Consider the following 56253-nt stretch of genomic DNA (forward strand, 5'->3'; position numbering starts at 1 on the left):
GCTCGAGGCTGCCTGAAGCTCGCGCTTCACGAGGCGGTCTTCGAGGGACTGGTAGGAGAGCACCACGATGCGACCACCGACCGCGACCGCGTCGAGCGCGGCGGGAATGGCGGCGGCGAGCACGGAGAGCTCCTCGTTGACTTCGATCCGCAGGGCCTGGAAGACGCGCTTGGCGGGGTGGCCCTGCCGCTGGATCGCGACGGGGGTCGCGTCGTGCAGGATCTGGACGAGCGCCCCGGACCGAGTGATCGGCCGATCGGCCCTCGCCCGCACGATCGCTCGGGCGTACCGGGCGGCGAGCTTCTCCTCGCCGTAGTCGAGGAAGATCCGACGCAGTTCGTCCTCGTCGGCTTCGGCGAGCACATCGGCGGCCGTGCGGCCTTGGGACGGGTCCATGCGCATGTCGAGCGGAGCGTCCTTGGCGTAGGCGAATCCGCGCTCGGCCCGATCGAGCTGGAGCGAGGAGACGCCGAGGTCGAAGAGGATGCCCTGCACCTCGCCGTAGCCCTCGCCGCGGATCGCCTCCGTGATGCCGTCGTAGACCGTGTGCACGAATCGGGCGCGGTCGCCGAAGGCGGCCAGACGCTCGCGAGCGATCGCGAGCGCCTCCAGGTCGCGGTCGAGCCCGATGACCGTGAGCTCGGGGAAGCGCTCGAGGAAGGCGCGGCTGTGGCCGCCCATGCCGAGCGTGGCGTCGACGAGGACGGCGCCCGGCGCCTCGAGGGCGGGGGCGAGCAGCTCGACGGTGCGGTCGAGCATGACTGGGGTGTGGATGCGATCGAGGTCCATGTTCCTTCTCCGGTCCCGAGTGCCTCGGGTCCTGATCCCCATCCGTGACCCTGATGCGGGGAAGTGCGCCAGGTGCAACGGCTGGGAGTCAGCGCCCGAGGAGCTCAGAAGAGCCCCGGGATCACCTCCTCCGCGGTCTCGGCGAACGCCGCTTCCTGCTCGGCGAGGTACTCCTGCCAGGCCTCGGCGTCCCAGATCTCGACCCGGCTGCCCGCACCGATCACGGCGAGGTCCCGGTCGAGCCCGGCGTAGCCGCGGAGCGTGGCGGGAATGGTGACGCGGTGCTGCTTGTCGGGCGTCTCCGCGGAGGCGCCGGACAGGAACACGCGCATGTAGTCACGGGCCTGCTTGCTCGTGACCGGGGCTTGCCGGATCTTGTCGCTCATCTGCTCGAACTCACGAGCGCTGAACACGTAGATGCAGCGCTCCTGCCCCCGAGTGAGGACGAGGCCGTTCGAGAGCTCCTCGCGGAACTTCGCGGGCAGGATGATGCGCCCCTTCTCGTCGAGCTTCGGCTCATACGTACCGAGAAACATCCCCCACCCCCTTTCCTCCGGCCAGGATCCAGGTGACCCCACTTTACTCCACTCTCATCCCCGATTCAATGAAAACCCGCCGCCGCAGCCTGAGCACCTCCGGAAGAAGCCCGGAAATACAGCGAAGTTCTGCGTGGTGGGAAGTGGAGGAGAAAATACACCAGGGGAAGAATCCGGGCGCGCCGAAGCGCCGGAAGCGCCGGCTGCGCGCGGGAACTCCGCCGGAATCAGCGGGTCAGCCCACGCGCGGACCACCGTCCGGGCACGAAAAAGCGGGCCGATCGAATCGATCGGCCCGCGAGTGGGGCGAAGTGGAGGGGTGCGGTGGAGGGGGCGGCGGAGCGCCTAGCCCTGCCCGTCCTGACGTCGGTCCCAACGGTCGTTGAGCCGGTCCATGAACCCGGCCTTCGACTGCGCCTGGCGCGGGCCGCGCGCAGCGTCCACCGGGTCGACCGGCGACGGCTGCCCGGCGCCACGCCGGGAACGGGTCATGGAGAAGAGCACGCCGGCGAACATCGCGGCGAAGCCCAGAATGCCGACCACGGGGATCTGCAGCGCGACGCCCGCGATGAGCGCCCCGATGCCGACGAGGGCGATCAGCACCCCGATCGTGAGGCGTCGGTAGTCCACTCCACCTCGTCGACCGCCGACCGCCTGGACGAAATCGGCGTCGTTGCGGTAGAGATTGCGCTCCATCTCTTCGAGAAGGCGCTGCTCCTGCTCTGAAAGCGGCATCTCATTCCCCTCTTTCGGGATCAACGCATCCTACGTCGATTCTAACGCCGCTGCGCCTCGCTAGGCTAGGCGGGTGGCACACGGTTCCCGACTGGTCGACCTGGTTCACGATCGGATCGAGGATTTCCTCGCCGACCGTACCTCTATTCTCGATGCCGTTTCGGGCGACCTCGCCCCACTCGGCGCATTCTCGAAGCGCTTTCTCAGCGGGGGCAAGCGCTTTCGCGCACTGTTCTGCTACTGGGGGTGGGAGGCCGCCACCGGCGGCGGCTTCGATCCGTTCGACGGCCCCGACTCGCGCGACCGCTCCCCCGTCATCGCGGCGGCCTCGGCCCTCGAGCTCTTCCACGCCGCGGCGCTCGTGCACGACGATCTCATCGACAACTCCGACACGCGCCGCTCGGCCCCGAGCGCCCACCGTCTGTTCGAGCGGCTGCACGGCGAATCCGGTTGGGTCGGGGACGGCGAGCAGTTCGGCCGCTCCGCGGCGATCCTGCTCGGCGACCTCCTGCTCGGCTGGAGCGACGAGCTCCTCGACGAAGGCCTCGAGCTCCTCGAGCAGCGCGCCGACGCTCGCGCCGCCAGGGTCGAGTTCATGCGGATGCGCACCGAGGTGACGGCGGGCCAGTACCTCGACGTGCTCGAGGAGCACGCGTGGATCGCCCAGCCGGACGCGGAGCAGCAGCTGCGCGCCGAACGCGTCATCGTCTACAAGGCCGCGAAGTACAGCGTCGAGGCCCCGCTCGCGATCGGCGCCGCGATCGGCGGCGCGACACCGGAGCAGGCCGCGGCCCTCCGTGCGTACGGGCTACCCCTCGGCATCGCGTACCAGCTGCGCGACGACCTGCTCGGCGTCTTCGGCGATCCGGAGCTCACCGGGAAGCCCGCCGGGGACGACCTCCGGGAGGGCAAGCGCACGATGCTCATCGCGATCGCGCGGGAACGGCTGGCACCGAGCACTCGCCGACTGCTCGACGAGCTGCTCGGCGACCCGGCGCTCGACGAGACGCAGGTGCGCATGCTGCAGCAGACGCTCAGCGACTGCGGAGCGGTCGATGAGATCGAAGCGCTCATCACCCGTCAACTGCAGGCCGCGACCGCGGCGCTGGCGGAGGCGCCCATCAGCGAGCACGCCAGGGCCGAGCTCGGTGCGCTCGCGCGTTCCGTGGCGAAGCGGGTCAGCTGACCGCTCGCCGCGTCATCCGGATCGGATGCCTCGTCAGGCGAGCGCCTGGGCGACGCGACGCACTTCCGCCTTGCGGCCGGCGCGCAGCGCGGCGATCGGCGTCGTGCCGAGGCTGTCCTCTTCACCGAGCAGCCAATCGAGGGCCTCGGCGGCGCTGAACCCGGCATCCCGCAGGACCATGGCGGTGCCGTGCAGCTCCGGCATCGGTGCACCGTCGCGGAGGAAGTCCGCCGGCACCTTCAGCACGCCGTCGACGCGGCGGGCGAGCAGGTGCTGGTCGTCGATCAACCGTCGCACTCGGCTGGGCGAGAGGTCGAGCATCTCGACGAGCTCGGGGACGGTCAGCCACTCGGTCGCAGTTGGTTCACTCACGAGAACAGCCTGCCATGCCACGGCGCACTCGTGGCGGAGCCCGGTCCCGCGCCACGCGGGCGAGAGGTTTGACTCGCCTGCGTGCCTGTGCGAGCGTGACGAACAGCCGGTGATCCATGCCGACGAGGGGAATCAGATGACGACACGGCCGGAACCGGACTTCGAGCGGGGAGCCGATCGGGGCGCCCCGGCATCCCGGCCGAGCCTGCGCTCCCGGGCGATCGCCCTGCCCCTCGCCGTGATGAGCTCCATCGCCGTCGCCCTCGGCTTCGCCCAGCCGGCCGACGCCGCTCCCCAACCGCCGAAGGGCCAGGCGAAGGGCAAGCCGGCCGCGAGCGGGGCGAAGGCCACCCGCGCCGTCGCGGGAGCGGTTCCCGCCGAGGTCACCGTCGCCGACGGCGACACGGTGAGCGGCATCGCCGAACGCTACGGCCTGTCCACCGCGGAGCTGCTCGCCGCGAACGGCTTGGGATGGTCGAGCCTGATCTTCCCCGGCCAGCGGCTCGTCCTGCCGGGCGGCACCGCGCGTGCCAGCGAACCCGCGCCGGAGATCGCGAGGCACACCGTCGTCGCCGGCGACACGATGGGCGGTATCGCCGAACGCTACGGCGTCGACCTCGCCCAGTTGCTGAGCGCCAACGGCCTCGGTCGGGAGAGCCTGATCTTCCCCGGGCAACAGGTGGTGCTGCCCATCGCGGGCGCGACCCCTGCGCCCGCCGCGGCCCCGGTGCCGGCACCGGCGGAGCCGGCGGCGTCCGCGGCGGACGAGCCCCCCGCGGAGGTCACGGTCGCCGAGGGCGACACCGCGTGGGACCTCGCCGAACGGCTCGACGTCGACCTCGACGCGTTGCTCGCAGCGAATCGCCTCGGCGCCGACCCCGTGCTCCAGCCGGGACAGGTGCTCACCATCCCCCGCCCGGCCACCGTCGCCCTCGTGGCCTCCGTGAACGCGGTGCTCACCGACGAGATGCGCCAGAACGCCCAGCTCGTCGTCGATGTCGGACGGGCGCTCGGCGTGCCCGACCGCGGCATCGTGATCGCCCTGGCCGCCGCCGCGCAGGAGTCCGGGCTCCGCAACGTCCACCACGGCGATCGCGACTCGCTCGGCCTCTTCCAGCAGCGACCGAGCCAGGGCTGGGGCACGCCCGAGCAGGTGCTCGATCCCGTCCGGGCGACGACGGCGTTCTACGGGGGCGCCGCGAATCCGAACCCGGGCGTCACACGCGGCCTCCTCGATATCCCGGGCTGGGAATCCATGAGCGTCACGGACGCCGCCCAGGCGGTGCAGCTCAGCGCGTACCCGAGCTACTACGCGAAATGGGAGGCGCAGGCGACGGCCTGGCTCAGCGAGCTCGGCTGACCCCTCGTTCGGGTCACGAAGGGGTTTCGATCCGCTCCGTCACGGCGGTTCGAACCGAAACGGCATACGCCGCTTCGTAGACTTCTACGGTGACCACTGCGCCCGTCGACCCGATGCTCGGCCGTCTCATCGACGGCCGGTACCAGGTGCGCTCGCGGATCGCCCGAGGCGGCATGGCCACGGTGTACCTCGCCACCGATCTGCGGCTCGAGCGCCGCGTGGCGATCAAGATCATGCACGGCCACCTCGCCGACGACAACACCTTCAAGACGCGCTTCGTGCAGGAGGCGCGATCGGCCGCCCGCCTCGCCCACCCGAACGTGGTCAATGTGTTCGACCAGGGGCAGGACGCCGACATGGCGTACCTCGTCATGGAGTACCTTCCGGGCATCACGCTCCGCGACCTGCTGAAGGACTACCAGCGGCTCACCCCGGAGCAGACGGTCGACATCATGGACGCCGTGCTCGCCGGCCTCGCGGCCGCGCACAAGGCGGGCATCGTGCACCGCGACCTCAAGCCCGAGAACGTGCTGCTCGCCGACGACGGGCGCATCAAGCTGGGCGACTTCGGGCTCGCGCGGGCAGCCAGCGCGAACACCGCCACCGGGCAGGCGCTCCTCGGCACCATCGCATACCTCTCCCCCGAGCTCGTGACCCGCGGCGTCGCCGACGCCCGGAGCGACATCTACGCCGTCGGCATCATGATGTACGAGATGCTCACCGGTGAGCAGCCGTACGTCGGCGAAGCGCCGATGCAGATCGCGTACCAGCACGCGAACGACCAGGTGCCGACGCCGAGCTCCAAGTATTCGGGGGTGCCCCCGGAGCTCGACGAGCTCGTGCTCTGGGCGACCGCTCGCGACCCGGAGCAGCGGCCGGCCGACGCGCGCGCCATGCTCGATCGGCTGCGCGAGGTCGAGGGTGCCGTTCGCGGCATCGGCGGCCCGGTCCCCGAGCTGTACCAGCCGACCATGGTGCTCGCCGACGCCACCGCGACCGCCGAGACCCGGGTGCTGCAGCCGCCGTCGGCGCCGGTGCCGACGGCCCTCGCCGCCCCGGAGGAGCAGGGCGAGGAGTCCGCCGCGCTCACGGCACGGGCCGCCCGTCGCAAGCGCAAGGGCTACTGGCTGTTCGCGCTCGTGCTGCTGCTCGCCGGGCTCGCCGGTGGGACCGGCTGGTACTTCGGCGCGGGGCCCGGCTCACTCGCCGCGATCCCGAAGGCCGCCGGGCTCGAGCCTGCCGCCGCCGAGGCGCTTCTCGAGGATGCCGGCTTCCAGGTCGAGCGAGGCGAGCGGTACGACCCGGAGATCGTCGAGGGGCTGGTCTCCGGCACCGACCCGGGTCCGGGAGCGCAGGCGCGCCGGGGCTCGGTCGTCACGATGCTCGTCTCCCTCGGACCTCGCATCCTCGACGTGCCGGAGGTGATCGGCGACCCGGAGGCCGACGCCCGCACGGCCCTCGGCGAGTTCGCCGTCGCCGACGACGTCGTGCAGCAGTTCAACGCCGACATCGAGGCGGGCTCCGTGATCGCCCTCCTCGACGGTGGCGGGAACGCGCTGCCCGCCACCTACCCCGAGCGCGGAACCATCACGCTCGTGGTCTCACTCGGCGCGGTCCCCGACGTGACCGGCATGTCCATCGGCGACGCCGAAGCGACCCTCTCGAAGGTCGGCCTCGAGCTCGTGCAGGGTGATCCGCAGTTCAGCGACGACGTCAAGGTCGATGTCGTGATCAGCGCAGAGGCGCAGAACGACCCCATGCGCCCGGGTGACAGCGTGCTCGTGGTCGTCTCGAAGGGCCCCGACCTCGTCGAGGTGCCGAACGTCATCACCGGGCAGACGGTGGCCGAGGCGCGTGCGCAGCTCGAAGCGCTCGACTTCACGGTGACCTCCAACGTGCCCCAGTTCCTCGAGGGGGCGGTCGTCGCCGCGAAGCAGAGCGTCGCCGCCGGCGAACGCGTGAAGCGCGGCAGCGAGATCTCCGTCAACTTCTGACCCGGGCTCCTCCGCACGCGGAGGAGATTCGCGGGTGCGGAGGACTCAGTCGCCGGCATCCGCCTCCGGATCGGCGAAGCTCCTCCCGGACGCGACTCGGCGGCGCCCCGCCGAAGCAGGGCGCCGCCGAGTGGTGCTCGTCCAGCGCTCGCGCGCTCAGCGCGCGGCGAGCTCCTCGGCCACCAGGAAGGCGAGCTCGAGGGACTGCATGTGGTTCAGCCGCGGATCGCAGAGCGACTCGTAGCGGGTCGCGAGCGTCGCCTCGTCGATGTGCTCCGAGCCGCCGAGGCACTCGGTGACGTCGTCGCCGGTGAGCTCGACATGGATGCCGCCAGGGTGCGTGCCCGCGGCCCGGTGCGCCTCGAAGAAGCCCTTCACCTCGTCGACCACGTCGTCGAAACGACGGGTCTTGTACCCGGTCGGCGTCGTGATGCCGTTGCCGTGCATGGGGTCCGTCACCCAGAGCGGCTGCGCGTCGGACTGCTTGATGGCCTCGAGCAGTGGCGGCAGGGCCTCCCGGATGCGACCGGCACCCATGCGGGTGATGAACGTCAGCCGTCCCGGCTCGCGATTCGGGTCGAGCTTCTCGACGAGCTCGAGCATCGTCTCGGGCGTCGTCGTGGGCCCGAGCTTCACGCCGATCGGGTTGCGGACCCGCGAGAGGAAGTCGACGTGCGCGCCGTCGAGCTCGCGCGTGCGCTCGCCGATCCAGATGAAGTGCGCCGAGGTGTTGTACGGCGTGCCGGTGCGCGAGTCGATGCGCGTCATCGGTCGTTCGTAGTCCATCAGCAGGCCCTCGTGCCCGGTGTAGAACTCGGTGCGCTTCAGCTCGTCGAAGTCGGCGCCGCAGGCGTCCATGAACTTCACGGCGCGATCGATCTCGCGCGCGAGCTTCTCGTACCTGGCGTTGGCCGGGTTCGCCGCGAAGCCCTGATTCCACTGGTGCACCTGGCGGAGGTCGGCGAAGCCGCCCTGCGTGAAGGCCCGGATGAGGTTCAGGGTCGAGGCCGCCATGTGGTAGCCCTGGAGCAGGCGCCGCGGATCGGCGGCGCGCGACTCCGGCGTGAAGTCGTAGCCGTTCACGATGTCGCCGCGGTAGGCCGGCAGCGTGACGTCGCCGCGCGTCTCGGTGTCGCTCGAGCGGGGCTTCGCGAACTGGCCCGCCATGCGTCCCATCTTCACGACCGGCATCGAGGCCCCGTAGGTCAGCACGACAGCCATCTGGAGGAGGGTCTTCACCCGGTTGCGGATCTGATCGGCGGTGGCGCCGGCGAAGGTCTCGGCGCAGTCGCCGCCCTGCAGGAGGAAGGCCTCACCGCGCGACGCGCTGGCGAGCCGATCACGGAGCATGTCGACCTCACCGGCGAAGACCAGCGGCGGCAGCGTGGCGAGCTCGGCCGAGGTCGCGGCGGCCGCGGCGGCGTCGGGCCACTGCGGCTGCTGCTTGATCGGCAGCGTGCGCCAATAGTCGAGGCCCGCGATCACATCGGGATCTGCGTTCACGAAGGGCTCGACGAGCTGTTGCACTGGATGTCCTGGAGGGTCGGGCGCGCGATCGCGCGCGGGTACGAAACGACGCCGCGCAGCGCGGCGTCGTAGGACGAGCCTACCGCGCCTCGGAGGCCCGCCGTTCCTTCACAGAACTCGCGTACACGTCGACGTATTCCTGACCGCTCAGCTCGCGCAGCTCGTAGACGAGCTCGTCGGTGACGCTGCGGAGCACGAAGCGATCGCTCTCGAGCCCGTGGAAGCGGGAGAAGTCGAGCGGCTCACCGATGACGATGCCGATGCGGCGCACCTTCGGCAGCCGGGTGCCGATCGGCATGACCTCCGCGGTGCCGATCATCGCGACCGGCACGACCGGGGCGCCCGACTCGAGGACCATCCGGGCCACACCGGTGCGCCCGCGGTACAGCTTCGCGTCGGGGCTGCGGGTGCCCTCGGGGTAGATGCCGAGGATGCGGCCCTCGCTGAGCACACGGAGGCCCGTGTTCAGGGATGCCTCGGACGCCTTGCCGCCGCTGCGGTCGATCGGCAGCTGCCCGGTGGCCTGGAAGAACAGCTTCGTCGCCCAGCCCTTGAGCCCCCGCCCCGTGAAGTACTCGCTCTTCGCGAGGAAGACGACCGGTCGGTCGACGACGAGCGGGAGGAAGATCGAGTCGATGAAGGACAGGTGGTTCGACGCCAGGATGACCGGGCCGTTCGCGGGGATCTTCTCGAGGCCGACGATCCAGGGGCGGAAGATCGCGAGGAGCACCGGCCCCACCACGATGTGCTTCATGATCCAGTAGAACACCCGAGCTCCCCGTCTCGTCCGTCGCGCCCGCCCCGGGCGGAGTCCAGCCTAGCGATCAGCCGTGCTGCTCGACCCACACCCGCGCGAGGTCGGCCGCACCCACCACTCCGGCGTCGTTCACGAGCTCGGCGATGACGAAGTCCGGCTCGGGGTGGTACCCCCGGGCCGGGAGGTGCTCCAGATACGCCTCGCGGATCGGCTGCAGCAGCAGTTCGCCCGCCACCGCCACGCCCCCGCCGAACACGAAGCGCTGCGGGTCGAGCACCGCGGAGAGGCTCGCGGCGGCCTGCCCGAGCCACTGGCCGAGCTGCCGGAGCGCCGCCAGCGCGCCGGGGTCGCCGGCCTCGATGAGCGAGCCGACGAGCGCGCCGTCGAGGGTGCCGTGCTCGGCGCGGCTGCGGGCGAGCGCCTGGCCGATGCCGCCGGCGTCGGCGATCTCGCCCGCCATGCGCAGCAGCGCTCGACCGGAACCGTACTGCTCGAGGCATCCGTGCTGACCGCACCCGCAGGCGATGCCGCCGGGAACGAGCCGGAGATGACCGAGTTCGGCGCCCGCGCCGAAGCCGCCGCGGAACAGCCGGTCGCCCGCCACGATCGCCCCGCCGACGCCGGTGCCGATCGTGAGCATCACCATGTCGCTCACGAGCCGGCCGGCGCCGAAGCGGAACTCCGCCCAGCCCGCCGCGTTCGCATCGTTGTCGACGACGACGGTGCCACCGACGCGGGCCTCGAGCTTCTCCCGGAACGGTTCGTTGCGCCAGTCGATGTTGGGCGCGTAGTAGACGGTCGACTGCGCCGCGTCGATGAACCCGGCCGCCGCGACCCCGACGGCCTCGATGCCGCCGGCCGCGTGCTCGTCGGCGCGCAGCCGTCCGATCATGGCGACCACCTCGTCCTCCACCGCCCGCGCGTCTCCGGCCGGGGTGGGCACGCGGTCCTGCGCGAGGATCGTGCCGAGTTCGTCGACGATCGCCCCCGCGATCTTCGTACCGCCGATGTCGATGCCGATCGCGTGCGCCACGAGGCCGCCTTTCAGGGGAACGGGAAGGTTCGCGCCGCCGCCGAACACCTGGCCGCGCGCGGGCAACGACTAGAGTGTAGTCAACCCAACGCCGAGGCCCGAGACGTGCGTCGACGCGCGAAGGCCTCCCCGGTGCCGAAGGAGCTGCCGTGACCGAATTCGCAACGCCCGCCGTTGTCGCCGCCGACCCGCATGCGAACACCACCGACCTGCTGGTGGAACGCGTGCGAGCCACCCCCGACGCCGCGTTGTTCTCGCTGCCGACCGCCGACGGCGGCTGGTCGCCGGTGACGGCGAAGGAGTTCCACGCGCAGGTGATCGCCCTCGCCAAGGGGCTCGCCGCAGCCGGCATCCAGCCCGGCGACAAGATCGGCCTGATGTGCAAGACCCGCTACGAGTGGACGCTCATCGACTTCGCCGTGTGGTTCGCCGGGGCCGTGCTCGTGCCCGTCTACGAGACCAGCTCCCCCGCACAGGTGCGGTGGAACCTCAGCGACTCCGGCGCGATCGCCATGATCGTCGAGACGCCCGACCACTTCACCCGCTTCGACGAGGTGCACCCCGAGCTGCCCGCCGTGCAGCACGTCTGGCAGGTCGACCTCGGCGACCTCGACAAGCTCGCCGCCTCGGGCGGATCCGTCTCGGACGAGGAGATCGAGCGCCGTCGCACGATCGCGAACGCCGACGACATCGCGACCCTCATCTACACCTCGGGCTCCACGGGCAAGCCGAAGGGCTGCGTGCTCACCCACGCGAACTTCGTCGAGCTCTCCCGCAACTCCGCGGTCGCCCTCGACGAGGTGGTGCTCGACCCGAACGGCGCGTCGACCGTGCTCTTCATCACGCTCGCGCACGTCTTCGCCCGGTTCATCGCGGTGCTCTGCGTGCACGCCGGAGTGCGCGTCGGGCACCAGCCCGACACGAAGCAGCTGCTTCCGGCGTTGTCCAGCTTCAAGCCGACCTTCCTCCTCGCGGTCCCCCGGGTCTTCGAGAAGGTCTACAACGTCTCCGAGCAGAAGGCCGAGACCGGCGGCAAGGGCAAGATCTTCCGGGCCGCCGCCGAGACGGCCGTGGCGTACTCGACCGCGCTCGAGCAGGGCTCGGTGCCGTTCGGCCTGAAGCTCCGCTTCCGCCTGTTCGATGCGCTCGTGTTCAAGAAGCTCCGCGCCGCCCTCGGTGGCAACGTGAAGTACGCCGTCTCGGGCTCCGCGCCGCTCGGCGCCCGCTTGGGCCACTTCTACCACGCGCTCGGCATCGCGATCCTCGAGGGCTACGGGCTCACCGAGACGACCGCCCCCGCCACGGTGAACCTGCCGACGCGTTCGAAGATCGGCACCGTCGGGCCCGCCCTTCCGGGCGTCGCGGTCCGGCTCGCCGACGACGGCGAGATCCAGGTCAAGGGCATCAACGTCTTCAAGGAGTACTGGAAGAACCCCGAGGCGACCGCCGAGGCCTTCGATGGCGAGTGGTTCAAGACCGGCGACATCGGATCCTTCGACGACGAGGGCTTCCTCACGATCACCGGCCGCAAGAAGGAGATCATCGTCACCGCGGGCGGCAAGAACGTCGCCCCGGCCGCGCTCGAGGACCCGATCCGGGCGAACCCGCTCGTCGGCCAGGTCGTCGTCGTCGGCGACAAGAAGCCGTTCATCTCGGCGCTCGTCACCCTCGACCCCGAGATGCTGCCCGTGTGGCTGAACAACAACGGCGAGGACGCCGGCATGAGCCTCGACGAGGCGGCGGCGAACGAGGCCGTCCGCGCCGAGGTGCAGCGGGCGATCGACGCGGCGAACGAGCTCGTCTCCCGCGCGGAGTCGATCCGCAAGTTCACGGTGCTGCCCCTCGAGCTCACCGAGGCCAGCGGCCACCTCACGCCGAAGCTCAGCATCAAGCGCAACGTCATCCTCGAGGACTTCGCCGGCGAGATCGAGGCGATGTACTCGGGCGCGCCCGCGACGGAGGGCATGTCAGCGATCAGCTGACCCGGAACACCGCGAAGGGGCGCCGCGATCCGCGGCGCCCCTTCGTCGTTCGGTCCGTGGACCGGTCAGAACCAGTCGGACTCGCGCACCTCGCGCATCGCGGTGCGGCGCTCGGCCGGCTCGAGCCGGTCGAGGTACAGGATGCCGTCGAGGTGATCGGTCTCGTGCTGCAGCGCCTGCGCGAGCACCCCGGTGCCCTCGACCACGATCTCCTGGCCGTCGAGGTCGATGCCCCGCACCCGGGCGTACGGGTGCCTCGGTGTGTCGTGCCAGAGCCCGGGCACCGAGAGACAGCCCTCGCCCGTCGGCTCCTTCTCCCCGCGCACCTCGACGAGCACGGGGTTCAGCACGTAGCCGATGCGACCGTCGACGTTGTAGCTGAACGCCCGCAGGTTGACACCGATCTGCGGGGCGGCGACCCCCGCGCGCCCCGGCAGCTTCACCGAGTCGAGCAGGTCGGCGACGAGGCCACGGACCCCGTCGTCGATCGTCTCGATCGGGGCGGACGTGGCCTTCAGCACGGGGTCGCCGAAGACGCGGATGGGACGTTCAGGCACGAGGGCTCCAATTCCGGCGCCCGCGGTCGGCGGGCGGTGCGAGCGGTTCAGGTGGGCGGCGACAGCGTATCGCGGCTCAGACGGGTCGGACGACGACGAGGAGGTCGCCCGCCTCGACCTGCTGCGTCTTCGGGATCGCGACCCGTTCGACCACGCCGGCCACCGGCGACGTGATCGCCGCCTCCATCTTCATCGCCTCGATCGAGGCGACCGCCTGGCCGACCTGGATCTCGGCGCCCGGTTCGACCTGCAGCGTCACCACGCCGGAGAAGGGCGCGGCGACGTGGCCGGGCTGCGAGGCATCCGCTTTCTCGGCGGCGCGGGTGTCCACCGTGATGGAGCGGTCGCGCACGAAGACGGGACGAAGCTGGCCGTTCAGGATGGTCATGACGGTGCGCATGCCCTTGTCGTCGGCTTCGCCGATCGCCTCGAGGCCGGCGTAGAGGCGCACGCCCTTGTCGATCTCGATGACATGCTCGGCGCCCGAACGCAGCCCGTAGAGGTAGTCGGCCGTGTCGACGACGGAGAGGTCGCCGAAGAGCTCGCGGATCTGCTCGAACTGCCGGGTGGGCGCCGGGAACAGGAGCGTGTTCAGCATGGCCCGTCGCCCGGCCGAGTCGCCCTCGAGCGCGGCGCGCTGCGCCTCGTCGAGCTCGGCGACGCCGATGCGGACGTCTCGGCCGGCGAGCACCTTCGAGCGGAAGGGCTCGGGCCAGCCGCCCGGCAGGTCGCCTAGCTCGCCGGCCATGAAGCCGACGACGGAGTCGGGGATGTCGTACTTCTCGGGATTCGCGGCGAAGTCGGCCGGGTCGGCCTTCACCGCGGCGAGGTGCAGCGCCAGGTCGCCGACGACCTTCGACGAGGGCGTCACCTTCGGCACACGGCCGAGGATGTCGTTCGCCGCGGCGTACATGTCCTCGATGAGCTCGAAGTCGTCCGCGAGTCCCAGCGCGATGGCCTGCTGACGGAGGTTCGAGAGCTGGCCGCCGGGGATCTCGTGGTGGTACACGCGCCCGGTGGGGCCGGGCAGGCCCGACTCGAAGGGGCGGTACAGCCGGCGCACCGCCTCCCAGTAGGGCTCGAGGTCGGAGACGGCGTCGAGGGAGATGCCCGTGTCGCGCTCGGTGTGCGCGAGCGCCGCGACGAGCGAGGAGGCCGAGGGCTGGCTCGTGGTGCCCGCCATCGGCGCGCTCGCGACGTCGACCGCGTCGACACCGGCCTCGGACGCGGCGAGCAGCGTCGCGAGCTGGCCGCCCGCGGTGTCGTGGGTGTGCAGGTGCACCGGCACGTCGAAGCGCTCCCGGAGCGCCCGCACCAGCTTCGCGGCCGCGGCCGGACGGAGCAGCCCCGCCATGTCCTTGATCGCGAGCACGTGCGCGCCGGCACCGACGATCTCGTCGGCCAGGCGCAGGTAGTAGTCGAGCGTGTAGAGGTCCTCGGCCGGGTCGAGCAGGTCGCCCGTGTAGCAGAGGGCCACCTCGGCGACCGAGTGCCCGGTCTCGAGCACGGCGTCGATCGCGGGGCGCATCTGCGCGACGTCGTTCAGCGCGTCGAAGATGCGGAAGACGTCGACGCCGGTGGCGGCGGCCTCGCGGACGAAGGCGTCGGTCACCTCGGTCGGGTACGGCGTGTACCCCACCGTGTTGCGGCCGCGCAGCAGCATCTGGATCGCGACGTTCGGCAGCGCCTCGCGAAGGGCGGCGAGCCGCTCCCACGGGTCCTCGCCGAGGAAGCGCAGCGCGACGTCGTAGGTCGCGCCGCCCCAGGCCTCGACCGACAGCAGCTGCGGCGTGAGGCGGGCGACGTAGGGCGCCACCGCGAGCAGGTCCTTCGTGCGCACGCGCGTCGCGAGCAGCGACTGGTGCGCATCGCGGAAGGTCGTCTCGGTGACCGCGAGCGGGGTCTGCGCACGGAGGGCCGCGGCGAAGCCGGCCGGGCCGAGCTCGAGCAGGCGCTGTCGGGACCCGTCGGGCGCCGGCTGGGAGAGATCGAGCTTCGGCAGCTTGTCGACGGGGCGCACGGAGATCGGCGCGGCGCCGTTCGGCTGGTTCACGGTGACGTCGGCGAGCCAGTTCAGGATCTTCGTGCCGCGGTCCTTCGAGACGCGGCCGCGCAGCAGCTGCGGGCGCTCGTCGATGAAGGAGGTGCTGAGGTCGCCGGCGACGAACGCCGGGTCGTCGAGGACGGCCTGGAGGAAGGGGATGTTCGTGGAGACGCCGCGGATGCGGAACTCGGCGAGGGCGCGCTTCGCCCGGGCGACGGCGGCGGTGTAGTCACGACCGCGGCAGGTGAGCTTCGCGAGCATCGAGTCGAAGTGCGGGCTGATCTGCGCACCCGGGTTCACGGTGCCGCCGTCGAGGCGGATGCCGGCGCCGCCGGGTGAACGGTAGGTCGTGATCTTTCCCGTGTCGGGGCGGAATCCCGAGGTCGGGTCCTCGGTCGTGATGCGGCACTGGAGCGCGGCACCACGGAGGCGGATGTCGTCCTGACGGAGCCCGAGGTCGCCGAGGGTCTCCCCCGCGGCGATGCGCATCTGCGCGACGACGAGGTCGACGTCGGTGACCTCTTCGGTCACAGTGTGCTCGACCTGGATGCGCGGGTTCATCTCGATGAAGACGTGCTCGCCGGCCCGCTCGCCCGCCGTGTCGAGGAGGAACTCGACGGTGCCCGCGTTCACGTAGCCGATCGAGCGCGCGAACGCGATCGCGTCGCGGTAGAGGGACTGCCGGACCTCGTCGGAGAGGTTCGGCGCCGGAGCGATCTCGATGACCTTCTGATGGCGGCGCTGCACGGAGCAGTCCCGTTCGAACAGGTGCACCGTCTCGCCGCTCGCGTCGGCGAGCACCTGGACCTCGATGTGACGGGGCCGGAGCACGGCCTGCTCCAGGAACATCGTCGGGTCGCCGAAGGCGCTGTCGGCCTCGCGCATGGCCTCCTCGAGCGCCGGACGGAGCTCCTCGGGCGTGTTCACGCGACGCATCCCGCGTCCGCCGCCACCGGCGACGGCCTTGGCGAAGATGGGGAAGCCGATGCCCTCGGCCTCGCCGACGAGCCAGTCGAGATCGCGCGACGGCGGCGTCGACTTCAGCACGGGCACACCCGCGGCGATCGCATGCTCCTTCGCGGTGACCTTGTTGCCCGCCATCTCGAGCACCTGCTTGGGCGGCCCGATGAACGCGATGCCGGCCTCGGCCGCAGCCTGCGCGAGCTCGGGGTTCTCGGAGAGGAAGCCGTAGCCCGGGTAGATGGCGTCGGCGCCCGACTCCTTCGCCACGCGGATGATCTCCGAGATGTCGAGGTAGGCGCGGACGGGATGCCCCGGCTCACCGATCTGGTACGCCTCGTCGGCCTTCAGACGATGCAGCGAATTGCGATCTTCGTAGGGGTAGACCGCGACGGTCTTCGCGCCCACTTCGTTCGCCGCGCGGAACGCACGGATGGCGATCTCGCCACGATTCGCAACCAGGATCTTCGTGAACATGCAGGCCTCTCGGTCAGCGGGCTGCGGACGCGCACAGCGAACGCTGAGCAATCCATCGAGTCCTAACGGTAACGTATCTGTTCGTGCACGTTCTTTCGGTCAGCTCCCTCAAAGGCGGCGTCGGCAAGACGACGGTGACGCTCGGTCTCGCCTCCGCGGCGTTCGCCCGTGGCATCAGGACCCTCGTCGTCGACCTCGACCCGCAGTCAGACGTGTCCACGGGCATGGACATCCAGGTCGCAGGTCACCTGAACGTCGCCGACGTCCTCGCCTCCCCAAAGGAGAAGATCGTCCGCTCGGCGATCGCGCCGAGCGGCTGGGCCAGGCAGAACCCGCAGTCGACGATCGACGTCATGATCGGCAGCCCGTCGGCGATCAACTTCGACGGCCCGCACCCTTCGATCCGCGACATCTGGAAGCTCGAAGAGGCGCTCGCGAACGTCGAGGCCGACTACGAGCTCGTCCTCATCGACTGCGCACCTTCCCTGAACGCGCTCACCCGCACGGCCTGGGCCGCGAGCGACCGTGTGGCCGTCGTCACCGAGCCGGGCCTCTTCTCCGTCGCGGCCGCCGACCGGGCGCTGCGTGCGATCGAGGAGATCCGCCGAGGCCTCTCCCCCCGCCTCCAGCCGCTCGGCATCATCGTGAACCGTGCGCGCGTGCAGTCGCTCGAGCACCAGTTCCGCATCAAGGAGCTGCGCGACATGTTCGGCCCGCTGGTGCTGAGCCCCCAGCTGCCCGAGCGCACCTCGCTCCAGCAGGCGCAGGGCGCCGCGAAGCCGCTGCACATGTGGCCCGGCGAGAGCGCCGAAGAGATGTCGGCGAACTTCGATCAACTGCTCGACCGGGTGCTGCGCGCCGCACGCATCGGCGACGTCGGCGCACCTGAGACGGCGGCGACGCCGATCACGACGGGAGCAGTGCCGCGGGCCGAGCTCGAGGCGCCCTCCGTCTGAGCCGCGGGGGCGCTACCGCCGTCGCTCCGGGCACCTTCAGCGGTGACGTGCCGCGAGGGCGACGCCTCCCGCGTCAGGAGATCTTGCGCGTCTTGGCGCCGCGACGGGCGGCGAGTTCGTCCATGGGGTCGGACGGCTGCGTGTCGAGCTCGACGAGGGTCGACTCCACTTCGCGAAGCACCTTGCCGACGGCGATGCCGAACACGCCCTGACCGCGGTTCACGAGGTCGATGACCTCGTCGTCAGAGGTGCAGAGGTAGACGCTCGCACCGTCGCTCATGAGGGTGGTCTGGGCGAGGTCGTGCACGCCGGACTCACGCAGCTGCGTGACCGCCGTGCGGATCTGCTGCAGCGAGATGCCGGTGTCGAGCAGGCGCTTCACGAGCTTCAGGACGAGGATGTCACGGAAGCCGTAGAGCCGCTGCGAGCCGGACCCGGCCGCACCGCGGACGGTCGGCTCGACGAGCTGCGTGCGCGCCCAGTAGTCGAGCTGGCGGTAGCTGATGCCGGCCGCCCGGGCGGCGATCGCCCCGCGATAGCCGGTGCCCTCGTCGTGCTCGGGGAGTCCGTCGGTGAACAGCAGGCCGAGGTCGTACCGTGCGCGTTCGCTCCGATCGAGCTCGCTCATCCGTCACCCCTCACTCTGGCCGTTCCACGGCCGGACGACTCCCACGCTACCGACCCCGGGGTCCCCCGCCAAACACATCGGGCCGAACGTCACGGCGTGTCGCGGCGACTCACTGCGAGAGCCGCGCCACGGCCGCGCGCAACGCCAGGTCGTGCACGGTTTCGAGCTCGCCGGCGAGTTCGCGCGCCCGCTCACCCGAGCGTGCTTTGCCCGCGGGATCGGCTCGCCGCTCGGGCGCGATGGCCCGCTCGATGAGCGCCGCCTCGCGCTCGGCGGCCACGCGGATGCCGCGCAGATGACGGGGTTCGATGCCGACGGATCGGAGCGCGACGAGCGAGCGCAGCAGCGTCAGCGCGTCGTCGCCGTACACCTCTGCCGGGACGATCAGTGCGGCGGCGACGGCGTCGTCGAGGAGCTGGCGGGTCGCCCCGGCCGCCTCCACGAGCTCGCGGCGGCTCAGCCGTCGGGCGCCCCCGAGATGCACCGCCGCACTCGTCGCGCCCGGCAGAGCGGGCGTCTCACCGCGGTCGATCGCGTCGAGATGCTCCCGGATGACCTTGAGCGGGAGGTACTGGTCGCGCTGCAGCGACAGCACGACGGTGATGCGCTCGACGTCGGCCTCGGCGAACTTGCGATACCCGGCCGCGGTCCGCGCCGGCGTGACCAGCCCTCGCTCTTCGAGGAAGCGGAGCTTCGACGGAGTCAGCTCGGGAAACTCCGGTTGGAGACGGGCGAGGACCTGCCCGATGCCGAGGAGCGGCGCACGACCGCTCGCACCCGCGGATGCCGCGGTGGAGTTCACTCGCCGCCCGCCGGCGCCAGATCGCGGCGCGACGCGTAGAACGTGAGGCGGAACTTGCCGATCTGCACCTCGGCCCCGTCGGCGAGCAGCGCGGTCTCGATGCGTACGCCGTCGTAGTAGGTGCCGTTCAGGGAGCTCAGGTCTTTCACCTCGAACGCGGTGCGGTGCCGGACGAACTCGGCGTGCTTGCGCGAGACGGTCACGTCGTCGAGGAAGATGTCGGCGTCTGGATGACGGCCCACCGTCGTCACCTCGGTGTCGAGGAGGAACCGCGCTCCGCTGTTCGGGCCGCGACGCACGATGAGCAGGGCCGAACCCGAGGGAAGCGCGTTGATCGCCTCTTGCTCTTCGGGCGTGACGTCGGTGTCGACCGCGGCGAGTTGCGCCGCTGCCTCCCGACTGAACCCGATGGTCGTGTCGTTCGCGTTGCCGCCGAGCTCGTTCGACGAAGTGTTGGTCGTCGGCTCCGAGCCCTGCGAGTTGTCGTTGTCCGCCACGGCGTACCTCCCGCATCCAGCGTATCGGATCAGGGCGGCGGCGCCACCCGCGCTGCGCGGACCGCGCGAGCGGTTTCGATGGCGTAGATCACACCCGCCCACCAATAGAGGAAGGCGCCCCAGAGGGTGATGGCCCAGCCGACGGGTTCACTGACCGGCTGGACGCCGGGGAACGCCAAGCCGAGCATGATCACCGGCAGGCCGAAGAACAGCGCGAAGGTCGCCACCTTGCCGAGTTGGTGCACGGGCAGCGGGCCGTATCCGTGGCTCGCGAGCACCACCCCCAGGACGAGCAGGAACACATCGCGGGCGACGATGACGACCACGATCCACCAGGGCACCAGACCGCCGGCGGCGAGCCCGAGCAGGGCCGCGAAGATGTAGAGGCGATCGGCGGCCGGATCGAGCAGTTGCCCGAGGCGGGTCACCTGATTCAGGCGTCGTGCGAGGTAGCCGTCGGCCAGATCGCTGAGGCTCGCCACGACGAGCACGATGAGCGCCCCGACGTACTCGCCGAGGACGAGCAGCACGAGGAAGACCGGAACGAGTGCGAGGCGCAGCATGCTCAGCACGTTCGGGATCGTCCAGACCCGCGTGCTCAGCTGACCCTCGTGCTCCCCCGTCACGCGTCCGATCCTAGCGACGGCCGCCGACGTCGCTCGTCGGTGGGCCAGCGCGGCGCGACGCGGCCGTTCAGAGCTGCGCGGCCAGGACCGGCCAGGCCTCGGCGAATCGCGGGTGCAACGGGAGCGTGGTCACGTCGGCGAGCGGGGTCCAGCGCAGCTCCAGGCTCTCGGGATCGGCGATGACCGGCTCGAAGCGCCGGCGAGCGGCCGCGACCACGGTCGTGTACGACCAGTAGCCGAGATCGAGCACCGAGGTGAAGCGCACTTCGACGAGTTCGGCGGGGACGCCCGCCTCCTCGCCCGCCTCCCGCACCGCCGCATCGACCGCCGACTCGTGCTCATGCCGCGCCCCGCCCGGAATCCCCCAGGTGCCGCCGAAGTGGCTCCACTCGACCCGGTGCTGCAGCAGGACCTCCCGCTCGGAGCTCACGATGAGCAGGCCGGCCGCACCGAATCTGCCCCAGTACCTCGCCCCGTCGGGACCTTCGACCCACGCATCGCCGCTCGTTCCGCTCACCCGTCCAGCATCTCGCACTCGGCGCCGGGTGGCGACGTAGGCTGGGCGGGTGCCCGCCCCCGAAACCGCCCGCATCGATGCCTGGCTCTGGGCCGTCCGGCAGTTCAAGACCCGCTCGGCTGCGACCGCGGCGTGCCGCGCCGGCCACGTGCGGCTGAACGGCGAGCGCGCGAAGGCGGCGCAGCCGGTGCGCCCGGGCGACGAGATCCGGGTCCGCGTCGACGGCTTCGACCGCATCGTCGTCGTCCGGGGCATCCTCGTGAAGCGGGTGAGCGCTCCCCTCGCGGCCGCGGCGCTCGAGGACCGCACTCCGTCGCGCCCGCCCCGCGAGCTCACCGCGCAACTGCCGGTCCGCGACCGCGGAGCCGGGCGACCGACGAAGCGCGACCGGCGCGAGCTCGAACGTCTGCGCGGCGAACGCCCGCACTGAGCGGCGTAGCCTGGAGCCATGGGAACCGAGATCCGGCACGAGCCCGAGCAGAGCCGTTACGCGCTCCGCGTCGATGGTCAGCTGGCGAGCGTCCTCGACTACCGCCGCCTCGGCGACTCGGTCGCCTTCGTCCGCACTTTCACCAATCCGCCGTATCGCGGCTCGGGCCTGGCGGGCGAGCTCGTCGAGTTCGCGGTCGACGATGTCGAGGCGACATCGAAGTCGCGGATCGTGCCGAGCTGCTGGTACGTCGAGGAGTGGTTCGACCGGCATCCCGATCGCAGCCACCTCCTGGAGGCGCGCTCGAGCTGAGGGCGCTGGGGCTCAGTACCAGTTCAGCGCCTGCGAGTGGCCCCACGCGGAGCAGGGCGATCCGTAGCCGCGCTGGATGTAGTCGAGCCCCCAGGAGATCTGGGTCGCGGCGTTCGTCTCCCAGTCGCTCCCGGCGCTCGCCATCTTGCTGCCCGGCAGGGCCTGCGGGATGCCGGTCGCACCGCTCGAGGCGTTGTACGCGGTGTACGACCAGCCCGACTCCTTCTGCCAGAGGTTGGAGAGGCACTGGAACTCGCCGTCGCCCCAGCCGTACCGCGAGGCGGCGAGGTCGCGAGCGGTGGCGCGAGCGCCGTCCGGCGTGTTCGCGCGGGCGAGTGCGGCGGCCTGCTCGGCGACGACCCGGTCGTGCTCGTCGGCGAGGGCGCGGGTCTTCTCCGCCTCCGCGCGCGTCTGCGCAGTGAGATCGACCACCCGGTCGATGGGGAGCGCCTCGTAGTCACCGAGGGAGGCGACGGCGGCGGCGAGGCCCGCGGTGTCGACTTTGCCGTCTGCGGCGGCGAGTGCCTCATTGGCGACCGCGAGGGTGTCCTTGGCGGTGCCCTTGGCGCGCGCCTTGGCGACGCCGGCGTAGGCGCCGAGCTGGCTCGAGTCGAGCGAGTTCTGCGCGCCGAGCGCGTCGGTCGCGGCGATGCGCTGCTGACTCTCGGCGGCGCTCTGCAGTGCGAGGCCGGTGCCGGCGACGAGGCCGGTCGCGACGATCGCACCGGCGATCACCATGAGGCGGCGTCGGCCGGTCCGTCGAACGCGCAGGGAGCGGCGCGTCGGACGGGCGTCTTCGGGTGCGGGGGTTCGGGGACTGGTCTGGGCGTGGGGGTTCTGAGCACTGATTCGCATAATGGGTTCCGCGCCCGGCCGGTCGGTGTACGGGGGATCCCGGGGCCGGGCACAAGTCAGTCACTCTGCACGGTGTTCCTGAAGGGTTCCTCAGCTCTTGCTGGGGAGACGGTGTGTACGACGTCGCCCGCGATACTGGAAGGATGCCGGATCAGCCCGCTCTCCAGCTCTCAGCCGATGCGCCGTGCCCGTGCGGGGCCGGACGCTACACGCAGTGCTGCGGCCCGACGATCGAGGGCCGGTCGACCCCGTCGACGGCCGTCGCACTCATGCGCTCGCGCTATACGGCGTTCGCTCTCGGCGAGACCGACGCGCTGCTGCGCAGCTGGCACCCGTCCACCAGGCCGCAGGAACTCATTCTCGACGCCGACACCGAGTGGCGCCGGCTCGTCGTCATCGACGTCGTCGACGGGGGCGTGGGCGACGAGACGGGCATCGTCGAGTTCCGCGCCGTCTACCGTGACGCCACCGGCCGTGGCGAGCTGCACGAGCGCAGCCGCTTCGTTCGCACCGCGGGCGCCTGGCACTACCTCGACGGGGAGCACCGCGACTGAACCGCCCACAGCGGGGTCAAAGCAGATCCCGAGGTTCGCTCCGTAGGGTGACCCCGTGACCTCAACCGAGAGCAGCCCGTTCGACTCCGCCCCGGTGCCGTTGCCGGTTCCGATCACGGCGCCCTCGGCATCCGCAGCGCCCGATTCGCCGATGCTGACGGACCGCGCCCAGCGCGCGCTCGACACGATCGACGGCCAGACGCTCGAAGAGATGCGCGCGCTCCGCGACGAGACCGAACGGTTCATGCAGCGCTACAAGTTCGGCATGGACGAAGTGATCACGAAGCTCTCGATCCTCCGCGAGGAGTTCAGTCAAGCGCACGACTACAACCCCATCGAGCACATCTCGAGCCGGTTGAAGTCGCTCGACAGCGTCATCGAGAAGATGGCGCGCAAAGGCGTCGAGCCGAGCTTCGAGGCGATCAGCCAGACGATCACGGACATCGCCGGCGTCCGGGTCACCTGCAGCTTCGTGTCCGACGCGTACCGCATCTACGAACTGCTCGTCGCGCAGCGCGACATCCGCGTGCTGCAGGTGAAGGATTACATCGCCGAGCCGAAGCCGAACGGCTACCAGAGCCTGCACGTCATCGTCGAGGTGCCCGTCTTCCTCTCGACGGGCGCGCACCCGGTCGTCGTCGAGGTGCAGATCCGCACGATCGCGATGGACTTCTGGGCGAGCCTCGAGCACAAGATCTACTACAAGTACGACCGCCAGGTGCCCCAGGAGCTGCTCGACGGCCTCACGGACGCGGCGCGCACCGCCTCCGAGCTCGACACCCGGATGGAGCGTCTGCACCGCGAGGTGCACGGCGACCCGCGCGCGAACGCACGACTGCGACGCACTTCCATCGCCTGAGCGGACGCTACTCCCCCGGCTCGGGCTTCCTGGCCCGGCTCGGCTGCACCCTCGGCGGCTCACCCGGCATCTTCGGGAAGTCCGGCGGGAAGGGCAGTTCGCCGAGGCCGTCGTCGAGATCGCGCTGCCACCACTCGAGCAGGGGCGCGAGGTCTCCCGGAGCGTCGTGCATGCCGGCCCACGGATCGCCGACGGCGCTCAGGCGCTCCGGCACCGTGCGAACGGTGAGGGCGGCCGGGTCGACGTGTTCGAGCTCGTCCCACTCCAGCGGGCAGGAGACGGCGGCGTGCGGGAGCGCGCGCGGGCTGTACGCGCCGGCCATCGTGCGGTCGCGGTTCGCCTGATTGAAGTCGATGAACACCCGCTCGCCGCGCTCCTCCTTCCACCACGCGGTGGTGAGCTGCTCCGGCATCCGCCGCTCCAGCTCGCGCGCGAGCGCGATCACCGCGTGCCGGACCTCGAGGAACTCGTGCTCGGGCCGGATCGGCGCGAAGACGTGGATGCCGCGGTTGCCGCTCGTCTTGACGAAGCCCGTGAGGCCCACCTCGGCGAGCAGCTCGCGGAGCGCGAGCGCCGCCGGCACCGCCTCGGCGAACCCGGTGCCCGGCTGCGGATCGAGGTCGATGCGCAGCTGGTCGGGATGGTCGCTGTCCTCAGCTCGCGACGCCCAGGGATGGAACACGATCGTGTTCATCTGGGCCGCCCAGACGGCGGCGGCGGGCTCGTCGATCACGAGCTGGGGGTGGCTGCGCCCGCTCGGGTACGTGACCGGCACCGCGCGCACCCACTCGGGCGCGCCCTTCGGCGGGTTCTTCGAGTAGAACTGCTCGCCCTCGACGCCCTCCGGGAAGCGCTGCAGCGACACCGGCCGATCGCCGTTCGCCGTGACGAAGGCGTCGCCGACCGCGATGAGGTACTCGGCGAGCTCGCGCTTCGTGATGCCCGGCTCGGGCCACAGCACGCGGCCAGGGCTCGAGATCCGCACGTCGCGATCGCCGTGCGGGCCGGGGACGGTGAGGACGACGGCGTCGGAGGCCATGCCTGCGACGCTACCGCACGGGCTGCAGTCGGAACAGCCGCACGACCCGGCCCGATTCCCGCTCATAGCCGCGGTACCCGGGCCACTGGCGCTCGATGAGCCGCCAGGCCGCATCGCGATCGGCGTCGGCGATCGGCAGCGCCCGCACTCGCATCGCGCGACCGCGCACGAGGATCTCCGCGTCGGGGTGGGCGAGCAGGTTGTAGGTCCAGGCCGGATGCCGCTCGCGCGCGAAGCTCGTCCCCGCCACGATCGCCCGGCCATGGCCGTCGGGCGTGTACATGAGCTCCGTCTCGCGGACGACGCCGCTGCGAGCGCCAGTGCTCCGGAGGACGAGCGAGGGCACGAGCAGGGCGCTCACCTGAACGCGGCGGCCGGTGAGGACCGCGACCACCCGCTCGACGCGCGGCAGCACCACGGGTGCGACGGCCCGGAACACGGAGGTACGGGTGAGCGGGGCGACGGCGGCCCGGACGAGATCGACAGTGCGCGGCACGCGCCCATTCTGCCCTGACACGCGAACGGGCCGGGGCGAATCGCCCCGGCCCGCGTGTCGCTCAGCGGCTGCTCAGTACCAGCCCTGCGCGTTGAACGAGTCCCATGCACCGCACGGCGTGCCGTACCGGCCCGAGATGTACGAGAGGCCCCAGCGGATCTGCGTGGCCGGGTTCGTCTCCCAGTCGGCGCCGAAGGCCGACATCTTGCTGCCGGGAAGCGCCTGCGGGATGCCGTAGGCGCCACTCGGGTTCGCGGCGTTGGTGCGCCAACCGGACTCGCGGTTCCAGAGCTCGACGAGGCAGCCGAACTGGTCGTCGCCCCAGCCGTGCTCGGCGGCCATGATGCTTCGGGCGATGGCCTGCGCCTCGCTCGGGTTCGAGGGTGCCGACGGCCGCGACGACTCGCTGGAGCCGGAGCCGGAGCCGGCCGAGGCGGCCTCCTCGGCCGCCGCCGCCTCGGCAGCCGCCTTCGCGGCGGCCTCAGCCGCGGCCGTCTCTGCGGCGACCCGGTCGAACTCGGCGACCTTGCCCGTGACGTCCGCACTGACCGCGGTGGTCTCGGCCGCGAGCTCGAACACGCGCTCGGGGGCGAGCAGTTCGTACTGGCCGAGGCTCGCGGCGGCGGCGTTCAGCGCCGCGGCGTCGACCTTGCCGTCGGCGGCCGAGATCGTCGCGTGCGCCACGCTCAGGGTGTCCTTGGCGGTCTTCACGGCTCGCGCCGACAGGATGCCCGCGTGCGAACCGAGCTGCTCGACGTCGAGGTTGGCCGCTTCGGCCAGCGCCGAGGTCTCGCTGACACGGTCGTTCTGCGCGGCGACGGCCGACTGGACGGCGAAGCCGGTCCCGACCATCGCACCGAGGGCGACGACCGCGCCTGCGGCGAGGAAGTAGCGGGTGCGGTGACTGCGACTCCGGCGCCGTTCGGCACGGGTCGGCAGCGATGCTGAAGTTGTGGTGGGGGTGTTCTCGCGATTCTGGTTCTGCATATCTTTCACGTGCGCCCTTGGGTGGTGCTGCCCACCGCGGCGCGAATCATCGTCTCGGGTACAGGGGGGTCGCCGGAGCGAAGTCGTCAGTTTGTCGAGCTTTACTCCACGACCCCTCCGGGTTTCCTGAGAAAGTCATGTGAACACCCCCCGTTCGGGGGTGGAATTGGGGGCTTCAGGCGCCGATCGACGGGTCGGTCTCATCGACATCGACGCGCTCGAGCTCCGGGTCGAGTCGACGCGGACCCGCCCCGTCCTCGCCGAGGGCGTCGTCGGGGTTCAGCAGCGCGCAGGCCTTCATGGAGAGGCAGCCGCAGCCGATGCATCCGGTGAGTTCCCGCTCGAGCCGCTCGAGCCCGCGACGACGCTCGACGAGCCGCCGCTTCCACTGCCGCGACGCGCGCTGCCACTCCTCGTGGCTCGGCGTGCGGTCGAGCGGCACATCGCCGAACCCCTCCTGCACATCCGAGAGCGGGAGACCGAAGCGCTTCGCCACGGCGATGAGCGAAACGCGGCGGAGCATGTGGCGCGGATAGCGTCGCTGGTTGCCGGTGGTGCGCACGGAGGCGATCAGGCCGAGCTCCTCATAGAAACGGAGCGCCGAGGCCGCGACGCCCGTGCGCCGGCTCATCTCGCCGATGGTGAGGAGCTCGTCGGGCTCATGATGACCGGGCGCCGTCGCGCTCGGGGCCCCGTGATCGGTCATGTGCACTTCCTCGCTCCGTTTTGACTTCAAGCGTACTTGAAGTCTTACGGTGGAGACATGACGTACGTGATCGCCCTGCCCTGTGTCGATGTCAAGGACAAGGCGTGCATCGACGAATGCCCGGTCGACTGCATCTACGAGGGCGAACGATCGCTCTACATCCACCCCGACGAGTGCGTCGACTGCGGCGCCTGCGAGCCGGTGTGCCCGGTCGAGGCGATCTACTACGAAGACGACCTCCCCGACGAATGGGCCGACTACTACAAGGCCAACGTCGAGTTCTTCGACGAGATCGGCTCGCCCGGCGGCGCCGCCAAGGTCGGCATGATCGCCTACGATCACCCTGTGGTCGCAGCCCTCCCTCCCCAGGCGCACGCATGAGCGGAACACCCGGACTCGTCGATGCCTACAAGCTCGCGTTCCGGCACCATCCCGCGGGCGTCGCCCTGATCACCGCCGCGAGCGCGACCGGACCGGTCGGCCTCACCGCGTCATCCGTGGCCTCCGTCGCGATCGACCCGACCGTGCTCTCGTTCTCGGTCACGCGCGCGACCGGATCTGCGGGCGCGCTCCTCGGCACCGAGCACGTCGTCGTGCACCTCCTCGGCGAGCACCAGGCGGCGCTCGCCGAGGTCTTCGCCCGCTCCGGCGCTCCTCGCTTCACGACGGAACAGGGCTGGTCGCGCTTCGAGGGCGGCGAGCCCTGGCTGCCGGATGCCCCCGCCGCACTCCGGTGCCGCATCGCCGAGCGCACCCCGGTCGGAAGCTCCACCCTCGTGCTCGCCGAGGTGGTCGAGGTGCGCCTCGGTCCCGCCGCTACGCCGCTCGTCTACCGCGACCGCACGTTCTTCAGCCTCGTCGGGGCGACCCCGCTGCCGTGAGCGAGACGCCCAGGACCCCGCGACCGCGCCGGCGACGCCGCATGTCGACCGCCCGGCTCGCCGTCGTCGCACGGCGCTGGGGGTTGCTCGCCCTCATCGCGCTGACGGCGATCGGCGCGCTCGTGCAGTTCCTCCTGCGCTGAGCCGACGGCGCGCCCGACCCGGTGGCCCGGTGTGTACCGGGAGGTGTGCACCGAGGAGGCGCGCGTCCGCCCCTGGCGCGTCAGTCGTCGGCGGCCGCGAGCTGCCCGCACGCGCCGTCGATCTCCTTGCCGCGCGTGTCGCGGATCGTGGTCGGAATGCCCGCCGCTTCGAGCCGGCGGACGAACTCCTGCTGCACCGCGGGCTCCGAGGCCGTCCAGATCGAACCGGGCGTCGGGTTCAACGGAATGGGGTTCACGTGCACCCAGCCCCGGCCCCGCTCGTTGAGCTTCTCGGCGAGCAGGTCGGCGCGCCAGCCGTGGTCGTTCATGTCCTTGATCAGTGCGTACTCGATGGAGACCCGACGACCGGTCTTCTCGAAGTACTCGCGCGCGGCGTCGAGCGCCTCGTCGACCTTCCAGCGCGAGTTCACGGGGATGAGCTCGTCGCGGAGCTGATCGTCCGGGGCGTGCAGGCTGAGCGCGAACGTCACCGGCAGGTCCTCGGCGGCGAGCTTGCGGATGGCCGGCACGAGACCGACGGTCGACACGGTGATGCCGCGCGCGGACATGCCGAGGCCGTCGGGCGCAGGGGCGAGCATGGTGCGGACGGCCTGCATCAGCCGGGCGTAGTTCGCCAGCGGCTCCCCCATGCCCATGAAGACGATGTTCGAGACCCGATCGGGCGTGTGGTCGCCGTGCTTGCGACCGCCGAGCTCGCCACGGGCGAGCGCGGCGTTCGCCAGCACGACCTGCTCGACGATCTCGGCCGCCGACATGTTCCGGGTGAGCCCGGCCTGGCCGGTGGCGCAGAACGGGCAGTTCATGCCGCAGCCCGCCTGGCTCGAGACGCACAGCGTGATGCGACCCGGGTAACGCATGAGCACCGATTCGACGAGCGCGCCGTCGTGCAGTTTCCAGAGGAACTTGATCGTGTCGCCGTTGTCGGTCGTGAATCGGCGCACCTCGGTGAGGAGCGGCGGCAGCACCGTTGCGACGAGCTCGTCGCGCGTCGCCGCGGGCAGATCGCTCATCTCGGCCGGGTCGTTCGTGTGGTGCACGAAGTAGTGGGTCGCGAGCTGGGCCGCGCGGTACCCGGGGAAGCCGAGTTCGGCGACATGCGCCTTCCGGTCGGCGGGGGCGATGTCCGCGAGGTGCACCGGCGGCTTGCCGCGCTTCGGCGAGGCGAACTGGAGCATCGGGCGCCCGTCGGGGCCCTTCTTCTGCTCCCAGCCCTCGGTCGCCGGGCGGACCTGGGTTCGGCGCACGGGGGTCATGGTGGAATCGCTCGAGTTCGTCACGCTCCAAGGGTACGCGGCCTCCGCCGCGCATCGGCGCACTTCCGGCGTCGGCTACCGCGCCCGCGCAGCGCGAGCGGACCACCGGCCGCCCTCGTGACCGACGATGATCGGGTGCTCGAAGGCGCGCGAGATCACGTCGGTCGTGACGACGTCGGCGACCGGGCCTGAGGCGACGGTCGCCCCGTGCGAGATCGCGATCGCGTGAGTGGTCGTCTCCGGCAGTTCCTCGAGGTGGTGCGTGACCAGGATCGTGGCGAGCTCCGGCTCGCGTTCCGCGAGCGCATCCACCGTCTCCAGGAACTGCTCGCGCGCGGCGACGTCGAGGCCGGTCGTCGGCTCGTCGAGGAGCAGCAGGCTCGGTTCGGCGATGAGCGCCCGCGCGATGAGCGCCCGCCCGCGCTCGCCCTGTGAGAGGGTCGGCCAGATCGCCTCGCGTCGGTGCTCGAGACCCAGTTCGGCGATCACCCGTCGAGCGGCGTCGAGCTGCGCCGGTTCCGGCAGCCAGCGCATCGGCGTCTCGATCGTGCCGGTGAGCCCGGTGAGCACCACCTGCGTCACCGTGAGTGGGGAGCGGAGCGGGTGCCTCGGGTTCACGTGACCGATGTGCCGGCGCAGCTCCTGCAGTTCGACCCGGCCGAGTCTGGCGCCGAGCACGTCCACCGTGCCGGAGCTCGGGAAGGTGACCGCCCCGCAGAAGCCGAGGATGGTGCTCTTGCCGGCGCCGTTCGGGCCGAGGAGCGCCCAGCGCTCGCCGGTCTCGACGCGGAGGTCGATGCCGTCGAGGATCTGCCGGCCGTCGCGGCGGAACGTGACCTGCGCCAACTCCAGGACCGGCGCGGTCACGCGAGCGCCGCCTTCATCGCGCCGAGGTGCGTGCGGCTCTCGAGGGCGGCACCGGCTGCGTCACGGGCGGCGACGCGCTCGGCGAGCCGCTCGTGTGCGCCGTGGTCCGCCTCGTCGCCGAACCCGCCTCGGAGGCGGAGCATCTCCACCATCGCCTGCCGCATCCGCGGTGTGAACCCGTCGAACAGCTCGCCGAGCACCGGATTGTGCGCGGCGGCGACGATGCTGCGGTGGAACCTGGTGTCGGCGTCGACGTGCGCTTCGACCTCGCTGCGGTGCGCGGCCCGGTCGTCGAGCGCCCGACGGATCGCGCGCAGGTCGCTCGGCGTGCGGCGTTCCGCGGCGAGCGCGGCGGCTTCCGCCTCGATCGCGATGCGGGCCTCGATGACCGAGACGAGGTCGGCGCGGCGGAGCACCGCGTCCCACTCCTCGGGAGCATCGAGCGCCACCAGGAAGACGCCGGCGCCCTGTCTGGAGCTGAGCACGCCGCGCCCGGCGAGCTGGCGGATGGCTTCGCGGACCGTCGATCGGCCGACGCCGAGCTGGGGGGCGAGCGTGGTCTCGCCGGGGAGCTTCTGCCCGAGCTCCCATTCGCCGCTCCGGATGCGCTCGAGCAGGAGCTCGGCCGCCTGATCCGCGAGCGGGGACCGCTTCACCTGGTGCATCGCTCCCACCTCTCTACTTGTCTGAGGAGTCGTGCTACAGTCTAGCCATGTTCACCCGCGGACTCCTCCTTCGCCCAGACCTGGACGCCAGCCTGGAAGCGGTCCTGGGCGCGGCGAACGCCGTCGCGGCAGCGCGGCCGACGGCGCCTGAGTGAGGCGGCCCGCCCTGAGGCCATGAGGAGCCGGGCGGGGCCTTCCCCGCCCGGCTCCGGCCTCCAGCCGGAAAGTCCACGGCGCGCGGATCAGCCGCGGTGCGGCCGACCGTCGCAGTCGGTCGCATCGGCCCAGTCGCCGGCGCGGAGCTCGCCCTCGACCTCGGCCGTGACCGACGCACTGGGAACCACCGCCACCTCGACCGAGCCGGGCTCGAGCACGTTCGACTCGCTCGAGCAGATCGCCACGATCGTCCAGGCGGAGTCGTCGCCGTGGTCGAAGGCGTACGAGGCGGCCAGCCCGACGCGGGGCGAGGCATCCTGGATGAGCAGTTGGACCTCATCGCCGACGGCACCGGTCAATCGACCGAGTGAGGCCCCGAGGAGCTCCGACGGCGCGAGGTCGGGTGTCGATGCGCATCCCGCCACCGCGAGGGCCGCAGCGATCGCGGTGATCGCTCCGACCCTCGAGGCGACGCTGTGGGAGCTCAGCGGGTGCCGCACGCGATCCGCGTCGCGTACGGGTTGCGGACCTGGTGCGTGTCCTTCGTGCCCATCTTGCGCGCCTTCCTGCTCGGGTTCGCCACTGATCTCCTGACTCTGCGGGCCCGGTCGCCGTTCGGACCGGGCTCGCTTCGTTCTTAGTGCATATTAACTCCCAGCTCAAACACCTCATGCGTTTCTGCCTCTTTCGATCACCCTGAGGGTGTCGTCGCGCCATGCCGGCGACGACTCACCCCAGCCGCATCGTCGTGAGGCAACTCGCCGAGTCGAGCGCCGCGGTGTCGACCGTCGCCGAGGCGCTCCGGCCCGCACCGTCGGTGATCAGGACCTCGATCTGCGTTCCCCGCGGAAGCCAGAGGCCGATGAACCCGTTGTCGAAGCTCGTGCGCGTCTCATCGAGCACCGTCGTCCCCGTCGCGGTGTCCGTGGCCACGACCCGGAACTCCTCGTCGGGGAGCTCACCGAGACAGGTCGTGAGACTGTGGAAGACGCAGTCGTGGGTTTGCGAGCGGTACGGCGCGATCGAGACGTAGAACTCCTCGGGCATCGGCAGCGCGAGCTCCCGCCCCTGATCCGACAGCGCGAGCACGTCGGGACGGACCGACGCGATGAGGCCCGCCGGACGGTCCTCGACCGGCAGCGCGTCGAGCCGGTCGATGATCTGACGGGCGTCCATCCCGTCCAGCCCGTAGTCGGCGAGCAGCGCACCGGGCGCCTGGGACGGGGCGGCGGCTCCCCCGGCTCCCGGCAGCGGACTCGGCGACGGGCTCGGCGCGCACGCCGCCAGCGCAAGCACCGCGGCGAGTGCGACCGAGACCGCGGTCACCGCCCGACGGCCGGCAGGAGTGGTGGAGCGATGGGTGAACGACATGGTGGATCCTTCGAGAACTCGGATTGGTGAAAGCTGGGGAGTCGGTCGGCGCGGTCACGGCGTGCTGCACGGTGCAGGCGCGGCGCGACGCCCGCCGGGGACCGCATCGCGCCAGATCAGGTCCGGCTGATGCAGAGCAAGACCCGGATGGCCGCCCGGCGCCCCCGGGCACCGGCGCGCGGCGCGCGACCGCACCGTCTCGCCGCCAGCGGTTCGAGCCGCCGCCCCCGGGCCGGAGCCCCGAGCATCAGGCCGAGCAGCAGCGCCGATCCGCAGGCCGCGGCCGACGCATCCTCGCCCCCCGGACAGGCGGGGCACTGGGGCGCGGCCTCGAACGCCGGCACCCCGACACGATCGTCGAGCGAACGCTGATGCCGCTCGGCGACGGGCTCGATCGCGGTCGCCTGCGGCGCCGTGGGCACCGGGCGGCCAGCCCCCGGAGCACTGAGCACGTGCATCGCGAGGAGGCCGAAGAGGACCGGCAGCAGGAGCACCGCGGCGCCGAGCCGGGCGGAGGATCGATCCGGCCTCCCTCGCGATCGCGAGCGATGCGACCGAGACCACCACACCCGTCCAGTCTACGAGGCGATGGCCGCCCTCGAGTCGGCACCTGCCGCGGGCTGCGGCCGACGCGGCACGGCCGTCACCGACTCGCCGCGAGCGCGTCGGAGCCGATAGCGTCGGAACGCGCGTCCGAGAGCGCACGGTGAGGAGCACGGCGATGGAGCGGTTCGACACGATCGTGGTCGGCGCCGGGGTGTCGGGGCTGACCGCAGCTCGGCTCCTCGCCCGCGCGGGCCGCAGGGTCGTGGTGCTCGAGGCTCGGGACCGCGTCGGCGGACGGGTGTGGACCGAGCGCAGCGATGGGGTGAGCACCGACCTCGGCGCCTCCTGGATCCACGGGGTGGACGGGAGCGCCGTCGCCGCGGCGGCCGACGCCTTCGGCATGCGCGCCATGGAGTTCACGGTCGGCGGCTATCAGGCCGACAGCCGGCCCATCGCGTACTTCGGGCCGGACGGGCGGCGACTCGACGGTGCTGCGACCCGCGCGTTCGCTGCGGACCTCCGGGCGGTGGATGCCTCGCTGCTCGGGACGATCGCCGAGTCCGATCCGGATGCCTCGTATCGCGACGTCACCGAGCGCGCGATCGCCGAGCAGGGCTGGGACGCCGACCGTGCCCAGCGGGTCCGCGAGTTCCTGGAGCACCGCAGCGAGGAGCAGTACGGCGCCTGGATCGGCGACCTCGCGGCGCACGGCCTCGACGACGACGCGATCGACGGCGACGAGGTCGTCTTCCCCGACGGGTACGACGTGCTGCCGACCCGTCTCGCGGGCGGGCTCGACGTGCGACTCGAGCACGTGGTCTCGCGCGTCGAGTGGTCAGGCGACGGCGTCGTCGTGATCGCCGGCGACGCGGGCTTCGCGGCAGACACCGCGATCGTGACCGTGCCGGTCGGAGTTCTGAAGTCGGCCGGGTTCCAGATCGAGCCTCCGCTGCCCGAGCCCGTCGCGGGCGCACTCGACCGGCTGGAGATGAACGCCTTCGAGAAGGTGTTCCTCAGCTTCCCGACGAAGTTCTGGGACGACGACGTCTACGCGATCCGGCAGCAGGGGCCCGAGAGCCGGTGGTGGCATTCGTGGTACGACCTCACCGCATTGCACGGCGTTCCGACGCTGCTGACCTTCGCGGCTGGGCCGGCCGCCGAGGCGACTCGGCGCTGGACCGACGAGCAGCTCGTGGAGTCCGTGCTCGCGCAGCTTCGCCGTCTCTACGGCGAGCGCGCCATCCCACCAGTGCGCCTGCACCGAACGGCGTGGCAGGATGACCCCTTCGCCCGCGGTTCCTACGCATACATGACGGTCGGCTCGACGACCGCGGACCACGACGAGCTCGCCACCCCGATCGCCGGTGTCCTTCACCTCGCCGGCGAGGCGACGTGGACGGACGACCCGGCCACGGTCGCGGCGGCGATGCACTCCGGACACCGCGCCGCCGAACGCGTCCTCGGGCGGTCGGTCCCCATCTCCGACACCTGGGCCGACTGAGCGACGACCACCGCTCGCTCCAGGCGGCCGTCCGGTCGAGCTCGAGCACGGCGACGGCGTGTCGACCGCCGAGATCCTCGCCTCGCGCACGGGCTGCTCGAACATCCGCTCCGCGTCGTCGCCAGCGGCGCCGCGCGGCTCAGCGCTCGTCGCTGTCGAAGGCCTCCCGAGCGTCGAGAATGGCCCGATGGTGGCCCGCAGCCCACGCGGCGAGCGCGATCGCGGGTTCGGAGAGGGAACGCCCGAGCGGGGTGACGGCGTACTCGACGCGCGGTGGGATCTCGGCGTAGCTCGTGCGCGACACGAGCCCGTCGCGCTGCAGGCTGCGGAGGGTCTGGGTGAGCATCCGGTGCGAGATGCCGTCGACGCGGCGCTGGATCTCGGTGAACCGGAGCGGGCCGTCGTGGAGGAGGCCGATCACGAGCAGGCTCCACTTGTCTCCGACACGGGCGAGGATCTCGCGGATGACCCGGCTCGCCGGGTGGTCGGTGCTGCACGAGGCGGCCCCCTCGCCGTCGGGCTGGAGCGGCGGCAGGCGCAGGGTCGTGGGATCGTGCCGATCGGTCGTCATGCGCAGCTCCTCCCGGAATTCCCGATACGCACCCCGAGGTGCGTGACGCACCAGGAAGTGCCGGGACTCCGAGGACTACAGTAACAGATCGTGCGTTACTGACGCACAGTAACTAATAGGAGATCCCTGCATGATCATCGCACTCTGGGTCGTCACCGGCCTGCTCGCCGCGCTCTTCGCCATGGCCGGATCCATGAAGGTGGTGACCCCCCGCGAGCGCGTTCACGAGCGGATGGCCTGGGTCGAGGAGGTCACCGCACCGCAGCTGAAGACCATCGGCGCGCTCGAGGTGCTCGGGGCGATCGGCATGATCCTCCCGGCCGCGACCGGCATCGCGCCGTGGCTCACGCCCGTCGCCGCCTTCGGGCTCGCGATCATGATGGCGGTCGCGGTGCGACTCCACGCGCGCCGCCGGGAGCCGGTCATGCCGAGCCTCCCCCTCGGCATCGCCGCCCTCGTGGTCGGCATCGGATGGCTGGTCTTCGGATGAGCGCGACCGACGCACTCGAAGGGACCGATCCCGCCGCTCCCGCCGACCCGAAGCGCCTCCGCGTCATCTGGCTGATGCTCGGCGCCGCCTTCGTCGTGATCCTGAACGAGACCATCATGGGCGTGGCGATCCCCCAGCTCGTGGACGACCTCGGCATCACGATCTCCGCGGCGCAATGGCTGACCACCGCGTTCATGCTGACGATGGCCGTGATCATCCCGATCACCGGCTTCCTGATCCAACGCTTCAGCACCCGGCAGATCTTCATCGCGGCGATGAGCCTCTTCTCGCTCGGCACCCTGGTGTCGGGCGTCGCACCCGGCTTCGAGGTGCTGCTCGCCGGACGCATCGTGCAGGCGAGCGGCACCGCCATGATGATGCCGCTGCTGATGACGACGATCCTGACCCTCGTCCCGGCCACCTCGCGCGGCCGCTTCATGGGCCGCATCTCGATCGTGATGTCGGTCGCCCCAGCGCTCGGCCCGACGATCTCCGGCGCCATCCTGAGCCTCGCCTCGTGGCGCTTCCTGTTCTGGCTCGTCCTGCCGATCGCGATCGTGATGCTGGTCGTCGGCGCGCGCCGGGTCCGGAACGTCGGCGAGACTCGGCGAGCGCCGATCGACGTCGCGTCCGTGGTGCTCTCCGCGCTCGGCTTCGGCGGGCTCGTGTACGGCCTGAGCCTCATCGGCAGCGCCGGCGCCGGCAACGCGACGGGCACGCAGATGTGGGTCGCGCTCGGCGTCGGCACCGTGAGCATCGCGGCATTCGTCGTGCGTCAGCTCGTGCTGCAGCGTCGCGATGCCGCGCTGCTCGACCTACGGATCTTCCGCTCGCGCACGTTCACGATCGCGATCTCGCTGATGACCCTCATGATGGCCGCGATGTTCGGCACGCTCATCCTGCTGCCGATCTACCTCCAGAACGTGCTCCAGCTCGAACCCGTGGTGACGGGGATGCTGATGCTCCCGGGCGGACTGGTGATGGGGCTCGTCGCACCGACGATCGGGCGGCTCTTCGACCGTTACGGCCCCAGGCCGCTCGTCGTGCCGGGCAGCATCGTCGTGAGCGCCGCGCTCTGGGCCCTCGCGACGCTCACCCCGCAGACCCCGCCGTGGCTCATCGTCGTCGCGCACGTGCTGCTCTCCACCGGCCTGGCGCTCATGTTCACCCCGCTGTTCACCTCGGCACTCGGGTCCCTGACGCCGGCGCTGTACTCGTACGGCTCGGCCGCCGTCGGCGCCGTGCAACAGGTCGCCGGGGCCGCGGGCACGGCACTCTTCGTGACCATCCTGTCGGCGCGGACGGTCGAGCTCAGCTCCGCCGGGGCCGACGCCGTCGCGGCGCAGGCGGGCGGCATCCAGACCGCGTTCCTGATCGGCGCCGCCCTCTCGCTCCTCGTCATCGTCGGCGCGTTCTTCGTCCGGCGCCCCTCGACCGACCTCACCTGACGCCACCCGGAAGGAACTCCGATGCCCCCATCCACCGAACGTCCGCTCGTCCGTCTCATCGTCGGCAGCGTGCGCCCGATCCGCGTCGGCGACCAGCTCGCCGAAGCGATCGCCCCGATCGTGGCCGAGGCGGCCGATGCCCGCGTCGAACTCGTCGACCTCGCCGAGCTCGACCTCCCGCTCCTCGACGAGCCGCGCATGCCCGCGTTGGGCGACTACCAGCGCGAGCACACGAAGGCCTGGAGCCGGATCGTCGCCGAGAGCGACGCCGTCGTCTTCGTCACGCCGCAGTACAACGGCGGCTACCCGGCGGCGCTGAAGAACGCGATCGACTTCCTCTTCCACGAGTGGCGTGGCAAGCCCGCCCTGATCGTGAGCTACGGCGGGCACGGCGGAGGTCTCTCCGGCGCGCAGCTGCGCGGTGTGCTCGAGTTCATCGGGCTCGAACTGGCCGGGCAGAACGTCGAGCTGACGCTGCCCCGGGACGGCTACGACGAAGGCGGCCGCTTGCGCGACGCGGCCGCGATCGTCGCATCGCACGAGGAGCCGCTGCGTGCGGCAGCCGCGACGCTCCGGCGAGTCATCCGCTCGACCGCGCCGGCCCCCGCCGCGTGAGCCGGCGGCCGGTGCGCACTGTAGCATCCTCGGCCCGCATCGGCCACCCCCTCGCCTCCGCCGACCGTCCATCGCAGAGTGGAATGGTCCCCCAGCGGGACTCTGACCATCACCGACGAAAGGACGGACGGATGACGCACCTCAGCGGACAGCGCGTGGCCTTCCTCGCCACCGACGGATTCGAGGACAGCGAGCTCACGAGCCCGTGGGAAGCGGTGACCGACGCCGGGGCGACCGCCACGATGATCGCGCCGGACGCCTCGGAGATCACCGGGAAGAAGGGCCACGTCCAGCGCGTGGACCTGCAGGCCGCCGCGGCGAGCGCCGACGACTTCGACGCACTCGTGCTGCCCGGCGGCGTCGTGAACGCCGACCATCTGCGGCTCGACCGGGACTCGATCGGCTTCGCTCGGGCCTTCTTCGAGCAGCACAAGCCGGTCGGGGTGATCTGCCACGGCGCCTGGATCCTCATCGAGGCCGGTGTCGTCGACGGCCGTACGATCACGAGCTACCCGAGCCTCGCGACCGACCTGCGCAACGCCGGCGCGAACTGGGTCGACGAGGAGGTCGTCGTCGATCAGGGCCTCGTGTCGAGCCGTACGCCGGACGACCTGCCCGCCTTCAACGCGAAGGTCGTGGAGGAGATCGGCGAGGGCACCCACGCCGGCCAGACGGCCTGATCGCGGACACGAACGCCCCGGGAGATCCTGGATCTGCCGGGGCGTTCGCCGTCGGAGACGGCTCCCTCGCCGCACGTCAGCGGTAGAACCCCTCGCGCAGGTTGATCCCGTGCTCCACCCAGGCCTTCAGGGCGGACAGCATGCCCGTCCACCCCTCGCAGTTGCCGAACGCGTGCTTCGCGCCGCCCTCCGTGAGCTTCCAGGCCGACTCCGTGATCGTCACGAGTGTGCGGGCGTCGTCGTCGAGGGGCTCGAACTCGAAAGTGGTGCGGGTCGCGGTGGCGTCGCCGTCGGCCGTGCCCGGCGCGGCATCCCACTCGATCACGATGCGCCGCGGGGGCTCGGCCTCGACGACGCGCACGGGGAATCGGCCCGGGAAGTCTGCGAAGTCCCAGCTGACCTCCTCGCCGGCATCGAGCCGGCCGCGAGCGCCGCCGGTCGTGAAGTACTGGGAGAGCTGCGCGGGGTCGGCGACCGCTTCGTAGACGTCGGCGCACGGTCGTGCGACCCGGCCGGAGACGGTGAAGGCGAGTCGTTGCAGGGCAGCATCCTCATTCATGTTGTATTTTTATCACATGATGCAGGATGCCGGAAGCGCCGTGGATGGCGACGACGCCGTGTTCAAGGCACTCGCGGCGCCGATCCGGCGGCGGATGCTCGACGCACTGCGCGAGGCGCCCCTCACGACCGGCGCGCTGTGCGCTCGCTTCCCGGAGCTCGACCGCACCACGGTGCTGCAGCATCTGCGCGTCCTCGAGGAGGCCGAGCTCGTCACCGGCCGCCGGATCGGACGGGAGCGCCATCTCGCACTGGCCCCCCTGCCGATCAAGCGCATCCACGACCGCTGGATCAGCGACTACATGCAGGCGGCGGTCGAACTCCTCGACCGCCTCCAGCTGCCGGACGCCGGCATGAACGGACGCCCGCACGCCTGACCCCGCGTCGGGAACGGGCGCGCACGGCGCAGCCGCGGCGAGAATTCAGCATTCCAGGGATCCCAAGGGAAGACACTCCCGCAGAGGTCACCCGAATCGGTGAACCCTGACGCGGGGGCTCCATGCCCAAGCGCCCGCAGAATGCGTTGACACACCGGGGAACACACCGAAAGTGCACGACGCGCGGCAGGCAAGTAGGATGGCGAACCATTGGCATCCCGTCACGCATGCAACCGGCAGGCAGGCCATCACGTTGGGAGACGCGCACATGAAGAAGCCCGCACGACGAGAGCGGCGGCGCATGGCCGTGACGACCGTGCTCGGACTCCTCGCCACTTTGCTCGTCGCCCCGCTCTCGGCGACCTCCGACGCGCTCCCGGCGGTCGCCTCGACGACGTTCGACTGCACCTCCGTGTACTCCGTGCGCGCGCCGTCCCCCAACAACTACCTGATGGAGGTCGACCCCGACAGCGGCGTCGCGACGAACGTCGGCAAGTTCGACAACAGCGGGAGCACGACCAACCTCAATGCGCTGGGCTTCACCGGCGACGGACGCCGGGCGATCGCCGCGGGCCAGACCGGCACATATCTCCTCACGATGGACCCCGACGGAACTACCACCGCCCTGGTTCGCGGTCTCCCCAACGCCGCCGTCAACATCACCCACGGCGCCGTCAACACCGCCACCAACGTGTACTACTACGGCGGATTCAGCGGCTCCACCGCCTCCATCTACGGGTACGACCTGGGCGCCGACGAGTACCTCGGCCTCGTCGCGCGCGGCAGCGTACCCGGCGGCAACAATGGCGACTGGGCGTTCGACAGCACCGGGTACCTCTACGTCATCGCGGGCGCCAACGGCGGCAACACGCTCTCGGTGGTCAAGCAGCAGCTGCCGACCACCTCGCAGCCGCAGCCGCGCACCATCACGGGCGAGACGCTGACCACGATCAACACCCCGAACAACAACATCAACGGCATCGCCTTCGGCGGTGACGGCTACCTCTACATGGCGAGCGGCACCACCTGGTACCAGGCGAACCCGAGCACCGGGCAGGTCATCTCGCAGCGGGCGCTCACCGGCGACAACCGGAACGACTCCGGCGATCTCGGCTCCTGCGCCTCGCCGAACACGATCTCGGTGCGGAAGGCGTTCCCCGAGGGGCGCGTCGACGCCGCCGACCAGGTCACCCTGGAAGTCACGGGCGGCGGCATCACCCGCGGCAACCGGGCCACCACCTCGGGCTCGAAGCAGGGCGTCCAGGACGACCCCGCGATGATCGCGGGCCCCGTGATCGGACTCGGCGGCGAGACCTACCGAATCGCCGAGAGCGGAGCGGGAGCCGACGAACGCTACGTGCGCAGCTGGCGGTGCGTCGATACGAACTCGAATCGCGAACTCGCGCGGGGAGCCGGCACCTCCGGCGAGTTCGTGCTGCCATCCGGCTCCGCGGTCGTCTGCACCTTCACGAACGACGCCCAGCGTCCATCGGTCGGCCTGACGAAGACGGCGGGGACACCGACGGATGTCAACGGGAACGGCATCACCGATGCCGGTGACACGATCGCCTACGAGTTCCGGGTCGAGAACACCGGCAACACGATCCTCACCGACCCCACGGTCGACGACCCGAAGCTCGGCGCGGTCACCTGCCCCGCCGTCACGCTCGATCCCGGCGAGTCGGTGAGCTGCACCGCGCCGGTCTACACGATCACCGCCGACGACGAGGACGACGGCGCGGCCGACAACACCGCGACCGCGGGCGCGACGCCCCCGAACGGGCTCCCGAAGGTATCCTCGCGACCGTCGTCGACCTCGACGCCGGTCGAGCGCGCGGCCCCGGCGCTCGTCATCGAGAAGTCCGCCGAACCGCAGGACGCGGCAAGCTACCAGGAGGGGCAGGAAATCACCTACTCCTTCGTCGTCCGCAACACCGGCAACGTCACCGTGACGGACGTCGAAGTCACCGAATCGGACTTCTCCGGAACAGGAACGCTCTCCGCGCTCAGCTGCCCCGACGACCGGACCCTCGCTCCGAACACCTCGCTCGTGTGCACGGCCACCTACACGCTCACCCAGGCGGACGTCGACGCCGGCCAGGTCACCAACTCGGCCACCGCGGCGGGCGACGCACCCGACGGCTCCCGGGTCGACTCACCGGAAGACACCGCTCGCGTCCCCGTCGACGCAGACCCGCAGATCGCGCTCGAGAAGTCGGTCACTCCGAGCGCGCCGGCCGGCCCCGGTGAGACGGTGACGTACGAGTTCGTGATCACCAACACCGGCAACGTGAGCCTCACGGACCCGACGATCGACGAGACCGCGTTCGGGGGGACGGGCGCTCCGCCGGTCGTCGACTGCCCGAGCGGAGTCCTGCGCCCTGGTGAGATCGTGATCTGCACGGCCAGCTATGTCATCACCGACGCCGACGCGGACGCCGGCGGCTTCGAGAACACCGCGACCGCCTCGGCGACGCCGCCGGCCGGCGCCGACCCCCCGGTCTCCGCTCCGTCCACCGCGCGGGTGAACATCACGGCGCGTCCCGACCTCGACCTGAGCAAGACGGCCTCACCGGACGTGATCGCGCGGGCGGGTGACACGGTCACCTACTCGTTCGAGGTCACGAATCGCGGCAACGTCACCATCTCCGACATCGAGGTCGCGGAGGGGTCGTTCTCCGGCACCGGCGAACTGGGCCCCATCGACTGCCCGGCGACGAGCCTCGCCTCCGGCGAGACGATGACCTGCACCGCCACCTACCAGGTGACCCAGGAGGATGTCGACGCGGGCACGATCTCGAATACCGCGACGGTCGGGGGAACCTCGCCCACCGGGGATGCCGTGTCCTCGCCGCCATCGACGGCGACCGTCGACGCACCGCCGAACCCGGCGGTCGAACTCGAGAAGCGCGCCGATCCGACCACTGCCAGCACCGCCGGCGCGACGATCCAGTACGACTTCGTGGTGCGCAACACCGGCAATGTCACCCTCCATGGGCTCGCCATCGACGAGAACGAGTTCAGCGGCACTGGTCAGCTCAGCGCCATCACCTGCCCGGGCGACACCCTCGCGCCCGGCGCCGAGATGACCTGCCACGCCGACTACCGCCTCACTCAGGACGACGTCGACGCCGGCACGGTGACGAACACCGCCACCGCACGCGGAAGCTCGCCCGCCAATGACGAGGCGAGCTCCTCCCCCGCGAACGCGACCGTCACGATCGAAGCGGAGCCGGGCCTGACTCTCGTGAAGTCCGCCGATCGCAGCGAGCTGCGCGTCGGCGAGGAGATCACCTACACCTTCGTGATCGAGAACACCGGCAACGTCACACTCACCGACGTGACGGTGAACGACACCGGGTTCACTGGCTCGGGATCACTGTCGGCGATCAGCTGTCCGGACGAGGCGGCCGCGCTGACCCCTGGAGCGCAGATCGAGTGCACGGCGAGCTACACGGTCACGCAGGCCGATGTCGACCGCGGCACGATCGACAACACCGCCACGGCCACCGGCACCGCGCCCACGGGCGGCGAGGTGACGACGAGCCCGTCCGAGGTTCGCATTCCGCAGGATCCGCAGCCCTCGCTCACGCTCGCCAAGTCCGTCGATCCTGGCACCGCAGCCGAGGCGGGCACCACCGTCACCTACACCTTCACCGTGCGTAACACCGGCAACGTCACCCTGCACGAGGTCGGCATCGACGAGCTGGAGTTCTCCGGCTCGGGCAGCCTGTCCGAGATCGGCTGCCCGGACGGTCCGCTCGCCCCCGGCGCGACGGCCGTCTGCACGGCGACGTACACGATCACGCAGGCCGATGCCGACGCCGGCACGATCACGAACACCGCGTCCGCGCACGGCGCCCCGCCGAACGGCGGCACCGTGGATTCCGAGCCATCCGACGCGGAGGTCACGATCCCGCCGGCCCCGAGCCTGGAGATCGTGAAGTCGGCCGATACCGCGGAGCTCGTCGCCGGCGAGACCATCACGTACTCGTTCGTCATCAGCAACACCGGCAACGTCACGCTGCACGACGTCGCCGTCAGCGAGGGCGACTTCTCGGGCGCCGGTGAGCTGTCCGAGGTGGTCTGCCAGAATGACGCCGCGCAGCTCGCCCCCGGTACGCAGCTCGTCTGCCACGCGACGTACGTGGTCCAGCAGGCAGATGTCGACCGCGGCACGCTGGAGAACACGGCATCGGCGCTCGGCACCAGCCCTGACGGCCGGGCCGTCGAGTCGGACCCGTCGGACGTGCGGATTCCGCAGGACCCCGAGCCTGGGCTCACCCTCGTGAAGACGGCCGACACCGACCGGGCGACGAAGGCCGGACAGCGCATCACGTACTCGTTCGCCATCACCAACACCGGCAACGTCACCCTCCGCGACGTCTCGGTGCAGGAGAGCGAGTTCTCCGGTGCGGGCGTACTCGGCGAGCCGACGTGCCCCGAGGAGGCCGCGGCACTGCTCCCCGGGCGCACGGTCGTCTGCACTGCGGTGTACACCGTGGTCGAGGCTGACCTCAGCGGCGCACCGCTGACGAACACCGCCGTCGCGTCCGGCATCGGCCCTGGCTCGTCGGATCCGGTGATCTCGGAGTTCTCGACGGCGGAAGTGCCGACGGCGACGGCCGAGTCGCCGGGGCTGGCGATCACCGGCGTGTCCATCGGCGCAGGCTTCATCGCGCTGGCGGTCCTGCTGGTGCTCGGCGGGGCGTCGGTGCTGATCCTCCGAGCGCGGCGCACCGATCGACTGCGGGCGTGAATGCGTCGCGGCCTGCTCGTCCCGGCGCCGTGCGACGGCGGGCGGGACAAGCAGGCCGCGACGACCGGCTACGCGTCGACGACCGCGAGCCAATCGGCGACGCTCCTGGGCGCCAGCCCGAGCAGCGTCTGCGCGCTCCGGTCCTCGGCGACGACGTTCCGGTCGGCTCCGTTCAGCGCGCGATAGAGGTCGACGACGGGCTGCGCCGCGGCTCCGAAGAGTGGCGTGATGAGTTCCCCGAACGCGTCGGGCGAGATCGCTTCGTAGCGCACGTCCGTCGCGAGGTGCTGCGCGAACCCCGCCGCGAGGTCGGTGCCCGTGAGCCCCGGGGAGTGCCCGATCGCGACAATGCCTTCGACTCCCCGGTGGTCCGTCAGGAGCTCGACCACGGCGTCTGCCACATCGAGGTGGGAGCTCCACGACACGGGATACTCCGCGGGCAGCGGGTACCGCAGGACGCCTTCAGAGCGAGCGGGCTCCGCGACGACCGGGAGCAGCAGGTTCTCGAGGTACAGGCGCGGGGCGACGACCGCCGTGGAGACTCCGGTGGCGGTGACGCCCTGGATGAGCTGCTGAATGGGCGCGGTGCTCGGAGCCTGCAGGGGCGAGCCGGGCTCGTCGACGATGGCGCCGCTGGTCGAGATCACGACCCGGGCCGGCCTGGCGGTGTCGACGGCCGACACGATCGCCGCGGCCTGCGCCGCGGAGACCGCGGGATCGCCGCCCATCGGCAGGTGGACGAACACGCCCTCGGCGCCGGAGTAGGCGCGCGCCAGCGCCTCCGCGTCCGCGAGGTCGACGGCGAGCGATCGGGTGCCGGCAGGCAGCCCGGCCGGGTTTCGGACTGCGGCCACAGCGTCTTTCCCGGCGACGGTCAGGGCAGCGAGAACAGGGGATCCTTGAGCTCCAGTGGCTCCATGCACGAGATAGGTCATGACTCCATTAGTTCATCCAGTGCACCAGTTACGTCAACTGCACTAATGGGCTATCATCGAAATCATGGTGGATGTCGACTTGCCCGACTGCGGGGTTGCGCGGTTTCTGCTCCTGTTTGACGGCCCGTGGGCCACGCTCATCATCCGCGAGTTGCTGCACGGACCGCAGCGGTTCGGAGAGCTCCGTGACGCCCTGCCCGGCATCAGCGCGCACACGCTGACCAACCGCCTGCGGCTCTTCGAGTCGCGCGGGCTCCTCAGGCGCACCGCGTTCCCCGAGATCCCCCCTCGGGTCGTCTACGAGCTCACCGATCTCGGTCGGAGCCTCCGGCCCGTGCTCGATGCGATGTACGCCTGGGGCAAGGCTGCCCCGGTCTCCGCGTTCGTCTCGGCATCCGATCCCGCCTGAGGCGCTGACGGATGCCCCGGAAGCGACGCGCCCCGGCGACACCGGTGACCTCGCCAGGGCGCGTCAGCCGGTCGAACTGGATCGAGCAGTAGCCAACCGGCCCCTCACCCCTCTGCGGTGCGGACGGAACGCAGACTTACGGAGGCGCCACATCGCGGTCGCTATCCCTTCGTCGACCAGCGCGTCGGGAGCGGTTCGTGCTTGCGCGCGCCGCACGGCTTCTTCGCGGCTTGGACGCAAGACGATGTCGTGCAGCCGGGGCCGCACCGGCTCGCCATCGGCACCGCGCCGGCGTCCGCGTGCATGCGCTCCAGCTTTGCGAGCGGGAGGTCTCGCCCTGCGGCAGATCGCTAACCGCGATCGAGCCCTCGAGACCAATCTCGTGCTCGCCCTCACCCGATTCACTCCACTGCTCGAACTCGGATGATCGAATCATCCGCAGCTCTCGGGGCGATCGACGTTCACCTGGATCGACTCTTCGGACCGCAGCAGCAGTAGGGCCCGAGCTAGGAAATAGATGACCTCGGCCGGGGGCTCCGGCCCGCGGACCGATGCCTCCAGCACACAAGCCTCCACCGATGCGCGCGCACCCAGGAATCGCTCGCGCAGCAGCGCGAGCGGATCTCAAGCGCGGGAGGCGTTCTCCTGCGCGACGATGAACTGCCCAAAGCACGCGAGGTCGTCCTCCGCTCCGTTCTCGACCCGCTTGAAGGCCTTGTTCACGATGCTGTAGGTGCCGCCGCTCGTCGGGCTGGCGATCGAAAAGTGAAGGACCTCTGGGATATCGAGCTCGGGGAAGTCGTTTACCGCCACCCAGCGGAACCCGTGGTTGCGGACAAGTACCTCGCCGGCGTAGAAGCCGGAAGCCGCGGTAACCTCGGCGGTCCGCTCACTGCCGCGCTCCTCGAAGTGCGTGAGGATGCTGTCGACGTCCGCAAGGCTTCGAATCGAGTAGTCGAGGCGGTCGAAGATGTCCTGCACGGCCTTGACGCCGATGGCGAGACCGCCACTGTCGTGTGCCATCAGATCGGCGAGAAAGTGGTCCAGTGTCCCCTGATCTCCCTTTCTTCTTCCGGCGTGCCGTTCGCGTTGCGGTGTCCGCCGAGCTCCAGACATCGATGCCCTCCAGCCACAGGGAATAGTCGCTGAGGTCGACCCGGAGGGGGAACCGCGGGTCGCGCACTTCGGGGAGCGCGGCGGTGCGGTCATCTTCCGGCATGAATGCGTTGCGATAGCTCTGGCAGACGTATTGCGACAGGGTCGACTTGCCTTGGCCAGGTGCCCCGCGAACGAGCGTGAATGGCGCTGAAGCGCCGAGCAGGTACTTTGCGGCGCCGCCCACGGGCGCGGCGGGCTGGATCGGTCCCCTCGCACGATTGGGGGAATGCACGCGGTCGGCGGTGACGTCCACGAAGAGGTCAGCGACAAGTTCTCTGTCGACGTCCGCCTGGCTAAACTTGACACGCTTATCGTCATCCCACTGGGTCGCGACGACCTTGCAGATTACATCCCGATGCCCTCGGGCAGCGGCTGGTCCGATGCTCTCGGTGATGAGGTGGCGGACTAGATCCCAGCCCGCGAGCATTTGCGTAGGCCCATTTGAGCTCCGTCGGCGCGTTGTCCACCCACGGGTTCAGGCGTTCCCTCCACACGCAGCTCATCTCGTCAAAACCGAAATCGGATGCGGCTGCCTGGAGGATGGAGTCCAGCCGATCGTAAGTGCCGACCTTCGGCTTGGCCGTGCTCGGGATGTTCGTCACAAGCCGGTACTGTCGGACCCCCTCGGCCGCCAGCCGGCGGAGGTTATCTTCCTCGCCACGCATGGTTTGCTCGAGCCATTTCACGGGATCCTTCTCTTTCCCACGAAGGGACCACTTCGTCTGATAGACGACCAGCTTGGCAGGGTCTTCGGTCTGGATACCGTCGCGCGCTCCGTCTGACTGTCTGAGTGCCATCGGTGTGAAGCCCGGGTACTCGCGGGCGAGCAGAGCGTTCACAAGCTGCTGAAAGTCATGGTCGCCGAGGCGCTCGTAGAGATACCGGTGTTCACTCTCGGCCCGAGACGCGCCTCCTCACGGGTGCCCCGGTGGTGACATGATGAACGGGGGTATTGCTTGATCCAGTGTGGCCCACCTTCATCCGCGTGAAGGCCCGGCGCGCGGGGCCGGGGGGCGCGCACAGATCCGTCGCGCGGGCACTGCCCGCAACTGGATCGCTCGCGTCAGAAGGACTTGCGGCCATCAATGCGAGCTTGGGCCCCGCAGCAGCGAGCCCTGCCGCATGGATGCCCCGGACCTCACGCTCCAGCATCCGGTGGTCGAGCGGCCCTTTCGAGCGCCCCAATCGCGTCTACGCACGCCCGATTCACCGTCCGCACGAACTGTGCCATCACGACGTGAAGCAACTGAACCGAAGAGCCTGGCACCTTCGACGTCGCCAGGTGCGCAAGTGTCATATAGGAGAAGTGAGAGAGGTCGCTGAGCATCCCCCACGTCATGAACTCCTGGCTCTGAGCACCGTACGAGCTGGTGATCGGCCTTCGCGTTGAGAGCGGGGCCATCACAGCGCCAGGATCCAACGAGAGCAGTTCGGCAACCGCCCTGAAGTGCTCGCGGACGCTCAACTTTTCGCGGGCCACGTGTTCTTCGAGCATGGTGTCCTGAACAGCCGCTTCACCGCCTACGCCCGTGGCTACCAGTGCGAGCCGATTCTGATTCGTTGCGAAGTGCTCGGACTCCTGGTGGAGCGCTTGGAGTGCTCGTGTCAGCCGCTCGCCCCGCTCCGTGGGCTGCTGGAGCCAAACGATCGTGCTCGCATCCTCGAGAGCCGCGCGCATGAGCGGGTACATGACCGTCGCGTCCAGATAGAACTGCCCGACCTCGGTATCGAATACAAGTCGGTGTAGCGCGCGAAGCATTCTTGCGATGTTCCAGGCACGTTCCCGAAGGTACCGCGAGACAGCTGGCGGTGAGTCGACAACCTCCACAGCCTCGTTGTCGCTGTGCTCACGTGAGCCGACGATGAAATCCTCGTCCGCGAGTTGGGCGATGCGGGCCGCAATTCGCTTCCATTCTTCGCACCTTGTCCAAAGCGAGACGGTGGTCACTTCGGGATCGACGGGGCTCAGCCCGCTCACGTGACTATCCTTCCGCATGCCGGAGCGCGGCCGGGGGCTTGCCGTAAACGTCGCGGCCACCTCACCATCAAAGCCTCCTTGCAAAGAGGGGCGAAGACAGAGCGTGAGCAGTCCACATTCGACTCAGTCCACTGACGCGCGTCGTGCACCCCGCCTCCAGCCTGCACGCGACCCGTCCTCAACGCGCAGTGCACGCCCGAGGAACCGGCATTAGTCAAGCAGCACCGTGTCCGCGATCTTTGTTGCTACCTCATCGAGCGATTCGTAGTCGGAAGTCGTCAGTCCCGAGTGCGAAGCAAGCAACGGGCTTACATCGAGGAGTTCCTGGAACGTCGTTCCATGGGCAATCGGAATGACACGACCGGTTGAGAGCAACACCGATAGTTCTTTGTCGGCGATCCCCTCAGCGTTAAGGCTCTTCAAGAGCGCGGGAGTGACAAGCACGATACCCGCGCGCGAGTTCTTCAATCCCTTGTCAATCTGCCGCATCAGAGGCGTCCCGAGAGGCACATCCTTCTCGCTGAACCAGACCTTCACGTCTAGACCCGTGAGGAGGTCGTAGAACTCAAGCGCCGCTCCGGCTCGGTCGTCCCATGCGTGGCAGAGGAAGAGGTCGCGACGGTCGGTCTCAGCCAGCCTTACAACGTGCTCGTGAACGGGATTGAGGGTGCGGTACTCGGACGTGGAGTAGGACACGGCCGTCCGGCGGGATCGGCTCGAACTACTCGATGTTCCAGTCCCGCCGCCGGACCGACGACTGGTGTAGCTCGAATACCGTGTCGGCGTCGGAGCCACCGAGGGCGTGTAAGTCGGCCGGGGCGGCGTGTAGTCGTCATACGCCGGGTGGCGACTACGGCTCGATGAGCGGTAACGGCAGGCCGGGCAATTCGCGGCACCACTCGCGGTGCGGTGGCCCTCGCGGGGCGCTGTGCATTGCGTCATAGCCAAGATTGTACGGTCAGGCTCCTACATGGCCGCACGGTCGCGCCTACGCGGCCGCCGCTGCTTCCGAAAGACGGGTGCAGCTGGACAACAGCTCCTTGACCGAGCATCACTCAAATGACCTGTACTCCTGCGTGCCTACGTCCGATCACTGCGCCGCGGTCACATCGGAACCCCGATCGATTCGCCGCGCTTGGAGAGCCGGTCTTCGAGCTCGAGGTCTTTGAGCCAGTACGCGACCAGGTCCGGGAACGGGCTGTCCGGGGTGAGCGCCGAGGACGACGGCTGGAAGAGGGTCCGGTCGGCGAGCTTCGCCTTCAACGCCCGCTCGGCGGATTTCCGTGTATCCCCGGTCGCCTGGACAAGCCGGGTCTTGCCGTCCCAGTCGCGGTAGCGGGCGCGCGCGACGACACGTCCGCCGGGGCTTACGAGATGGCCGATCTCCCCGAAGGTGCCGATGGTCAAACGCTGCCGGCTCATCGGATCACCTCCCCTCTGGAGAGGCAGGTGGTTCGGGGTCGCGTTGCTGCTCCATCCAGGTCCGCACGTCCGAGAGCACGAACTTCAGATGCTTCCCGAAGCGATACGCGCGCGGACCGAGACCGCGGGTGCGCCAGTCGTAGACCGCGGAGACAGGCACGCCCAGATAGGTGGCCAACTCGTTGACGTCGAACAGCGGCTCCAGGCCCCAGGGGTTGCCGGCCGGGCTGTGTTCGGCATCAACACCGAACAGGTGCGTCCTGCTCCCACCCACGAACCGGGAGCAACCGACACGGTCGCTCGGCTACCGGAGCGCGGCGGTCCGAAAGGGCCGTGAGGGCGTCAAAGTGATGGGTTCTCGGTGGGAGTATCAATTTCCTTAACCTCAAAAGTCCCGGAAACCCTTAGGTTTCCGGGACTTTCTGGTCGGGCTGACAGGATTTGAACCTGCGACCCCTTGACCCCCAGGCGTCCAGACGCATACGCCGGGGCCAAAATCCGCGTGTTTCCGGGTCTCAGATCATGCAGAGCACGTCACGAGATGCATGGATTTCATGATTCTGGTCCCCTTTTGGTCCCCCTCAATGCGGACCCCAACCGCTCCGCCTTCAAACCAGCGCACTGTCGTGGCCCGGAAGCACCTGCATTTGGTTGACAGGACATTCACTGCGGTTCGCATGGCGAGTTCCGCTCGCGCAACTTGCCGCCGACCTTGAGCAACGATGCGCGAGAGGTTCGTCCATCGAAGGCTTCCTGAATCCAGCTTCTCAAGGAGCTCTGGCTCGTGGGCGGAACGTAGTAGTTCGCGTAACCCGTCTCGCCGTTAGGCGCAAGGTTGGCCGACAACCGCGCGGGGATGCTAGGGCTAGACCCAGCGACTGACGGGAGCTGAACTGCTAGAAGCCCGTTCGGAGTGGGGTCCGAACGAAGGCTCGTATATATCTCCCAGTCCACAAACTTTCGAGCCCAGGTGCACTCACCAATCGCCACGAGAGTCACAGTCGAGTCCCGCAGGAACTTGGACTTGATCGTTTGACGGATGTACGCGACGTTCGTCGAATCTATGATGTCGGAGCCATCTTCTTCCATGCCTATAGCTCGCGGTATGAAAACATCGGTGTTCCCCTCAATGAACTCGAGAACCTCCACCGCATCCACTGCGTGATAGCTAATAAACACTTTATGACGAATAGGCGACGATGCTGTCTTTCGATCTCCCTCCGCAACACTTTGGTACTGCCGTGTTATTGCAGCCAACTCCCGTAGCGCGCCCTGGGTGCGCGAACTGTACATGCCCACAGATTCTCCTAACGCGCCTGCTCTATTACTGCCCTGAGCCGTTCAATAACATCTTCCGGGTCGCCATACCTAGCCAAGAAGCCCAGTTGGTACTTCGTGGATCGAACCTGATCAGCGTTGCCATGCCGAGCCGCCTCCGCGTACTGTTCCGCAACCTCGTCAACAGGCTTACCGCCTTCAAGACACTCATGCAGCGTCAGTTCCGCGCGTGTTGCAAGTGCCCAGTAGTCAGTCGGCCCGTCCGCGATCGCAAGCCTATTGAGGAAACGGGAGACCGTGAGAACCTCGTTAAATTCCTCTCGGAAGGAATCGTCTCTCTCCCGCCCGCCGAGGCGAAGTGCCATAAGCAGGTTGACCCCCGTGTAGTAGCTAGGGTCGCTTTCGAAGCCGGCACGATACTTCTCTGCCATCTCCCGGAAAAGACTCACCGCAACGGCTGGATCCCCGCTGTCGAGCTGCTTCTCTAGCTCTCGTTTGATCAGTCCTCCCCAGCTACCGTATGTCTCAGAGTCCGCGTACCCGGCCTTCTCGGCGTCCTCAAGATATGTGCGAGCCGTGCGCCAGAGCTCCTGCCTGGTTTCGGGGTCTTGTGCATCCTCCCCTAAGCGCCGGTAGACCATGACGCTCTCCTGAAGCCAGATTCGATGTAGCGGATCATCTGGGGTTGGCTGAGTGAGTTCTAGTAGCGCCCGTGCGTCCTCGTAGGCCCCTTCCGCATGCAGTCCAATAGCCAGTTCGATCCGGAGGCTGCGACGTAGCCCTTCGTGGACTTCCGTCGCGCTGGCTACCCATTCCGCTGCAGCCTTCATCGCGACCGCGTCAGATGACTTGATCGCCACACTTATCCTGTCGCGCGCCCCGTTCTCAACGGTTAACGCGGCGGCGACCTGCGAGAGCTGGGAGTAGGGTCTAGTCAACGCGGCGAGATCGAACCAGCTATGCGCTGGACTATCCACTTCGAGTTCACTGGTCACGCGTTCAATAACAGGTCGCAGGGCTCGAATTGCTTCCTCGGCTTGCGTATCCGAAACCGCCTGCCCGCGCGTGAATGAATGAATGCGGATCATGTTGATATCGAAGGGTGGGGCGGAGCGCGCGTGCCCTTCAACATGTGGATTGATCAGAACGGTAGCTCGGTCTGCGAATATGTGTCTAACGCCGAGCTCATACGCGACATTGAAATTCGTGGCCGTAAGATCAACCAATGCGAGGTCAGAATTCGCTAAGGCCGCTATCATGCCCGAGTGTATGATTCCACTGTCGGTCTCGAGATCTGCCCTGTTCCAGCTAATATCAGCATCTTCCAACAGTGGACGATAAACCCTGTGAAAAGCCGGATCGCAGTCCACCTTCTTCCCGGTACGAACATCCTTTTTAACCCCGTAGGGCATGACGATGAAAGCCGATACTTGGTCATGAATGGGAGCCAAATCCAACACGAAATGCCCCCTCTCCTCGGCTCGTAGAACGAGGTTGTCAGTGACCGTCGGCGCCCCGGGGTCGGGCGTCGGGCGGATAGCGACGACCCAGACGCGTTCGTCCGTTCCTTCAACCAATGCGCCGGCGTCGTCAAGCATGGCGAGGTTGTGTTCGTTGAACGCTTCCGCGGTCTCTTGGACTGGACGATCCCCTTCTACTAAATCGACGGCCACGTCACTGACTATCCGGTCAAAATGTGCGAGCCAGCGAGCGCCCCTTGGCTCAACGCTAGTTCTCCTGAAATCCTCCTTCGCGAAGGGCAGGAGCACGCGTAGTGGAATACCCTCCGACAACGCCGCGCGAGCAAAGAGAATGTCTGAACCAGAAGCCAGTGCTCCAACCAAGCGACTTGGCTGAAGCGATTGAAAGAGCCCTCTGAGCCGTGTCAGAAGCTCTTCCTCGGACCCTTCGGGCAACCGAGCCACTGCTCGTCCAACCTCATCGGCCTGAACTCCCGCGTACAGAATGATCACTTGGCTACCTCCGATGTAGGACGCCCCGCGATGCGTGCCTGGGGTGCTATCAAGTTCATCGACCGCATGTGGTTGGCGTGTTCATCGGCATACTCTTGCCCCGAGAGGTGGCAGCGATCGCTCGTTCGATCGCGTCGCCGAACTGGTTGACGTCAGATGGCGAGCTCCAGTCGAGAATCTCGGCACCATACTCTGTTAGCCCTTCGGGCACAGGAGCATCGGGGTCGATACGGATGCCGATGATCCCTTTCCCCTGCTCTTTGCTCCATTGGATCTCTTTTTCGACCCACTCGCTCTGCGCCGTCTCCTTGCCGATGAGCACGATCGTCGCCGATGACCCCTTGATCTTCTCCTTGATCTTCCGACTGATGTAGTCGGAGTTCTGGCTCTTTACGGGGTCGAGTAAGTGTCGTCCGGTGAAGTCCACGTTGACGTTTTTGTTGTAGGTCATCAGGTTGAGGCCGCGAGCCTTCATCTGGTCGGCATGCTGGTAGCTGATGAATACGCGACGGGTCATGCGTCCTCCTCGGCTGGCGCAAGAGTCGCCATCTGCTTACAAAGCGGGCATCTCTTTAGTAGAGCGCCGCTCTTGATGACGTAACCGCACTCGCGGCATCGCCACTTGCGGTTCTTGGAGCTGTTCGGAACCTTGGACAGTTCTGCATCGGTTTGGTAATAGCCGGCGGCGTCGTCCCAGGTGAAGCCGAACTCCCTCCCCCACGATGGGTATGCATATCCAGATCGGGCGCGGGCAAATGTCTCGACGCGGGCCACCTCGCTCAGGTAATCTGCAGTGCGGTCTGGCCGATTGTCACAGAGTTTACGGAGTTCTGAAGTCGTAGCGACGTCTATCGGCTTCATCGTACGGAACTGAGCAGAGCAGATTGTCGCCAACGGTTCGGGCAGGTCGCTCGCCAGGATGGGCTCAATGAAGCGCATGGTTGCCGCCGCGAGAGCGTAGTCGCGATTCACTGCCCCTTGAGTACCTTCGGTGTACCAGCCGACGTGGTAGTAGCCGGACACAACACGACCTTGGTGCTTCCTTCTAGTCGTAAGAAAAAACACGGTCGCCGCGCCGTCGTTGACGATGCGGTTTCGCATCGATGGTTCACAGGTGGAGAACAGCCCGTAGGTTCCGGTCTCGATGTTTGGGTCACTCTTGTTGTCTGCAGGCCGAGTGATCTCGCGAACCGGCCATCGGGCGAGAGGCTCCGAAAAGTAGACAGAGAGGTATCCACGTCCAGCGTCCGATAGCTCTCGCCACGGGTCGCCGAGGCGACGCGCCGTCGCGCCTCCCGCCGTAACCCCGTCATCTCGCATACCTTGATGCTAGTGGTGACCTCTGACACATCCCGGGAGCCACGCTGGATGGAGCGGAGGAGCTGGGATGTCTGAGACAAGCCTCGTCATCCGACCAGGTGCCGTCGTCGTCTTCGAGGGACTCGACCGAACCGGGAAGTCGACGCAGCTGGAGCGACTCCGAGCTGCGGTCGGGAACAGTTCGACGGTATTCGCCCACATGCCGAGCGGTTTCACTCCCTTCACCAAGAGCGTGTATCTGGCGTTGGAGGGCGCGACCGCCGACGAGAGACCCACGTCGGGTCTGGCGCAGCAACTCGCGCATCTTGCGTGTCACGCTGAGTCGATCCGAGAACTCGAGCGGGCGGTCGAGATGCAGTCGTTGATCCTCGATCGCTGGTGGTGGTCGGCCCTCGCCTACGGGTGGTACGGCGGATCGGTGGAGCAATCTGGGTTGTCCGAGGGGAGCTTTCGCGAGCTCATCAAAACGATCTGGGCGCCTATCGTCCCATCGGTCGTGTTTGTATTCGTTGAACCCCATCATGTTGACGGCAACAACACAGAGGGCGTAGAGGCGGGTTACCGTGCGCTCATCGAAGAGCACTCTGATCTCGCGGTTGTCATTCCGAGCGGCAGCGAAGAGTCAACATACGCTTTGGTAACAGCAAGCCTCCTCGAACGAGGGCTTGCTTACCTGGGACAAGCACGGTGACCTTTCGTGACTATCTACAAGGATGCCCAAACCGCGTTCATGGAGGAACTGCGATGCATCATCGACGCCGGTGAAACCATCGAGGTCCGCGGCGAGACCACACGTGAGTTGCGCGCTCGGCTCATCGAGATCTCAAACGTTCGCGCCCGGCATGTCATCGTGCCCCACCGGCACAACAATGTGTTTGCCTCCATCGCCGAGAGCATGTGGGTGATCTACGGACGTAACGATCTGGATTACCTTGGAGCGTATCTGAGGCGCGCCTCCGATTTTTCTGACGACGGGGTTACGTGGAGAGCAGGCTACGGTCCGCGACTACGCGACTGGAACGGGGTCGACCAGCTCTCGGAGGTTGTCAAGATCCTCCGCTCCGACCCGTCCTCTCGGCGTGCGGTCATCAGCATCTACGACCCAGATCGCGACTTCGTCGCCAGCCGCGATATTCCGTGCAACAACTGGCTCCACTTCATAGTCCGAGACGGGCACCTCGACCTTCATGTGGCGGCGCGCAGTACCGATATCTGGTGGGGGTTCTCGGGTATCAACACCTTCGAGTGGACCCTACTGCTCGAAATGATGGCCCGTTGGCTCGGCCACGATCCCGGCCGCCTCGTCTTCTTCAGTTCCTCTCTGCACCTGTACGAGCGGCACTTTGACAAAGCCTCCCAGGTCGTGCTCGCACCGCCGAGCTCGGGCGAGCTTCCCAATGATGAGTCACAGGCGCGATTCGATACAGACTGGGAAAGGTCAAGCGGTGAGTTCGAAGAATGGATGCGGCTCGAAGCTCAGTTGCGTTCCGGGCACGAGCTCAAGCAGCTCGAATGTCGCCTGACTGACCCCCTCCTGATTGCCTACGTTCGCATGATCGACGTGTTCTGGGTAGCGAAACGCGGAGCCGACCCTGATCTTCTTAATCAGTTGATCAGAGAAGTCGGGGACAGTGGCCTGACGGCCGCAGCGACCGAGTACTTTGGTCGTCGCCACCACCAGCAGCACTGAAAACCGGGCTCAGGCAGTCACCGCAGGCTCGGCGAGATCGGCCGAAGCGCGCTCATTAATTCCCCACTTAGGCGGAAAGAACGGTGTCGCAGGCAGCCCGTGAGGCGCAAACTGCTGCTTGATCCGACTACGGCCGCCGACGCCACGGATGTGAGGATGCATCACTCGTGCGTACTTGTCCGTCTCGCAAAAGAGGTTCTGACAATCAATGAGAGTCAACGCGCGACCAAAGAGATCGCTGAACTGGATTCCGTTCTGGTCGAACTGGTCCTCTTGTGTATCGACCATCCAACGAATCACATCTTCAGCGGATGCACCATTGAGATCTGGAAAGCACTTCGCTACCCCGCTGCGTGCACCCGGGCCCGGGACAACGAAGTCGTTCTCATCGAAATCGATGACCGAAGTGTAGTTGAGGTCAATCGCAAGCTGATAGGAAAGGAAAGGACCCAGCGACGGGTACGACGCAATCGTTTCAAACACTTCCCGAAGCGACTTGGCAGCCTCGACCTGCGCCACCACTCCTGATCTCATCATGTGCTCGATCAGTAGCAAATGGTTGCGGTGCTTACGAGCTGCGCCGAAGGGCGGTGGCGGGACGATGTAGGCCGCTGA

At 69.0% G+C, this 56253-nt stretch carries 59 protein-coding genes (2 of these 59 running past the window's edge); 22 read left to right on the plus strand and 37 right to left on the minus strand.

What is annotated here, in order from left to right:
- The 3 genes from rsmH to M3147_RS14245 all read right to left on the minus strand — a co-directional run.
- Positions 1–789, minus strand: the 5' portion of a protein-coding gene (gene rsmH, locus M3147_RS14235) for a 16S rRNA (cytosine(1402)-N(4))-methyltransferase RsmH (protein ID WP_251204137.1). It extends 165 nt beyond the left edge of the window; the window shows 789 of its 954 coding nt (coding positions 1–789); its start codon is at positions 787–789; the stop codon falls past the left edge of the window.
- Positions 790–893: 104 nt separating this feature from the next.
- Positions 894–1325 carry a division/cell wall cluster transcriptional repressor MraZ gene (mraZ, locus tag M3147_RS14240; protein WP_251204138.1) on the minus strand — a complete coding sequence of 144 codons (432 nt, stop codon included), beginning with the start codon at positions 1323–1325 and terminating at the stop codon, positions 894–896.
- A gap of 345 nt (positions 1326–1670) precedes the next feature.
- The gene (locus M3147_RS14245; protein ID WP_251204139.1) at positions 1671–2060 is read right to left on the minus strand and encodes a DUF3040 domain-containing protein; all 390 of its coding nucleotides are present in this window, start codon (positions 2058–2060) and stop codon (positions 1671–1673) included.
- Between the two features lie 73 nt (positions 2061–2133).
- Here M3147_RS14245 and M3147_RS14250 point away from each other — a divergent pair, with 73 nt between their 5' ends.
- A complete protein-coding gene (locus tag M3147_RS14250) occupies positions 2134–3246 on the plus strand; it encodes a polyprenyl synthetase family protein (protein WP_251204140.1) in 1113 nt (370 codons plus the stop codon).
- Positions 3247–3279: 33 nt separating this feature from the next.
- On the opposite strand, the gene M3147_RS14255 is transcribed toward M3147_RS14250, so the two are convergent.
- Positions 3280–3618, minus strand: coding sequence for an Rv2175c family DNA-binding protein (locus M3147_RS14255; RefSeq protein WP_251204141.1), 339 nt, complete (start codon positions 3616–3618; stop codon positions 3280–3282).
- Positions 3619–3754: 136 nt separating this feature from the next.
- Between M3147_RS14255 and M3147_RS14260 the strand changes: the two genes are divergently transcribed.
- Both M3147_RS14260 and pknB read left to right on the plus strand, forming a co-directional pair.
- Positions 3755–4978: a muramidase family protein gene (locus M3147_RS14260; RefSeq protein WP_251204142.1), complete on the plus strand. Its 1224-nt coding sequence runs from the start codon at positions 3755–3757 to the stop codon at positions 4976–4978.
- Positions 4979–5067: 89 nt separating this feature from the next.
- On the plus strand, positions 5068–6972 hold the full coding sequence (gene pknB / locus M3147_RS14265) for a Stk1 family PASTA domain-containing Ser/Thr kinase (RefSeq protein ID WP_251204143.1): 1905 nt from the start codon (positions 5068–5070) through the stop codon (positions 6970–6972).
- 156 nt (positions 6973–7128) lie between these two features.
- Here pknB and M3147_RS14270 read toward each other — a convergent pair whose 3' ends face one another.
- The 3 genes from M3147_RS14270 to M3147_RS14280 all read right to left on the minus strand — a co-directional run bounded on the left by M3147_RS14270 (position 7129) and on the right by M3147_RS14280 (position 10289).
- Positions 7129–8457, minus strand: coding sequence for a class II 3-deoxy-7-phosphoheptulonate synthase (locus tag M3147_RS14270; RefSeq protein WP_251204216.1), 1329 nt, complete (start codon positions 8455–8457; stop codon positions 7129–7131).
- 121 nt (positions 8458–8578) lie between these two features.
- Complete coding sequence (locus tag M3147_RS14275; RefSeq protein WP_251204144.1) at positions 8579–9268, minus strand: lysophospholipid acyltransferase family protein; 690 nt, start codon at positions 9266–9268, stop codon at positions 8579–8581.
- A gap of 55 nt (positions 9269–9323) precedes the next feature.
- Entirely contained in the window at positions 9324–10289 is a 966-nt protein-coding gene (locus tag M3147_RS14280; protein WP_251204217.1) for an ROK family glucokinase, read from the minus strand.
- A gap of 149 nt (positions 10290–10438) precedes the next feature.
- On the opposite strand from M3147_RS14280, the gene M3147_RS14285 reads away from it, so the two are divergent.
- Positions 10439–12271 carry an AMP-dependent synthetase/ligase gene (locus M3147_RS14285; protein ID WP_251204145.1) on the plus strand — a complete coding sequence of 611 codons (1833 nt, stop codon included), beginning with the start codon at positions 10439–10441 and terminating at the stop codon, positions 12269–12271.
- A 65-nt stretch (positions 12272–12336) separates the two neighbouring features.
- Here M3147_RS14285 and def read toward each other — a convergent pair whose 3' ends face one another.
- Together def and M3147_RS14295 are read right to left on the minus strand one after the other, a co-directional pair.
- Entirely contained in the window at positions 12337–12828 is a 492-nt protein-coding gene (gene def, locus M3147_RS14290) for a peptide deformylase (protein ID WP_251204146.1), read from the minus strand.
- A 76-nt stretch (positions 12829–12904) separates the two neighbouring features.
- Positions 12905–16309, minus strand: a complete 3405-nt coding sequence (locus M3147_RS14295) for a pyruvate carboxylase (RefSeq protein WP_251204147.1) — start codon at positions 16307–16309, stop codon at positions 12905–12907.
- An 83-nt stretch (positions 16310–16392) separates the two neighbouring features.
- Here M3147_RS14295 and M3147_RS14300 point away from each other — a divergent pair, with 83 nt between their 5' ends.
- Entirely contained in the window at positions 16393–17265 is an 873-nt protein-coding gene (locus M3147_RS14300; protein WP_251204148.1) for a ParA family protein, read from the plus strand.
- Between the two features lie 73 nt (positions 17266–17338).
- On the opposite strand, the gene M3147_RS14305 is transcribed toward M3147_RS14300, so the two are convergent.
- The 5 genes from M3147_RS14305 to M3147_RS14325 all read right to left on the minus strand — a co-directional run bounded on the left by M3147_RS14305 (position 17339) and on the right by M3147_RS14325 (position 20335).
- Positions 17339–17893: a MerR family transcriptional regulator gene (locus M3147_RS14305; protein ID WP_189086683.1), complete on the minus strand. Its 555-nt coding sequence runs from the start codon at positions 17891–17893 to the stop codon at positions 17339–17341.
- Between the two features lie 109 nt (positions 17894–18002).
- Positions 18003–18695 carry a transcriptional regulator FtsR gene (gene ftsR, locus M3147_RS14310; RefSeq protein WP_251204149.1) on the minus strand — a complete coding sequence of 231 codons (693 nt, stop codon included), beginning with the start codon at positions 18693–18695 and terminating at the stop codon, positions 18003–18005.
- Complete coding sequence (locus tag M3147_RS14315; protein WP_251204218.1) at positions 18692–19105, minus strand: FHA domain-containing protein; 414 nt, start codon at positions 19103–19105, stop codon at positions 18692–18694. The genes ftsR and M3147_RS14315 overlap by 4 nt, the downstream gene beginning before the upstream one ends.
- 116 nt (positions 19106–19221) lie before the next feature.
- A complete protein-coding gene (locus M3147_RS14320; RefSeq protein WP_308201075.1) occupies positions 19222–19818 on the minus strand; it encodes a CDP-alcohol phosphatidyltransferase family protein in 597 nt (198 codons plus the stop codon).
- 67 nt (positions 19819–19885) lie between these two features.
- Entirely contained in the window at positions 19886–20335 is a 450-nt protein-coding gene (locus tag M3147_RS14325) for an NUDIX domain-containing protein (protein WP_251204150.1), read from the minus strand.
- Positions 20336–20384: 49 nt separating this feature from the next.
- On the opposite strand from M3147_RS14325, the gene M3147_RS14330 reads away from it, so the two are divergent.
- Both M3147_RS14330 and M3147_RS14335 read left to right on the plus strand, forming a co-directional pair.
- Positions 20385–20765, plus strand: a complete 381-nt coding sequence (locus M3147_RS14330) for an RNA-binding S4 domain-containing protein (RefSeq protein ID WP_251204151.1) — start codon at positions 20385–20387, stop codon at positions 20763–20765.
- A gap of 18 nt (positions 20766–20783) precedes the next feature.
- Positions 20784–21077 (plus strand): GNAT family N-acetyltransferase, encoded by a 294-nt coding sequence (locus M3147_RS14335; protein ID WP_251204152.1) that lies wholly within the window; start codon positions 20784–20786, stop codon positions 21075–21077.
- Positions 21078–21089: 12 nt separating this feature from the next.
- Here the strand turns inward: M3147_RS14335 and M3147_RS14340 are convergent, their stop codons facing one another.
- Positions 21090–21815, minus strand: a complete 726-nt coding sequence (locus M3147_RS14340; protein ID WP_251204153.1) for a hypothetical protein — start codon at positions 21813–21815, stop codon at positions 21090–21092.
- Between the two features lie 260 nt (positions 21816–22075).
- Between M3147_RS14340 and M3147_RS14345 the strand changes: the two genes are divergently transcribed.
- Together M3147_RS14345 and M3147_RS14350 are read left to right on the plus strand one after the other, a co-directional pair.
- Positions 22076–22486, plus strand: coding sequence for a YchJ family protein (locus M3147_RS14345; protein ID WP_251204154.1), 411 nt, complete (start codon positions 22076–22078; stop codon positions 22484–22486).
- Between the two features lie 151 nt (positions 22487–22637).
- Positions 22638–23345, plus strand: a complete 708-nt coding sequence (locus M3147_RS14350) for a GTP pyrophosphokinase (protein WP_251204220.1) — start codon at positions 22638–22640, stop codon at positions 23343–23345.
- 7 nt (positions 23346–23352) lie between these two features.
- Here M3147_RS14350 and ligD read toward each other — a convergent pair whose 3' ends face one another.
- The 4 genes from ligD to soxR form a co-directional block, all read right to left on the minus strand.
- Positions 23353–24384: a non-homologous end-joining DNA ligase gene (ligD, locus tag M3147_RS14355; protein ID WP_251204155.1), complete on the minus strand. Its 1032-nt coding sequence runs from the start codon at positions 24382–24384 to the stop codon at positions 23353–23355.
- Between the two features lie 10 nt (positions 24385–24394).
- A complete protein-coding gene (locus M3147_RS14360) occupies positions 24395–24880 on the minus strand; it encodes a nitroreductase/quinone reductase family protein (RefSeq protein WP_251204156.1) in 486 nt (161 codons plus the stop codon).
- A gap of 72 nt (positions 24881–24952) precedes the next feature.
- Positions 24953–25867, minus strand: coding sequence for a lytic transglycosylase domain-containing protein (locus tag M3147_RS14365; protein ID WP_251204157.1), 915 nt, complete (start codon positions 25865–25867; stop codon positions 24953–24955).
- Positions 25868–26042: 175 nt separating this feature from the next.
- A complete protein-coding gene (gene soxR / locus M3147_RS14370; RefSeq protein ID WP_251204158.1) occupies positions 26043–26573 on the minus strand; it encodes a redox-sensitive transcriptional activator SoxR in 531 nt (176 codons plus the stop codon).
- Between the two features lie 57 nt (positions 26574–26630).
- Between soxR and fdxA the strand changes: the two genes are divergently transcribed.
- A complete protein-coding gene (fdxA, locus tag M3147_RS14375; RefSeq protein ID WP_251204159.1) occupies positions 26631–26954 on the plus strand; it encodes a ferredoxin in 324 nt (107 codons plus the stop codon).
- A complete protein-coding gene (locus tag M3147_RS14380; protein WP_251204160.1) occupies positions 26951–27454 on the plus strand; it encodes a flavin reductase family protein in 504 nt (167 codons plus the stop codon). The genes fdxA and M3147_RS14380 overlap by 4 nt, the downstream gene beginning before the upstream one ends.
- Positions 27455–27677: 223 nt before the next feature.
- On the opposite strand, the gene rlmN is transcribed toward M3147_RS14380, so the two are convergent.
- The 5 genes from rlmN to M3147_RS14405 form a co-directional block, all read right to left on the minus strand.
- Complete coding sequence (gene rlmN, locus M3147_RS14385; protein ID WP_251204221.1) at positions 27678–28871, minus strand: 23S rRNA (adenine(2503)-C(2))-methyltransferase RlmN; 1194 nt, start codon at positions 28869–28871, stop codon at positions 27678–27680.
- Positions 28872–28946: 75 nt separating this feature from the next.
- Positions 28947–29738 carry an ABC transporter ATP-binding protein gene (locus M3147_RS14390; protein WP_251204161.1) on the minus strand — a complete coding sequence of 264 codons (792 nt, stop codon included), beginning with the start codon at positions 29736–29738 and terminating at the stop codon, positions 28947–28949.
- Complete coding sequence (locus M3147_RS14395; RefSeq protein ID WP_251204162.1) at positions 29735–30403, minus strand: FadR/GntR family transcriptional regulator; 669 nt, start codon at positions 30401–30403, stop codon at positions 29735–29737. Before M3147_RS14395 ends, M3147_RS14390 begins: the two co-directional genes overlap by 4 nt.
- Before the next feature lie 242 nt (positions 30404–30645).
- Entirely contained in the window at positions 30646–30918 is a 273-nt protein-coding gene (locus tag M3147_RS14400) for a hypothetical protein (protein ID WP_251204163.1), read from the minus strand.
- A gap of 370 nt (positions 30919–31288) precedes the next feature.
- Positions 31289–31930: a CueP family metal-binding protein gene (locus tag M3147_RS14405; RefSeq protein ID WP_251204164.1), complete on the minus strand. Its 642-nt coding sequence runs from the start codon at positions 31928–31930 to the stop codon at positions 31289–31291.
- A 721-nt stretch (positions 31931–32651) separates the two neighbouring features.
- On the opposite strand from M3147_RS14405, the gene M3147_RS14410 reads away from it, so the two are divergent.
- Positions 32652–33977 (plus strand): flavin monoamine oxidase family protein, encoded by a 1326-nt coding sequence (locus M3147_RS14410; RefSeq protein WP_251204165.1) that lies wholly within the window; start codon positions 32652–32654, stop codon positions 33975–33977.
- Between the two features lie 139 nt (positions 33978–34116).
- On the opposite strand, the gene M3147_RS14415 is transcribed toward M3147_RS14410, so the two are convergent.
- The gene (locus M3147_RS14415) at positions 34117–34548 is read right to left on the minus strand and encodes a winged helix-turn-helix transcriptional regulator (RefSeq protein ID WP_251204166.1); all 432 of its coding nucleotides are present in this window, start codon (positions 34546–34548) and stop codon (positions 34117–34119) included.
- 130 nt (positions 34549–34678) lie between these two features.
- Between M3147_RS14415 and M3147_RS14420 the strand changes: the two genes are divergently transcribed.
- From M3147_RS14420 to M3147_RS14435, 4 genes are all read left to right on the plus strand, one after another.
- A complete protein-coding gene (locus M3147_RS14420) occupies positions 34679–35038 on the plus strand; it encodes a DoxX family protein (protein ID WP_251204167.1) in 360 nt (119 codons plus the stop codon).
- Positions 35035–36486: a DHA2 family efflux MFS transporter permease subunit gene (locus M3147_RS14425; RefSeq protein WP_251204168.1), complete on the plus strand. Its 1452-nt coding sequence runs from the start codon at positions 35035–35037 to the stop codon at positions 36484–36486. The genes M3147_RS14420 and M3147_RS14425 overlap by 4 nt, the downstream gene beginning before the upstream one ends.
- Positions 36487–36507: 21 nt before the next feature.
- Positions 36508–37101 carry an NADPH-dependent FMN reductase gene (locus M3147_RS14430; protein ID WP_251204169.1) on the plus strand — a complete coding sequence of 198 codons (594 nt, stop codon included), beginning with the start codon at positions 36508–36510 and terminating at the stop codon, positions 37099–37101.
- A gap of 131 nt (positions 37102–37232) precedes the next feature.
- On the plus strand, positions 37233–37781 hold the full coding sequence (locus tag M3147_RS14435) for a type 1 glutamine amidotransferase domain-containing protein (protein ID WP_251204170.1): 549 nt from the start codon (positions 37233–37235) through the stop codon (positions 37779–37781).
- Between the two features lie 76 nt (positions 37782–37857).
- On the opposite strand, the gene M3147_RS14440 is transcribed toward M3147_RS14435, so the two are convergent.
- On the minus strand, positions 37858–38340 hold the full coding sequence (locus M3147_RS14440; protein ID WP_251204171.1) for an SRPBCC domain-containing protein: 483 nt from the start codon (positions 38338–38340) through the stop codon (positions 37858–37860).
- Positions 38341–38356: 16 nt separating this feature from the next.
- On the opposite strand from M3147_RS14440, the gene M3147_RS14445 reads away from it, so the two are divergent.
- Together M3147_RS14445 and M3147_RS14450 are read left to right on the plus strand one after the other, a co-directional pair.
- Positions 38357–38716, plus strand: coding sequence for an ArsR/SmtB family transcription factor (locus M3147_RS14445; RefSeq protein ID WP_251204172.1), 360 nt, complete (start codon positions 38357–38359; stop codon positions 38714–38716).
- 268 nt (positions 38717–38984) lie between these two features.
- Positions 38985–43475, plus strand: a complete 4491-nt coding sequence (locus M3147_RS14450; RefSeq protein WP_251204173.1) for a DUF7507 domain-containing protein — start codon at positions 38985–38987, stop codon at positions 43473–43475.
- Between the two features lie 68 nt (positions 43476–43543).
- Here the strand turns inward: M3147_RS14450 and M3147_RS14455 are convergent, their stop codons facing one another.
- Complete coding sequence (locus M3147_RS14455) at positions 43544–44410, minus strand: NmrA family NAD(P)-binding protein (protein WP_251204174.1); 867 nt, start codon at positions 44408–44410, stop codon at positions 43544–43546.
- Between the two features lie 64 nt (positions 44411–44474).
- On the opposite strand from M3147_RS14455, the gene M3147_RS14460 reads away from it, so the two are divergent.
- Positions 44475–44819: a winged helix-turn-helix transcriptional regulator gene (locus M3147_RS14460; RefSeq protein ID WP_251204175.1), complete on the plus strand. Its 345-nt coding sequence runs from the start codon at positions 44475–44477 to the stop codon at positions 44817–44819.
- A 624-nt stretch (positions 44820–45443) separates the two neighbouring features.
- Here the strand turns inward: M3147_RS14460 and M3147_RS14465 are convergent.
- Positions 45444–45842, minus strand: coding sequence for a hypothetical protein (locus M3147_RS14465; RefSeq protein WP_251204176.1), 399 nt, complete (start codon positions 45840–45842; stop codon positions 45444–45446).
- Positions 45843–46203: 361 nt separating this feature from the next.
- Here M3147_RS14465 and M3147_RS14470 point away from each other — a divergent pair, with 361 nt between their 5' ends.
- Positions 46204–46386, plus strand: coding sequence for a hypothetical protein (locus tag M3147_RS14470; protein WP_251204177.1), 183 nt, complete (start codon positions 46204–46206; stop codon positions 46384–46386).
- A 729-nt stretch (positions 46387–47115) separates the two neighbouring features.
- On the opposite strand, the gene M3147_RS14475 is transcribed toward M3147_RS14470, so the two are convergent.
- The 8 genes from M3147_RS14475 to M3147_RS14505 form a co-directional block, all read right to left on the minus strand.
- Positions 47116–47955 carry a hypothetical protein gene (locus M3147_RS14475; RefSeq protein ID WP_251204178.1) on the minus strand — a complete coding sequence of 280 codons (840 nt, stop codon included), beginning with the start codon at positions 47953–47955 and terminating at the stop codon, positions 47116–47118.
- A 210-nt stretch (positions 47956–48165) separates the two neighbouring features.
- Positions 48166–48651: a toll/interleukin-1 receptor domain-containing protein gene (locus M3147_RS14480; RefSeq protein ID WP_251204179.1), complete on the minus strand. Its 486-nt coding sequence runs from the start codon at positions 48649–48651 to the stop codon at positions 48166–48168.
- Positions 48652–49059: 408 nt separating this feature from the next.
- A complete protein-coding gene (locus M3147_RS14485) occupies positions 49060–49377 on the minus strand; it encodes a hypothetical protein (protein ID WP_251204180.1) in 318 nt (105 codons plus the stop codon).
- A gap of 4 nt (positions 49378–49381) precedes the next feature.
- A complete protein-coding gene (locus M3147_RS14490; RefSeq protein WP_251204181.1) occupies positions 49382–49651 on the minus strand; it encodes a helix-turn-helix domain-containing protein in 270 nt (89 codons plus the stop codon).
- A 389-nt stretch (positions 49652–50040) separates the two neighbouring features.
- A complete protein-coding gene (locus M3147_RS19650; RefSeq protein ID WP_368859832.1) occupies positions 50041–50670 on the minus strand; it encodes a TIR domain-containing protein in 630 nt (209 codons plus the stop codon).
- 14 nt (positions 50671–50684) lie between these two features.
- Complete coding sequence (locus tag M3147_RS14495; RefSeq protein ID WP_175987975.1) at positions 50685–52424, minus strand: tetratricopeptide repeat-containing protein; 1740 nt, start codon at positions 52422–52424, stop codon at positions 50685–50687.
- Between the two features lie 259 nt (positions 52425–52683).
- On the minus strand, positions 52684–53145 hold the full coding sequence (locus M3147_RS14500) for a TIR domain-containing protein (RefSeq protein ID WP_251204182.1): 462 nt from the start codon (positions 53143–53145) through the stop codon (positions 52684–52686).
- A complete protein-coding gene (locus tag M3147_RS14505) occupies positions 53142–53729 on the minus strand; it encodes a rubredoxin-like domain-containing protein (RefSeq protein WP_251204183.1) in 588 nt (195 codons plus the stop codon). Before M3147_RS14505 ends, M3147_RS14500 begins: the two co-directional genes overlap by 4 nt.
- 286 nt (positions 53730–54015) lie before the next feature.
- Between M3147_RS14505 and M3147_RS14510 the strand changes: the two genes are divergently transcribed.
- Positions 54016–54639, plus strand: a complete 624-nt coding sequence (locus M3147_RS14510; protein ID WP_175987969.1) for a hypothetical protein — start codon at positions 54016–54018, stop codon at positions 54637–54639.
- Between the two features lie 6 nt (positions 54640–54645).
- Positions 54646–55638 carry a thymidylate synthase gene (locus tag M3147_RS14515; RefSeq protein WP_175987967.1) on the plus strand — a complete coding sequence of 331 codons (993 nt, stop codon included), beginning with the start codon at positions 54646–54648 and terminating at the stop codon, positions 55636–55638.
- Positions 55639–55647: 9 nt separating this feature from the next.
- Here the strand turns inward: M3147_RS14515 and M3147_RS14520 are convergent, their stop codons facing one another.
- On the minus strand, positions 55648–56253 hold the 3' portion of the coding sequence (locus tag M3147_RS14520) for a nucleotide kinase domain-containing protein (RefSeq protein WP_251204184.1). It continues 441 nt past the right edge of the window; only the last 606 of its 1047 coding nucleotides appear in the window; the start codon falls outside the window, past its right edge; the stop codon is at positions 55648–55650.

It is taken from the genome of Agromyces mediolanus, from assembly GCF_023715325.1.
GTDB classification, from domain to species: Bacteria; Actinomycetota; Actinomycetes; order Actinomycetales; family Microbacteriaceae; genus Agromyces; species Agromyces mediolanus_A.

Excerpts from the sequence above, each read along its gene's own strand:
- mraZ (WP_251204138.1), bottom strand. The coding sequence starts at position 1,325 with ATGTTTCTCGGTACGTATGAGCCGAAGCTCGACGAGAAGGGGCGCATC.
- M3147_RS14245 (WP_251204139.1), bottom strand. The coding sequence starts at position 2,060 with ATGCCGCTTTCAGAGCAGGAGCAGCGCCTTCTCGAAGAGATGGAGCGC.
- M3147_RS14260 (WP_251204142.1), top strand. The coding sequence starts at position 3,755 with ATGACGACACGGCCGGAACCGGACTTCGAGCGGGGAGCCGATCGGGGC.
- M3147_RS14295 (WP_251204147.1), bottom strand. The coding sequence starts at position 16,309 with ATGTTCACGAAGATCCTGGTTGCGAATCGTGGCGAGATCGCCATCCGT.
- M3147_RS14305 (WP_189086683.1), bottom strand. The coding sequence starts at position 17,893 with ATGAGCGAGCTCGATCGGAGCGAACGCGCACGGTACGACCTCGGCCTG.
- M3147_RS14335 (WP_251204152.1), top strand. The coding sequence starts at position 20,784 with ATGGGAACCGAGATCCGGCACGAGCCCGAGCAGAGCCGTTACGCGCTC.
- M3147_RS14340 (WP_251204153.1), bottom strand. The coding sequence starts at position 21,815 with ATGGTGATCGCCGGTGCGATCGTCGCGACCGGCCTCGTCGCCGGCACC.
- M3147_RS14345 (WP_251204154.1), top strand. The coding sequence starts at position 22,076 with ATGCCGGATCAGCCCGCTCTCCAGCTCTCAGCCGATGCGCCGTGCCCG.
- M3147_RS14350 (WP_251204220.1), top strand. The coding sequence starts at position 22,638 with ATGCTGACGGACCGCGCCCAGCGCGCGCTCGACACGATCGACGGCCAG.
- ligD (WP_251204155.1), bottom strand. The coding sequence starts at position 24,384 with ATGGCCTCCGACGCCGTCGTCCTCACCGTCCCCGGCCCGCACGGCGAT.
- M3147_RS14365 (WP_251204157.1), bottom strand. The coding sequence starts at position 25,867 with ATGCAGAACCAGAATCGCGAGAACACCCCCACCACAACTTCAGCATCG.
- soxR (WP_251204158.1), bottom strand. The coding sequence starts at position 26,573 with ATGACCGATCACGGGGCCCCGAGCGCGACGGCGCCCGGTCATCATGAG.
- fdxA (WP_251204159.1), top strand. The coding sequence starts at position 26,631 with ATGACGTACGTGATCGCCCTGCCCTGTGTCGATGTCAAGGACAAGGCG.
- M3147_RS14380 (WP_251204160.1), top strand. The coding sequence starts at position 26,951 with ATGAGCGGAACACCCGGACTCGTCGATGCCTACAAGCTCGCGTTCCGG.
- rlmN (WP_251204221.1), bottom strand. The coding sequence starts at position 28,871 with ATGACCCCCGTGCGCCGAACCCAGGTCCGCCCGGCGACCGAGGGCTGG.
- M3147_RS14395 (WP_251204162.1), bottom strand. The coding sequence starts at position 30,403 with ATGCACCAGGTGAAGCGGTCCCCGCTCGCGGATCAGGCGGCCGAGCTC.
- M3147_RS14405 (WP_251204164.1), bottom strand. The coding sequence starts at position 31,930 with ATGTCGTTCACCCATCGCTCCACCACTCCTGCCGGCCGTCGGGCGGTG.
- M3147_RS14410 (WP_251204165.1), top strand. The coding sequence starts at position 32,652 with ATGGAGCGGTTCGACACGATCGTGGTCGGCGCCGGGGTGTCGGGGCTG.
- M3147_RS14415 (WP_251204166.1), bottom strand. The coding sequence starts at position 34,548 with ATGACGACCGATCGGCACGATCCCACGACCCTGCGCCTGCCGCCGCTC.
- M3147_RS14420 (WP_251204167.1), top strand. The coding sequence starts at position 34,679 with ATGATCATCGCACTCTGGGTCGTCACCGGCCTGCTCGCCGCGCTCTTC.
- M3147_RS14425 (WP_251204168.1), top strand. The coding sequence starts at position 35,035 with ATGAGCGCGACCGACGCACTCGAAGGGACCGATCCCGCCGCTCCCGCC.
- M3147_RS14430 (WP_251204169.1), top strand. The coding sequence starts at position 36,508 with ATGCCCCCATCCACCGAACGTCCGCTCGTCCGTCTCATCGTCGGCAGC.
- M3147_RS14435 (WP_251204170.1), top strand. The coding sequence starts at position 37,233 with ATGACGCACCTCAGCGGACAGCGCGTGGCCTTCCTCGCCACCGACGGA.
- M3147_RS14440 (WP_251204171.1), bottom strand. The coding sequence starts at position 38,340 with ATGAATGAGGATGCTGCCCTGCAACGACTCGCCTTCACCGTCTCCGGC.
- M3147_RS14445 (WP_251204172.1), top strand. The coding sequence starts at position 38,357 with ATGATGCAGGATGCCGGAAGCGCCGTGGATGGCGACGACGCCGTGTTC.
- M3147_RS14450 (WP_251204173.1), top strand. The coding sequence starts at position 38,985 with ATGAAGAAGCCCGCACGACGAGAGCGGCGGCGCATGGCCGTGACGACC.
- M3147_RS14455 (WP_251204174.1), bottom strand. The coding sequence starts at position 44,410 with ATGACCTATCTCGTGCATGGAGCCACTGGAGCTCAAGGATCCCCTGTT.
- M3147_RS14460 (WP_251204175.1), top strand. The coding sequence starts at position 44,475 with ATGGTGGATGTCGACTTGCCCGACTGCGGGGTTGCGCGGTTTCTGCTC.
- M3147_RS14465 (WP_251204176.1), bottom strand. The coding sequence starts at position 45,842 with ATGGCACACGACAGTGGCGGTCTCGCCATCGGCGTCAAGGCCGTGCAG.
- M3147_RS14470 (WP_251204177.1), top strand. The coding sequence starts at position 46,204 with ATGCACGCGGTCGGCGGTGACGTCCACGAAGAGGTCAGCGACAAGTTC.
- M3147_RS14485 (WP_251204180.1), bottom strand. The coding sequence starts at position 49,377 with ATGAGCCGGCAGCGTTTGACCATCGGCACCTTCGGGGAGATCGGCCAT.
- M3147_RS19650 (WP_368859832.1), bottom strand. The coding sequence starts at position 50,670 with ATGTACAGTTCGCGCACCCAGGGCGCGCTACGGGAGTTGGCTGCAATA.
- M3147_RS14500 (WP_251204182.1), bottom strand. The coding sequence starts at position 53,145 with ATGACCCGTCGCGTATTCATCAGCTACCAGCATGCCGACCAGATGAAG.
- M3147_RS14505 (WP_251204183.1), bottom strand. The coding sequence starts at position 53,729 with ATGCGAAACCGCATCGTCAACGACGGCGCGGCGACCGTGTTTTTTCTT.
- M3147_RS14510 (WP_175987969.1), top strand. The coding sequence starts at position 54,016 with ATGTCTGAGACAAGCCTCGTCATCCGACCAGGTGCCGTCGTCGTCTTC.